The 57,671-nt window shown below is 69.7% G+C and carries 52 protein-coding genes and 1 tRNA gene (1 of these 53 running past the window's edge); 11 read left to right on the top strand and 42 right to left on the bottom strand.

Annotation, left to right across the window (positions count from 1 at the left end; all coding sequences use genetic code 11):
* Positions 1-63, bottom strand: the start of a protein-coding gene (locus tag ACWIFB_RS14745; protein ID WP_452099950.1) for a YhgE/Pip domain-containing protein. The gene continues 1,452 nt to the left of window position 1, outside the view; only the first 63 of its 1,515 coding nucleotides appear in the window; it begins with the start codon at positions 61-63; the stop codon falls past the left edge of the window.
* 171 nt (positions 64-234) lie between these two features.
* Between ACWIFB_RS14745 and ilvD the strand changes: the two genes are divergently transcribed.
* Positions 235-2,073, top strand: a complete 1,839-nt coding sequence (gene ilvD, locus ACWIFB_RS14740) for a dihydroxy-acid dehydratase (protein ID WP_452099951.1) — start codon at positions 235-237, stop codon at positions 2,071-2,073.
* Between the two features lie 81 nt (positions 2,074-2,154).
* Here the strand turns inward: ilvD and ACWIFB_RS14735 are convergent, their stop codons facing one another.
* On the bottom strand, positions 2,155-2,952 hold the full coding sequence (locus ACWIFB_RS14735) for a DoxX family protein (protein ID WP_454058648.1): 798 nt from the start codon (positions 2,950-2,952) through the stop codon (positions 2,155-2,157).
* 66 nt (positions 2,953-3,018) lie between these two features.
* Here ACWIFB_RS14735 and ACWIFB_RS14730 point away from each other — a divergent pair, with 66 nt between their 5' ends.
* Positions 3,019-4,044 carry an oxidoreductase gene (locus ACWIFB_RS14730; RefSeq protein ID WP_452099953.1) on the top strand — a complete coding sequence of 342 codons (1,026 nt, stop codon included), beginning with the start codon at positions 3,019-3,021 and terminating at the stop codon, positions 4,042-4,044.
* A 36-nt stretch (positions 4,045-4,080) separates the two neighbouring features.
* Here ACWIFB_RS14730 and gatB read toward each other — a convergent pair whose 3' ends face one another.
* The 5 genes from gatB to gatC are packed head-to-tail and all read right to left on the bottom strand — an operon-like array spanning position 4,081 to position 9,785.
* A complete protein-coding gene (gatB, locus tag ACWIFB_RS14725) occupies positions 4,081-5,562 on the bottom strand; it encodes an Asp-tRNA(Asn)/Glu-tRNA(Gln) amidotransferase subunit GatB (protein ID WP_452099954.1) in 1,482 nt (493 codons plus the stop codon).
* Positions 5,563-5,572: 10 nt separating this feature from the next.
* Positions 5,573-6,607 carry an ATP-dependent 6-phosphofructokinase gene (locus tag ACWIFB_RS14720; protein WP_452099955.1) on the bottom strand — a complete coding sequence of 345 codons (1,035 nt, stop codon included), beginning with the start codon at positions 6,605-6,607 and terminating at the stop codon, positions 5,573-5,575.
* A gap of 45 nt (positions 6,608-6,652) precedes the next feature.
* Positions 6,653-8,038: a DHA2 family efflux MFS transporter permease subunit gene (locus ACWIFB_RS14715; RefSeq protein ID WP_452099956.1), complete on the bottom strand. Its 1,386-nt coding sequence runs from the start codon at positions 8,036-8,038 to the stop codon at positions 6,653-6,655.
* Positions 8,035-9,489: an Asp-tRNA(Asn)/Glu-tRNA(Gln) amidotransferase subunit GatA gene (gene gatA / locus ACWIFB_RS14710; protein WP_452099957.1), complete on the bottom strand. Its 1,455-nt coding sequence runs from the start codon at positions 9,487-9,489 to the stop codon at positions 8,035-8,037. Before gatA ends, ACWIFB_RS14715 begins: the two co-directional genes overlap by 4 nt.
* Positions 9,486-9,785, bottom strand: a complete 300-nt coding sequence (gene gatC / locus ACWIFB_RS14705; RefSeq protein ID WP_230928699.1) for an Asp-tRNA(Asn)/Glu-tRNA(Gln) amidotransferase subunit GatC — start codon at positions 9,783-9,785, stop codon at positions 9,486-9,488. The genes gatA and gatC overlap by 4 nt, the downstream gene beginning before the upstream one ends.
* A gap of 76 nt (positions 9,786-9,861) precedes the next feature.
* Between gatC and ACWIFB_RS14700 the strand changes: the two genes are divergently transcribed.
* Positions 9,862-10,512, top strand: a complete 651-nt coding sequence (locus tag ACWIFB_RS14700) for an amino acid-binding protein (RefSeq protein ID WP_452099958.1) — start codon at positions 9,862-9,864, stop codon at positions 10,510-10,512.
* Positions 10,513-10,521: 9 nt separating this feature from the next.
* Here ACWIFB_RS14700 and ACWIFB_RS14695 read toward each other — a convergent pair whose 3' ends face one another.
* Together ACWIFB_RS14695 and ligA are read right to left on the bottom strand one after the other, a co-directional pair.
* A complete protein-coding gene (locus ACWIFB_RS14695) occupies positions 10,522-10,884 on the bottom strand; it encodes a hypothetical protein (RefSeq protein ID WP_452099959.1) in 363 nt (120 codons plus the stop codon).
* Positions 10,881-13,049 (bottom strand): NAD-dependent DNA ligase LigA, encoded by a 2,169-nt coding sequence (gene ligA / locus ACWIFB_RS14690; RefSeq protein ID WP_452099960.1) that lies wholly within the window; start codon positions 13,047-13,049, stop codon positions 10,881-10,883. The genes ACWIFB_RS14695 and ligA overlap by 4 nt, the downstream gene beginning before the upstream one ends.
* Positions 13,050-13,108: 59 nt before the next feature.
* Between ligA and ACWIFB_RS14685 the strand changes: the two genes are divergently transcribed.
* The gene (locus ACWIFB_RS14685; RefSeq protein ID WP_452099961.1) at positions 13,109-13,804 is read left to right on the top strand and encodes an exonuclease domain-containing protein; all 696 of its coding nucleotides are present in this window, start codon (positions 13,109-13,111) and stop codon (positions 13,802-13,804) included.
* Positions 13,805-13,831: 27 nt separating this feature from the next.
* Here the strand turns inward: ACWIFB_RS14685 and ACWIFB_RS14680 are convergent, their stop codons facing one another.
* The 6 genes from ACWIFB_RS14680 to ACWIFB_RS14655 form a co-directional block, all read right to left on the bottom strand.
* On the bottom strand, positions 13,832-14,923 hold the full coding sequence (locus tag ACWIFB_RS14680) for a cobalamin-independent methionine synthase (RefSeq protein ID WP_452099962.1): 1,092 nt from the start codon (positions 14,921-14,923) through the stop codon (positions 13,832-13,834).
* Entirely contained in the window at positions 14,920-16,050 is a 1,131-nt protein-coding gene (mnmA, locus tag ACWIFB_RS14675; protein WP_452099963.1) for a tRNA 2-thiouridine(34) synthase MnmA, read from the bottom strand. The genes ACWIFB_RS14680 and mnmA overlap by 4 nt, the downstream gene beginning before the upstream one ends.
* Positions 16,047-17,243, bottom strand: a complete 1,197-nt coding sequence (locus ACWIFB_RS14670; RefSeq protein ID WP_452099964.1) for a cysteine desulfurase family protein — start codon at positions 17,241-17,243, stop codon at positions 16,047-16,049. The genes mnmA and ACWIFB_RS14670 overlap by 4 nt, the downstream gene beginning before the upstream one ends.
* 105 nt (positions 17,244-17,348) lie before the next feature.
* Positions 17,349-18,299 (bottom strand): electron transfer flavoprotein subunit alpha/FixB family protein, encoded by a 951-nt coding sequence (locus ACWIFB_RS14665; protein WP_230928692.1) that lies wholly within the window; start codon positions 18,297-18,299, stop codon positions 17,349-17,351.
* Between the two features lie 50 nt (positions 18,300-18,349).
* Complete coding sequence (locus ACWIFB_RS14660) at positions 18,350-19,135, bottom strand: electron transfer flavoprotein subunit beta/FixA family protein (RefSeq protein WP_454058647.1); 786 nt, start codon at positions 19,133-19,135, stop codon at positions 18,350-18,352.
* 126 nt (positions 19,136-19,261) lie between these two features.
* Positions 19,262-20,893, bottom strand: a complete 1,632-nt coding sequence (locus ACWIFB_RS14655; RefSeq protein ID WP_454058646.1) for an AMP-binding protein — start codon at positions 20,891-20,893, stop codon at positions 19,262-19,264.
* Between the two features lie 197 nt (positions 20,894-21,090).
* On the opposite strand from ACWIFB_RS14655, the gene ACWIFB_RS14650 reads away from it, so the two are divergent.
* Complete coding sequence (locus ACWIFB_RS14650) at positions 21,091-22,461, top strand: outer membrane protein assembly factor BamB family protein (protein WP_452099966.1); 1,371 nt, start codon at positions 21,091-21,093, stop codon at positions 22,459-22,461.
* On the opposite strand, the gene ACWIFB_RS14645 is transcribed toward ACWIFB_RS14650, so the two are convergent.
* Genes ACWIFB_RS14645 through ACWIFB_RS14635 form a run of 3 tightly spaced genes read right to left on the bottom strand, consistent with a single transcriptional unit; the run spans position 22,458 to position 25,258 of the window.
* On the bottom strand, positions 22,458-23,672 hold the full coding sequence (locus ACWIFB_RS14645; RefSeq protein ID WP_452099967.1) for a THUMP-like domain-containing protein: 1,215 nt from the start codon (positions 23,670-23,672) through the stop codon (positions 22,458-22,460). The genes ACWIFB_RS14650 and ACWIFB_RS14645 overlap by 4 nt on opposite strands.
* 9 nt (positions 23,673-23,681) lie before the next feature.
* The gene (locus tag ACWIFB_RS14640; protein WP_454058645.1) at positions 23,682-24,419 is read right to left on the bottom strand and encodes an NUDIX hydrolase; all 738 of its coding nucleotides are present in this window, start codon (positions 24,417-24,419) and stop codon (positions 23,682-23,684) included.
* Positions 24,416-25,258, bottom strand: coding sequence for an ABC transporter ATP-binding protein (locus ACWIFB_RS14635; protein ID WP_344993195.1), 843 nt, complete (start codon positions 25,256-25,258; stop codon positions 24,416-24,418). The genes ACWIFB_RS14640 and ACWIFB_RS14635 overlap by 4 nt, the downstream gene beginning before the upstream one ends.
* A 151-nt stretch (positions 25,259-25,409) precedes the next feature.
* Here ACWIFB_RS14635 and ACWIFB_RS14630 point away from each other — a divergent pair, with 151 nt between their 5' ends.
* Positions 25,410-27,428, top strand: a complete 2,019-nt coding sequence (locus ACWIFB_RS14630) for a maltotransferase domain-containing protein (protein ID WP_454058644.1) — start codon at positions 25,410-25,412, stop codon at positions 27,426-27,428.
* 49 nt (positions 27,429-27,477) lie between these two features.
* Positions 27,478-29,679, top strand: coding sequence for a 1,4-alpha-glucan branching protein GlgB (gene glgB, locus ACWIFB_RS14625; protein ID WP_454058657.1), 2,202 nt, complete (start codon positions 27,478-27,480; stop codon positions 29,677-29,679).
* Positions 29,680-29,760: 81 nt separating this feature from the next.
* Here the strand turns inward: glgB and ACWIFB_RS14620 are convergent, their stop codons facing one another.
* Positions 29,761-30,708, bottom strand: a complete 948-nt coding sequence (locus tag ACWIFB_RS14620) for a tetratricopeptide repeat protein (RefSeq protein ID WP_454058643.1) — start codon at positions 30,706-30,708, stop codon at positions 29,761-29,763.
* Positions 30,709-30,743: 35 nt separating this feature from the next.
* Positions 30,744-31,943 (bottom strand): acetyl-CoA C-acetyltransferase, encoded by a 1,200-nt coding sequence (locus ACWIFB_RS14615; RefSeq protein WP_230928683.1) that lies wholly within the window; start codon positions 31,941-31,943, stop codon positions 30,744-30,746.
* A 76-nt stretch (positions 31,944-32,019) separates the two neighbouring features.
* On the opposite strand from ACWIFB_RS14615, the gene mce reads away from it, so the two are divergent.
* Together mce and ACWIFB_RS14605 are read left to right on the top strand one after the other, a co-directional pair.
* Positions 32,020-32,490 carry a methylmalonyl-CoA epimerase gene (gene mce / locus ACWIFB_RS14610; RefSeq protein ID WP_452099971.1) on the top strand — a complete coding sequence of 157 codons (471 nt, stop codon included), beginning with the start codon at positions 32,020-32,022 and terminating at the stop codon, positions 32,488-32,490.
* 34 nt (positions 32,491-32,524) lie between these two features.
* Positions 32,525-33,400, top strand: a complete 876-nt coding sequence (locus ACWIFB_RS14605) for a hypothetical protein (RefSeq protein WP_452099972.1) — start codon at positions 32,525-32,527, stop codon at positions 33,398-33,400.
* Here the strand turns inward: ACWIFB_RS14605 and ACWIFB_RS14600 are convergent.
* From ACWIFB_RS14600 to rho, 17 genes are all read right to left on the bottom strand, one after another.
* The gene (locus tag ACWIFB_RS14600) at positions 33,381-33,683 is read right to left on the bottom strand and encodes an ATP/GTP-binding protein (RefSeq protein ID WP_452099973.1); all 303 of its coding nucleotides are present in this window, start codon (positions 33,681-33,683) and stop codon (positions 33,381-33,383) included. The genes ACWIFB_RS14605 and ACWIFB_RS14600 overlap by 20 nt on opposite strands.
* Before the next feature lie 12 nt (positions 33,684-33,695).
* Positions 33,696-34,376, bottom strand: coding sequence for an endonuclease NucS (gene nucS / locus ACWIFB_RS14595; RefSeq protein WP_454058642.1), 681 nt, complete (start codon positions 34,374-34,376; stop codon positions 33,696-33,698).
* A 45-nt stretch (positions 34,377-34,421) separates the two neighbouring features.
* Complete coding sequence (locus ACWIFB_RS14590; protein WP_454058641.1) at positions 34,422-34,871, bottom strand: DUF2550 family protein; 450 nt, start codon at positions 34,869-34,871, stop codon at positions 34,422-34,424.
* A gap of 56 nt (positions 34,872-34,927) precedes the next feature.
* Positions 34,928-35,302 carry a F0F1 ATP synthase subunit epsilon gene (locus tag ACWIFB_RS14585; protein WP_230930371.1) on the bottom strand — a complete coding sequence of 125 codons (375 nt, stop codon included), beginning with the start codon at positions 35,300-35,302 and terminating at the stop codon, positions 34,928-34,930.
* A gap of 9 nt (positions 35,303-35,311) precedes the next feature.
* On the bottom strand, positions 35,312-36,760 hold the full coding sequence (atpD, locus tag ACWIFB_RS14580; protein WP_452099975.1) for a F0F1 ATP synthase subunit beta: 1,449 nt from the start codon (positions 36,758-36,760) through the stop codon (positions 35,312-35,314).
* Positions 36,761-36,763: 3 nt separating this feature from the next.
* The gene (locus ACWIFB_RS14575) at positions 36,764-37,750 is read right to left on the bottom strand and encodes a F0F1 ATP synthase subunit gamma (protein ID WP_454058640.1); all 987 of its coding nucleotides are present in this window, start codon (positions 37,748-37,750) and stop codon (positions 36,764-36,766) included.
* Positions 37,751-37,805: 55 nt separating this feature from the next.
* A complete protein-coding gene (gene atpA, locus ACWIFB_RS14570; RefSeq protein WP_452099977.1) occupies positions 37,806-39,443 on the bottom strand; it encodes a F0F1 ATP synthase subunit alpha in 1,638 nt (545 codons plus the stop codon).
* Between the two features lie 105 nt (positions 39,444-39,548).
* Positions 39,549-40,367: a F0F1 ATP synthase subunit delta gene (locus ACWIFB_RS14565; protein WP_452099978.1), complete on the bottom strand. Its 819-nt coding sequence runs from the start codon at positions 40,365-40,367 to the stop codon at positions 39,549-39,551.
* 14 nt (positions 40,368-40,381) lie between these two features.
* Positions 40,382-40,954: a F0F1 ATP synthase subunit B gene (locus ACWIFB_RS14560; protein ID WP_295649488.1), complete on the bottom strand. Its 573-nt coding sequence runs from the start codon at positions 40,952-40,954 to the stop codon at positions 40,382-40,384.
* A gap of 31 nt (positions 40,955-40,985) precedes the next feature.
* On the bottom strand, positions 40,986-41,231 hold the full coding sequence (locus ACWIFB_RS14555; protein ID WP_182631968.1) for an ATP synthase F0 subunit C: 246 nt from the start codon (positions 41,229-41,231) through the stop codon (positions 40,986-40,988).
* A 100-nt stretch (positions 41,232-41,331) separates the two neighbouring features.
* Complete coding sequence (atpB, locus tag ACWIFB_RS14550; RefSeq protein ID WP_344993554.1) at positions 41,332-42,123, bottom strand: F0F1 ATP synthase subunit A; 792 nt, start codon at positions 42,121-42,123, stop codon at positions 41,332-41,334.
* A 205-nt stretch (positions 42,124-42,328) separates the two neighbouring features.
* Positions 42,329-42,784, bottom strand: a complete 456-nt coding sequence (locus tag ACWIFB_RS14545) for a hypothetical protein (RefSeq protein ID WP_452099979.1) — start codon at positions 42,782-42,784, stop codon at positions 42,329-42,331.
* Between the two features lie 10 nt (positions 42,785-42,794).
* Complete coding sequence (locus ACWIFB_RS14540; RefSeq protein WP_454058639.1) at positions 42,795-43,955, bottom strand: glycosyltransferase family 4 protein; 1,161 nt, start codon at positions 43,953-43,955, stop codon at positions 42,795-42,797.
* A 2-nt stretch (positions 43,956-43,957) separates the two neighbouring features.
* Positions 43,958-44,611 (bottom strand): L-threonylcarbamoyladenylate synthase, encoded by a 654-nt coding sequence (locus ACWIFB_RS14535; protein WP_452099980.1) that lies wholly within the window; start codon positions 44,609-44,611, stop codon positions 43,958-43,960.
* Complete coding sequence (prmC, locus tag ACWIFB_RS14530) at positions 44,608-45,537, bottom strand: peptide chain release factor N(5)-glutamine methyltransferase (protein WP_452099981.1); 930 nt, start codon at positions 45,535-45,537, stop codon at positions 44,608-44,610. Before prmC ends, ACWIFB_RS14535 begins: the two co-directional genes overlap by 4 nt.
* 5 nt (positions 45,538-45,542) lie before the next feature.
* The gene (gene prfA / locus ACWIFB_RS14525) at positions 45,543-46,628 is read right to left on the bottom strand and encodes a peptide chain release factor 1 (RefSeq protein ID WP_454058638.1); all 1,086 of its coding nucleotides are present in this window, start codon (positions 46,626-46,628) and stop codon (positions 45,543-45,545) included.
* Positions 46,625-48,658 (bottom strand): transcription termination factor Rho, encoded by a 2,034-nt coding sequence (gene rho / locus ACWIFB_RS14520; RefSeq protein ID WP_452100021.1) that lies wholly within the window; start codon positions 48,656-48,658, stop codon positions 46,625-46,627. The genes prfA and rho overlap by 4 nt, the downstream gene beginning before the upstream one ends.
* Before the next feature lie 502 nt (positions 48,659-49,160).
* Between rho and ACWIFB_RS14515 the strand changes: the two genes are divergently transcribed.
* The gene (locus ACWIFB_RS14515) at positions 49,161-50,816 is read left to right on the top strand and encodes an AMP-binding protein (protein ID WP_454058637.1); all 1,656 of its coding nucleotides are present in this window, start codon (positions 49,161-49,163) and stop codon (positions 50,814-50,816) included.
* 98 nt (positions 50,817-50,914) lie between these two features.
* Here ACWIFB_RS14515 and thrB read toward each other — a convergent pair whose 3' ends face one another.
* Genes thrB through argS form a run of 5 tightly spaced genes read right to left on the bottom strand, consistent with a single transcriptional unit; the run spans position 50,915 to position 57,369 of the window.
* Positions 50,915-51,877 (bottom strand): homoserine kinase, encoded by a 963-nt coding sequence (gene thrB / locus ACWIFB_RS14510; protein ID WP_454058636.1) that lies wholly within the window; start codon positions 51,875-51,877, stop codon positions 50,915-50,917.
* Complete coding sequence (thrC, locus tag ACWIFB_RS14505; protein ID WP_454058635.1) at positions 51,874-52,956, bottom strand: threonine synthase; 1,083 nt, start codon at positions 52,954-52,956, stop codon at positions 51,874-51,876. The genes thrB and thrC overlap by 4 nt, the downstream gene beginning before the upstream one ends.
* Positions 52,953-54,305: a homoserine dehydrogenase gene (locus ACWIFB_RS14500; RefSeq protein ID WP_452099986.1), complete on the bottom strand. Its 1,353-nt coding sequence runs from the start codon at positions 54,303-54,305 to the stop codon at positions 52,953-52,955. Before ACWIFB_RS14500 ends, thrC begins: the two co-directional genes overlap by 4 nt.
* Positions 54,302-55,720, bottom strand: coding sequence for a diaminopimelate decarboxylase (lysA, locus tag ACWIFB_RS14495; protein ID WP_452099987.1), 1,419 nt, complete (start codon positions 55,718-55,720; stop codon positions 54,302-54,304). Before lysA ends, ACWIFB_RS14500 begins: the two co-directional genes overlap by 4 nt.
* On the bottom strand, positions 55,717-57,369 hold the full coding sequence (gene argS, locus ACWIFB_RS14490; RefSeq protein ID WP_452099988.1) for an arginine--tRNA ligase: 1,653 nt from the start codon (positions 57,367-57,369) through the stop codon (positions 55,717-55,719). The genes lysA and argS overlap by 4 nt, the downstream gene beginning before the upstream one ends.
* 189 nt (positions 57,370-57,558) lie before the next feature.
* Between argS and ACWIFB_RS14485 the strand changes: the two genes are divergently transcribed.
* Positions 57,559-57,631: transfer RNA gene (locus ACWIFB_RS14485), tRNA-Arg, on the top strand.
* The last annotated feature ends 40 nt before the right edge of the window (positions 57,632-57,671 follow it).

Raw genomic sequence — 57,671 nt, 5'->3', positions numbered from 1 at the left:
GATCGCCCCCGCGGAGTGCGAGGCGAACTCGCGGAAGCCACCAGTGTGTCCGGAATCGGTCATGCGGGTCCTCATTCACGTCTGACGTGCCGACCGAACGGCCGACCGAGAGAAGGGTAACCCCGTACCGGGGCGTATCGTGGGGAGGTCACGGCGCGTATGCCCCTCAACCGGGACCCGCCGCGCAGCCTTCCTGTTGACGACCACACAGTCACCGAATCGGATCGAGGTCCCATGCCGCCCCTGAGGTCACGAACCAGCACCGCCGGACGCAATGCCGCAGGGGCCCGGGCCCTCTGGCGTGCCACCGGGATGACGGACTCGGACTTCGGCAAGCCGATCATCGCGATCGCGAACTCCTACACCCAGTTCGTTCCGGGCCACGTGCACCTGAAGAACGTGGGCGAGATCGTGGCCTCGCAGATCGCCGAGGCCGGTGGGGTGGCCCGCGAGTTCCACACGATCGCCGTGGATGACGGCATCGCGATGGGCCACGCGGGAATGCTCTACTCGCTGCCGAGCCGCGAGATCATCGCCGATTCCGTGGAGTACATGGTCAACGCGCACACCGCGGACGCACTGGTCTGCATCTCCAACTGCGACAAGATCACGCCGGGAATGCTCAACGCGGCGATGCGTCTGAACATCCCCACCGTGTTCGTCTCCGGTGGGCCGATGGAGTCGGGTTTCTCCGTCGTCGTCGACGGGGTGGTCAAGGCCGGCTCCGATCTCATCACCGCCATCTCCGCCTCGGCCAACTCGGCGATCGACGACGACAACCTCGACGCGATCGAACGTTCGGCATGTCCGACGTGCGGCTCGTGCTCGGGCATGTTCACCGCCAACTCCATGAACTGCCTGACCGAGGCACTGGGTCTCTCACTGCCCGGCAACGGTTCGACCCTGGCCACCCACAGCGCGCGGCGTGAACTGTTCGCGGAGGCGGGCCGCCTGATCGTCGACCTGTGCACGCGGTACTACCGCGAGGACGACAGCTCGGTCCTGCCCAGGTCGGTGGCCACCAGGTCCGCGTTCACCAACGCGATGGCCCTGGACGTGGCCATGGGCGGTTCGACCAACACGGTTCTGCACATCCTCGCGGCCGCCCAGGAGGGAGAGGTCGACTTCGACCTCCACGACATCGAGGAGATCTCCCGTCGCGTGCCCTGCCTGGCCAAGGTGGCGCCGAATTCCGATTACTACATGGAGCACGTCCACCGCGCCGGCGGCATTCCGGCGATCCTCGGCGAGCTGTACCGGGGTGGCGTGCTCGACACCGACGTCCACTCGGTCCACTCCCCCTCCCTGGAGCAGTACATCGCGGACTGGGACATCCGGAGCGGCACTGCGACGGAGAAGGCCGTCGAGTTGTTCCACGCCGCCCCGGGCGGGGTGCGCACCATCGAGCCGTTCTCGACCGACAACCGCTGGGAGTCACTCGATACGGATGCACAGAACGGCTGCATCCACTCGGTCGAGCACCCCGCCACCGAGGAGGGCGGCCTGGCCGTCCTGCGCGGGAACATCGCCCCCAACGGCTCGGTCTTCAAGACCGCGGGCGTGTCCGAGGACAACTTCCACTTCTCCGGACCGGCCCGGGTGGTCGAATCCCAGGAGGAGGCCGTGTCCGTCATCCTGGGCAAGCAACTCCGGGCGGGCGAGGTCCTTGTCGTGCTCTACGAGGGGCCGGCCGGCGGCCCCGGTATGCAGGAGATGCTCCACCCGACCGCGTTCATCAAGGGCGCAGGGCTCGGCACCAAGTGCGCGCTGATCACCGATGGCCGGTTCTCGGGCGGGTCCTCGGGGCTGTCGATCGGCCACATCGCCCCGGAGGCGGCGGCGGGCGGCCCGATCGGGCTCGTGCGTGACGGCGACATCGTCACGATCGACGTGGCCACGCGCTCCATCTCGGTGGATGTCGACGAGGCCGAGCTGGATCGTCGTCGTCAGGAGAAGGGCCCGCTGCCCTGGCGCCCGTTCAAGCGTGACCGGAAGGTCTCGACCGCGCTCCGCGCGTACGCGTCGATGGCATCGTCGGCGGACAAGGGCGCGGTCCGCATCCTGCCGGACTGAGGTCGGGAACCTACGCGGGCCCGGCCGCCGGCCGGGCCCGCGCCATCCGAGTCCCTCGCAGCGCCCCGGTGCCCGGGCAGATCAGCCCGCGGTGACCGGGGCGCTGTTCCCGCTGGACGTGAGCGGGTTGGTGCCGTTGAGGAAGTACCAGACCAGTCCGGCGATCACGGCCGCGATGAGCAGCCAGATGATGCCGCTGAACCGCGGGCGGTGCGACCATCCCCACTTGCGGTCGACCGCCCACCGGCCGGGGCCGGTGAACAGCAGCGCGAGCAGGCTGGCCGCGTAGAGGACCGACGCCTCCAGGCCGCGGGTCGTCTCCCCCAGCAACGGGACGGTCTGGTCCCCGGTGAGTGTGATCGCCATGCCGAGTCCGACGAGACCGAACAGGCCGGCCACGGCGATCGGGGTCGCCAGTCCGATCACGAGCATCACTCCCGCCACCAGCTCGATCGCGCCGCCGGCGATCGCCAGTATCCGTGCCTGCTCGAACCCCGCCTCCGTGAGCGTCGCCGCCATACCGTCGATGCCGGGGCCGTTGAACAGCCCGAACAGCTTCTGCAGGCCCCGCAGCGTCAGCAGTACACCCACGGTGAGGCGGAGGATGAACAGCCCGAGATCCGTCGTCCCGCGCCTGGCGACCTCACCGCGCCCCTCCGGGGCGATGGTGGTGGGCTGCTCGCCGAACGGCAGCGGCGCCGAGACGTCGTAGCCGCCGGACTCGGCGAACTGCGAGTAGTCCGTCACGCCGGCCGCCGGGAATGCCGTGGTGGCGGCGTCACCGGTGGTCGCCCCCGAGGTGGAGGGGACGTCCAGCGGATAGTCGACGTCGTGGATGATCTCGGTACGGGCGTCGTCTCCGGGCTTTGAGGAAGTCACTCATCGACTGTAGGCCTCGCGCGGCGGCTGCGCCCCGAGGACACGGCGGGCCGTACTCTAGTCGGCATGAGATCGCTCGCGCTGCTCCTGGCCATGACAGTGGTGGTGTCCGGGTGCGCGAGATTCGACGACCGGCTGGACGATCCGTTCACGCCCGCCCCGGGCCCGGGGATGGGTGCCCCGCCCCCCTCGGGGCCACCGGGGTCGCCGCCGCCCCCGACCACGTCCACCGGCGGGCCGCCGGCCCCCGAGCCGGAGACCGGCCCGTGCGTCGATCCCGATCCCGCCGTGATCGCGACCTGCCTGGAACCCGCGGTCGCGGTCGCCGCGCTCGGCGACAGGGCCCTGGTCGCCGAGTCGACCGGAGGGGTGAAGATCGTCGGACCGGACACCTCGCCCGAGAATTTCGGGCGGGTCGACCCCCGCGGAGGCAGGGTCGCGGCGGTGGCGCCGTCGCCGGACTTCGACCAGGACAGGTTGGTCTACCTCCTCGTGGTGGGCGACGGCCCCACCCGGGTCGAGCGTCTCGCCCGCGGCGACACCCCCCGCACGGTCGCCGAGCTCCAGCCCGCGGAGACCGGGGGCATGGCCTTCGTCGACAATGTGCTCACGGTGGGCGTCGGGGACCAACTGGTCCGGTTCCCGGGGTTCACGGGTATCGGCCGGGCCGAGGGCCCCGAGGTGGTCGCCGGCGGCCTGGGTCGGATCATGGCCCTCTGTACCTTCGACAACGACCTGTTCGTCTCCACGATCTCGGACCGTGGCGCAGCGCTGCGCACTGCCGATCGTGTGGTGTGGACGTGGCCGGATCAGCGTTCGGCGGGTGGGTGCGCGGCCGCTGAGGGCTCCCTGTCGATCGCGCTACCCGACGCCGAGCGGGTCGACACCGTCGAGACCGCCGGGGGCGCCGCCAGGGGCCAGCCGAAGGCGATCGCCGAAGGCCGCTACGGGCGGCTGAGCGGACTCACCACGATCGCCGATGGCGTGCTGCTGGCCGGCACCGCCAACAAGGCGGGCGGCGCACCCGTGCCGACCGATGACCGTGCGGTGATCCTGCCACAGTCCGGTGGCGGCGGAGACGCCCGGACATAGGCCCCGGCGGGCGGGGCCCGCCGGGACTCCGGGTCCCTAGCTGCAGGCGGTGATGACCAGTTCCTTCACACGGGCCGGGTCGGCCTGCCCGCGGGTCGCCTTCATGACGGCGCCGACGATCGCGCCGGCGGCCTGCACCTTGCCCGAGCGGATCTTCTCGGCGATGTCGGGCTGGGCCGCGAGTGCGTCGTCGACCGCCTTCTGCAGTGCCGAGTCATCACGGACGACCTCGAGACTCTTGTCCGCCACGACCTGGTCGGGCTCCCCCTCACCGTCGAGCACGGCGTCGACGACCTGTCGGCCGAGCTTGTTGGTGAGCTTGCCCTCGGCGACGAGCTCGATCACGCGGGCGACCTGGGCCGGCGTGATGGACAACGCGTCGAGTTCCACTTCCCGCTTGTTGGCCTGCTGGGTCAGGTAGGAGACCCACCACGACCGGGCCTCCGCCGGGGTCGCTCCGGCGTCCACGGTGGCGAGGATCAGGTCGAGCGCACCGGCGTTGACGAGGTCACGCATCTCCTCGTCGGAGACGCCCCACTGCTCCTGCACGCGGGCGCGACGCACCCACGGCAGCTCCGGCAGGGTCGCGCGGATCTCCTCGACGAGGTCCGCCGAGGGCTCGACCGGCGCCAGGTCGGGCTCGGGGAAGTAGCGGTAGTCCTCAGCCGACTCCTTGGGACGGCCGGCCGTGGTGGTGCCGTCCCCCTCCTGGAAGTGGCGGGTCTCGAGGACCACCTCGCCGCCCTCGGCGAGGACGTCGGCCTGTCGACACATCTCGAACCGCACGGCCGTCTCGACGCTGCGGAGCGAGTTGACGTTCTTGGTCTCCGTCCGCGTGCCGAACTCAGCGGCGCCCTTCTCCATCAGGGACACGTTGGCGTCGCAACGCATCGATCCCTGATCCATACGGACATCGGAGACGTCGAGACTCTTGAGTAGATCCCGGAGCGCCGAGACGTAGGCGCGCGCGATCTCCGGTGCCCGCTCCCCTGCTCCGACGATGGGCTTGGAGACGATCTCGATCAGCGGCACCCCCGCCCGGTTGAAGTCGAGCAGCGAGTGGGTGGCCCCGTGGATCCGACCGGATGCCGAGCCGACATGGGTCGACTTACCGGTGTCCTCCTCCATGTGGGCCCGCTCGACGTCCACGCGCCAGGTGCTGCCGTCCTCGAGCTGGACGTCGAGGTAACCGTCGAAGGCGATCGGCTCGTCGTACTGCGAGATCTGGTAGTTCTTCGGCTGATCCGGATAGAAGTAGTTCTTCCGGGCGAAGCGACTGTTCGGGGCGATCGAGCAGTTCAGCGCGAGACCGATCTTGATCGCCCACTCCACGGCCTGGCGGTTGGCGACGGGCAGCGCGCCGGGCAGTCCGATGCACACCGGACAGACCTGGGTGTTGGGCTCGGCCCCGAAGGCGGTCGGACAACCGCAGAACATCTTGGTGGCGGTGTGCAGCTCGACGTGCACCTCCATACCCATGACGGGATCGAAACGTGACACGACCTCGGTGAACTCCATGCGGAACAATCTAGCCGAAGAGGCAGGCGGCCTCGCGGTAGCGGTCCTCTGGAACGGTCTTGAGCACGGCCACCGCGTCCTCTACCGGCACCATCTCGATCGACTCGCCCCGCAGGGCGACGATCTGGCCGAAATCTCCACGGTGCACCGCGCGCGCCGCGTGCACCCCGAACCGGGTCGCGAGCACGCGATCGTAGGCCGTGGGCGTACCACCACGCTGGATGTGCCCGAGCACGGTCGTGCGGACGTCGCGATTCATCCGCGCGGAGATCGCGGCGGCCATCTGGTCCGCCACCCCCGTGAACACCTCGTGACCGAACTGGTCGGTGCCGCCCTCGCGGAGGGTCATGCCGGAACCCTCGACGGGGGTGGCCCCCTCCGCGACGACGCAGATCCCGTAGGCCTCACCCATCTGGAACCGACGACTCATCACCTTGCACACGTAATCGATGTCGAACGGGACCTCCGGGATGACGATCATGTGCGCGCCCGAGGCCAGGCCGGCGTGGAGCGCGATCCACCCCGCGTGCCGTCCCATCACCTCCACCAGCATCACCCGCTCATGGGACTCCGCCGTGGTGTGCAGCCGGTCGATGGCATCCGAGGCGATCGAGACCGCGGTGTCGAACCCGAAGGTGTAGTCGGTCCCGCCCACGTCGTTGTCGATCGTCTTGGGCACACCCACCACCGGGATGCCGTTCTCCGTCAGCCACCGGGCGGCCTTGAGCGTCCCGTCGCCGCCGATCGCGACCAGTGCGTCGATCGCGTGCCTGTCCAGCGTCTGCCGGATCTCCGGCAGGCTGGACCTGAGGGTGTCCGGATTGAGACGGCCTGTGCCGAGGATGGTGCCGCCGCGAAGCAGGATGCGGTCGATCCCCTCGTCGTCGAACAGCGGTACCGCACGGTCGTGCACCAACCCGGACCACCCGTCCTGGAAGCCCAGGACCGGCGAGTCGTATTCGGAATGGGCGGTCCGGACCAGCGCCCGGATGACCGCGTTGAGTCCGGGGCAGTCGCCACCGGCGGTCAGCACGCCTATACGCACGTGGAGCTCCTCTCGGTTCTCCCGCAGTCTAGGTGCGAGACGAGGTCAGCGCGCCGTGCTCACCGGCTGTTCACCGGTACGGAACGCCATCGTGGCCAGGCCGCCGAGCAGGACCACCACAGCGGGGAGGAACATCGCGTCCGCCACGGCCTGACCGACATCCCCGTGCGCCACGAGACGCGCTTGCATCAACGCACCGATCGCCGCGGAGCCGAGGACCGCGCCCACCTGGCGCGTGGTGTTGTACACACCCGACCCTGCGCCCGCCGACGCCAGTTCCAACTGGCGCATCGCGGTCGACGAGGTGGGCGCCCACACACACCCGTTGGCCACCCCCATCAGTGCGATCGGGCCGAGCAGCACCGGGATCGACGTGTGGGAATCCATGACGAGCGCCAGCCAGAACAGCGACACCGCGTACGAGAAGTAGCCGATGCCGGTGAAGATCCTGGGGTCGAGTCGGTCCGCGAGGCGGCCAACCAGCGGAGCCAGGATGCCGGCGATGATCGCCATGGGCAGCAGCATGAGTCCGGCGCTCGTCGGGCTGAGTCCCTTGACCCCCTGCAGATAGAACATCAGCGGGACCATGGTGCCGGCGGTGACGAACCCGATCGTCGATACGCCGAAATTCCCGATCGAGAAGTTGCGGTCGCGGAACAGCCGCAGCGGGACCAGGGGTTCGGTCCGGACGCGCGATTGCCACCACAGGAACGCGGCGACAGCGAGCACCCCCGCCACGACGAGCGAGATGGTGGTGGCACCCCAGCCGTGAGACTCGCCCTGCTGGATGCCGTACACGAGCCAGAACATCCCGACGGCCGACAGCAGGATGCCCGGGATGTCATAGGAGTGGCCGCGGGTCTCCATCTCGGGCACCCACAGCCAGACCAACACCACGGCGATGATCCCGAAGGGGATGTTGACGAAGAAGATCCATCGCCAGTCGAGGGCGTCGATGAGCACGCCACCGGCGACAGGCCCGACCACCGAGGCGATGCCGGCCACGGCGCCCCAGGCGCCCATCGCGGCGCCGCGCCGCGACGGCGCGAACACGCGCGTGATGACACTCAACGACTGCGGCGTCAGCAACGCGGCCCCGACGCCCTGGAACACCCTGGCCACGATGAGGGTCTCTATGTTCGGTGCGAGCCCGCACCACAGCGAGGCACCGGTGAAGACCACCAGGCCGGCGATCGCCACCGTGCGGGGCCCGATCTGGTCGCCGAGCCGTCCGGTGAAAAGCAGCGGTACCACGTAGGCCAGCAGGTAGGCGCTGGTGACCCAGATGACCTGGTTGGTGGTGGCACCCAGCTGGGTGACAAACGCCTCGGTGGCCACCGCGACGATCGTCTGGTCCACCAGGATCATGAAGAACCCGATGACCAGGGCCGCGAGAGCCTTCCACGCGTCCCGCTCGGGGACCACGGTCACGCGATCGCGCCCCTCGCGGCCTCGAACGCCGCGCCGACCCGGTACAGGCGCTCGTCGGCCAGGGCCGGGGCCATGATCTGCATACCCACCGGCAGCCCGTCGACGAGGCCGCTCGGCACGGACATCCCACAGTGGCCGGCGAGGTTGAGCGGAAGCGTGCACAGGTCGAACTGGTACATCGCGACCGGGTCCTCCACCTTGTCCCCCAGCGGGAACGCAGTGGTGGGCGTGGTGGGCGAGACCAGGACGTCGACCTTCTCGTAGGCGCCGTCGAAATCGCGCGCGATGAGCGTGCGGATCTTCTGCGCCTGGCCGTAGAAGGCGTCGTAGTAACCGGCCGACAGGGCGTAGGTGCCCAGCATGATCCGGCGTTTGACTTCGGGGCCCAGCCCGGCGGCGCGGCTCGCCGCCATCACCTGATCGGCGGATCCCTCACCGGTACGCAGGCCGTAACGCATGGCGTCGAAGCGGGCCAGGTTGCTCGACACCTCGGACGGGAGGATGAGGTAGTACGCCGGCAGGGCGTACTGGAAGTTCGGGCACGAGACCTCCACGACCTCGGCGCCCAGACCTCGGAGGGTCTCGACCGCGGCCTGGAAGGACGCCTCCACACCGGCCTGGTAGCCGTCGCCGGAGAGTTCGCGGACCACGCCCACGCGGACACCCTTCAGGTCACCGCGCGCGCCTTCACGGGCGGCCGCCACCATGTCCGGGATGGCCACGTCCAGGCTCGTCGAATCGCCGGGGTCGTGGCCGGCGATCACCTGGTGCAGCAGGGCCGCGTCCTCGACGGTCCGGGCGCAGGGCCCGCCCTGGTCGAGCGACGAGGCCGATGCCACCAGGCCGTGCCGCGAGACCGTGCCGTACGTGGGCTTGACCCCGACGGTCGCCGTGAGCGCGGCAGGCTGACGGATGGAGCCGCCGGTGTCGGTGCCCACGGCCAGCGGTGCCTGGTTGGAGGACAGCGCCGCCGCCGAGCCGCCGCCGGAACCGCCGGGCGTACGGGTGTGGTCCCACGGGTTGCGGGTCGGCCCGTACGCCGAGTTCTCGGTGGAGGACCCCATCGCGAACTCGTCGAGGTTGGTCTTGCCGAGGATCGGGATACCAGCGGCGCGCAGTCGGGTGGTCACCGTCGCGTCGTAGGGCGACATGTAGCCCTCGAGCATCTTCGAGGCGCACGTGGTCGGCGCGTCGGTGGTGGTGAACACGTCCTTGAGGGCGACGGGAACGCCGGCCAGCGGTCCGAGCTCCTCGCCGGACGCCAGCCTGGCGTCGACGGCGCGCGCGGCCTCGAGTGCCGCGTCGGCGCCCACATGGAGGTAGGCGTTGATCTCGCCGTCGACCTCGGCGATCCGGTCCAGGTGTGCCCGGGTGACCTCTTCCGAGGAGACCTCGCGGGCGGCGATCCGCCCGGCGAGCTCGGCGGCCGTGGCGGTGGTCAGGTCGGTCATGCGTCCTCTCCCAGGATCTGCGGAACCTCGAAGCGCTGCTGGTCGGATTCGGGGGCCTGGTCGAGCGCCTGTTCCGGGGTCAATCCGGGCGCGACGACGTCCTCGCGGTACACATTGCTGATCGCGGTGGGATGGCTCATCGCCGGGACGTCGTCCGCGGCGACCTCGGACACCGTCTGCACGTGGACGAGGATGTCGGTGAGCTGCTGCGCGTACGAGTCCAGCTCGGCGTCGCTCAGATCCAGGCGGGAGAGCCTGGCCAGATGCGCGACGTCTCCGCGTGAGATCGAGGTCACGTGCCTGCCCCTTTCCGTGACGTGGTCGGTACCGGCCCAGCCTAGTCAGCCCGGATCGGTGCGGCACAATGGCGTCATGTCTTATCTGCTCCGCGTCCTGCTTCCCGACCGACCGGGGAGCCTCGGATCGCTCGCCGTGGCACTGGGAACCGCGGGCGCGGACATCATCAGCCTGGACGTCGTGGACCGATTCGACGGGGTGGCGGTGGACGACATCGTGGTGCACGTACCCCACGGGACCTTCCCGGACACACTCATCACCGCGGCCGAACGGCTCGACGGCGTGCTGGTCGACTCCCTACGTCCGTTCGGCGGGATCCTCGACGCGCACCGAGAGCTCGAACTGGTCGACGCGGTCGCCGGCGCGGGTGCGGGCGCCGCACAGTTGCTCGCCGACGAGTTGCCGGCGGCATTGCGGGTCGGGTGGGCGCTGGTGGTGGACGTCACGGGCGAGGCCTGCCAGCTGGTCGCGCGCGGCGAATCCGCCCCCATGTGGGAGGGCGGCAGGGTCGCGGCGCTGTGCGGCCTGGAGCGAGCCGTCGCACTGGAAGACGACGACGACACGCCGGCGAGCTGGGTGGCCATGGACACCGCGCTCGCGGCGGCCCCGCTCCCGGCGGGTCAGGTGCTGGTGGTGGGCCGGCCGGGCGGTCCCTCGTTCCGGCCGTCCGAGATCGCCAGGCTGGGGTACCTCACCGGGATCCTGCGGACCCTCCTGGCGGGCTGACGAGAACTGTCAGCCCAGTTTCCTCGCCCAGGCGGCGATCGCCGCGAAAAACAGGGCTGCCACCGGCAGGATCCACGCCAGATCGATCATGATCATCATCTGCCGGAACTGCTCGTTCGACAGGAACTGCATCTCCGCGCACGAATAGAGGCAGGCCGCGGGTCTGGACATAGGGACCATCCAGAGCCACAGCAGCGTAAGGAACGCACCGGCCGACGCACCCGTCAGTGCTGTGGCTACGAGCGCGACGATGCCCGGCGCTCCCCTGCTCCGGAGACTCCAGAAACTGATGCCGACCGCGAACACCAGACCAACCGCGGCCCCGAACACGAGCGGCCAGGGAAACTGGAGCAGGGGCGTCGCCGGCGTCACCCGGCCGAATCCTCCGCGGCGCCGTCGGGGGCGGGGCCGCTTGCGAGAAGCTCGACGAACCCGGCCTCGTCGAGGATCGTCAGTCCGAGTTCCTCCGCCTTTGCGGCCTTCGATCCGGGGTTGTCCCCCACCACCACATAGTCGGTCTTCCTGGACACCGAGCCCGACGCCTTGCCTCCGCGGGAGATGATCGCCTCCTTGATCCCGTCCCGGGTGAAGCCCTCGAGCGATCCGGTCGCGACGATCGTCAGCCCCTCCAGCGTGCGCGGGATCGACTCGTCCCGTTCGTCCGCCATCGAGACCCCGGCTGCCGCCCACCGGTCGACGATCTCCCTGTGCCAGTCGACGTCGAACCACTCGACCACCGATGTGGCGATGGTGCCGCCTACCCCGTCCGTCTCCGCCAACTCCTCCTGGCTCGCCGCGCGGATGGCCTCCATGGTGCCGAAACGCGTCGCGAGCGCCCTGGCCGCGGTCGGGCCGACGTGCCGGATCGACAACGCGACAAGCACGCGCCACAGTGGGCGCTGCTTGGCGGTGGCGAGGTTGGCCAGCAACTTGCGGCCGTTCTCGGTGAGGACTGTCCGTTGGGGTTCGGCACCACCCTCGATCTGCTTCTTGGTTGCCTTGTCGGTACGGGTGTAGAGATCAGTCCGGAGCAGGTCCGCCTCGGTGAGGTCGAAGAGTGTGGCCTCGTTCTCCAGCACCCCACTGGAGAGAAGATCCGATGCACCCTCGTACCCGAGCGCTTCGATGTCCAGGGCGTTGCGGGAGGCCAGGTAGAACAGTCGCTCGCGCAATTGCGCAGGACAAGATCGCTGGTTAGGACACCTCCAGTCGGCATCGCCTTCCCTGGCCGGCGCCAGCACGGTATCGCATTCGGGGCACCGTTCGGGGAAGACGAACTCGCGCTCACTCCCGTCCCGTCGATCCACGACGGGCCCCAGCACCTCCGGAATCACGTCGCCCGCCTTGCGTATGACCACCGTGTCCCCGATGAGGACGCCCTTCCGGATCACCTCGGTCTGGTTGTGCAGAGTGGCCAGCGACACCGTCGACCCGGCGACGAGCACCGGCTCCATGTACGCGAACGGGGTCACGCGCCCGGTCCGCCCCACCGAGACCCGGATGTCGAGCAGTCGGGTCATGACCTCTTCCGGCGGGTACTTGAACGCGATCGCCCATCTCGGCGCACGTGAGGTCTGGCCGAGGCGCCGCTGGACCGCCCTGTCGTCGATCTTCACCACGAGTCCGTCGATCTCGTGCTCTGGATCGCCGCGGTGCTCTCCCCAGTACCGGACCCGCTCGAGGACGGCATCTGTTCCGGTGGCCGGCGCGGTGTAGGGCGAGACGGGCAGTCCCCAGTCGGCGAGGGCGAGATAGACATCGTGAAGGCTGTCGAAGGTCGCGCCCTCCACCGCGCCCAGCCCGTGGCAGTACATCCGGAGGCGGCGCCGGGCCGTGATCGCCGGGTTCTTCTGCCGCAGCGATCCCGCTGCGCTGTTCCGGGGGTTGGCGAACGGGGCCTTGCCCTCCGCGACGAGCCCGGCATTGAGGTCGGAGAAGTCCTCCAGGCGGAAGAACACCTCCCCCCTGACCTCGAGCAGGGCGGGCACCGGCCGGTCCTGAGTCGCGGTCAGGGCCACCGGGATGTCGTCGATCGTCCGCGCGTTGAGCGTTACGTCCTCGCCGGTGCGGCCGTCCCCTCTGGTGGCGGCGCTGACGAGCTTGCCCTCGCGGTAGACGAGGTCCAGCGCGACGCCGTCGATCTTGACCTCGCAGAGGAACGGCAACGCGTCCTCGGCGACGTTGGCCTGCTCAACTGCGGAGGCGATCCAGTCACGGAGCTCGTCCTCGGAGAACACGTTGTCCAGACTCGTCATCCGCTCGAGGTGCTCGACCGGTGCGAAGTCCGTGGAGAAGCCACCACCGACGAGCTGCGTGGGCGAGTCCGCACCCCGCAGTCCCGGGTGGCGCTCCTCGAGCTCCTGCAGTCGCACGAACAGCTTGTCGAACTCCGCATCGGAGACGATCGGCGCGTCCTTGACGTAGTACCGGAACTGATGATCGCGGACGGTTTCTGCAAGCTCGTTCCACGAATGCCGCACCTCGGGCGGGATGTCCCCGGTGCCGGCGGGCTCACTGATATCGACGGGTTCGCTCACGTGGACAGGTTAGTCCCGCCCGCAACCGGATTGTCGGAGTGCTGCCCTACGGTATGACCATGACAAACGATATCCAGGCCCCCGGCACCATCGACCGCACCCGTCTGCTGGCGTTCGACCTCGAGACCACCGGTCCCGACCCCCGGACAGCACATGTGGTCACGTCGGCATTACTGGCCATCGACGGTGCCCGTAAACACGAACGCACCTGGCTCGCGGACCCGGGTGTGGAGATTCCCGAGGGTGCCACGGCGGTCCACGGGATCACCACCGAACACGCGCGGGCAAACGGCCGCCTGCATGCCGACGTGATCGCCGAGACGGTGGCCGGCATCCGCCGCGGCTGGCGCGAGGGCCGGACCCTGGTGGCCTTCAACGCGTGTTTCGATCTGACCATCCTGCGCCGCTGGGACCCCACCTTCGAGATCCTCGGGCCTGTCCTCGACCCGTTCGTGGTGGACCGGGCGACCGACCCGTATCGCAAGGGCAAGCGCACGCTGGAAGCGGTCTGCGAGATCCACGGTGTACGCCTGGAGAACGCGCATGAGGCGTCCGCCGACGCGCTGGCCGCAGCAAGGCTCGCGTGGAAACTGCTCGGCGCACTCCCGGATCTCGCCGGTACGGACTGGCGAGAGGTCAACGAGCAGCAGGCCCGATGGCACGAGGAACGGCAGCGGGACTTCGCCGCCTACCTCGAGCGAACCGGCAAGGACGCCTCGGGAGTCAACATCGCATGGCCGCTGGCCGCGGTCTGATATCGCGGCCGTGCCCGCCCTCGGACGCTACTCGGCGATGTGCGGAGCGATCTCGGCCATCTGACGGACGCCGGCCAGGGCACGGGTGGTGGCGCTCGAATCCCGGGCCACCTGGCCTTCGGTCGGTGTGAGCACGAGCCTCGCTAGGCTCTCGTACCGGGGCGCGGCCAGTCGGTCGAGCAGACCGAGAAGAGCGTTCGCCGCCTGTTCGGCCGCGGCCCGGTCGGCGATCGGCCGACCGACTCCCGCGGCGCCCTCCAGTTGCAGGATGCGTCCGTCGCCGAGCACCGTCCCCGCCGCGTCGAGGGCGTCGTGTGAACGCGCCGCATAGAGGGGCGCAGCATCGAGACACAGACCGTCGAGCGGGGTCTCGCCGCGAGGTGTCTCGGCGAAGGCGGTGAACAGGGCCGGCGCCTCGGGCCCGGACGTGGTGGGTACCCGCAACAGGACCTCGTCCGCCCCGGCGGCCCTCAGCGCGTCCGCGAATCGACACAACGCCAGCGCGAGTTGCTCGACGGGCACGGGCGGAATCGGATCGAAGTGGCTCGGGGCGGGAACCGTCCCTGCCGCGACCCGCCAGAGCATCGGTTCGTCCAGCACGATTCGGGCCCCCGCGCGCATCCGTCCCGCGAGTCGAGCCGCCCACGCCGCGGAGCCCTCCGCGAGCGAGGCCGCCAGGTCCCGCCTCGCCCCGCGGTCGGTCAACACCGGTAGACCGCCCGGTAACTCGAGGCCCGCCGCGAGCGTCCAGGGACCCACCACCCGGACCTGGAGCCGCCGTTCTGCGGCAAGGGGCTCGGATTCAGGGTCGCGGGCCAGCTCGTCGGCTTCCTCGAGGGCGTCGCCGTCACGATCCACCAGGTCCGCGGCAACGCGCGCCAGCCGTCCCCGTGACTGCGCCAGCCGCCAGCCACGCGGCGAGATGTCGACCGGCAGGTCCGCCAGCATCGCGAGTGAGCGGCCGGCCAGGTCGGCGCCCGGCCCGCGCCCGGGCAACTCGGGCAGGAAGGGCAGGCCGGGACATTCGCCCATCACGATCCGGGCGGCTTCCCGGGGGTCGCTGCCCGGCATCGGGCCGGGGCCGGTGTGGGCCGGGGCCACCGGGGCCACCGTGCTCACGGAGCCCCCGCCGCCGGGCGCGCGACCGAGATCGTCCCGCTACCCAGGACGCGGTCGCCCTCCGGCTCGGGGCGGTAGAGCACGGCGGCCTGGCCGGGCGCCACGCCACGCACCGGCTCGTCGAGGGTGATCTCGAGGCGGGCGTCCGGACCTTCGCCGACGCGCCGGACGTGGCCCGGGGTCGCCTCACCGTGTGCCCGGATCTGGATCCGACAGTCGGTCTCCCGGATATCGTCGTCGACCAACCAGTACGGCGAGGTGGCGGTCATCGCTGCCGAGAGCAGATGATCGGCTCCGCCGACGGTGACGGTCCCGCTGTCCGCGTCGATCGCCGTCACGTACCGGGGGCGTCCGTCCGGCGCGGGGCCCGGCAGTCCGAGTCCCTTGCGCTGGCCGATGGTGAAGCCGTGGACGCCGTCGTGCCGGCCGAGTTCATCGCCGGAGTCCGCGTCCACCACGGCGCCCGGCCGCAGTCCGATGTGGGCGCCGAGGAAGGCCTGCGTGTCCCCGGAGGGGATGAAGCAGATGTCGTGACTGTCCGGCTTGGACGCCACCGGCAGGCCGGCCGCGTCCGCCTCCGCCCGGATCTCGGACTTGTGGGTGTCCCCGAGGGGGAACATCGAGTGGGCCAGCTGTCGTGGCGTGAGGACGCCCAGAACGTAGGACTGGTCCTTCGCCTCGTCGATCGCGCGACGCAGGACCGGCCGGGTCGAACCGTCCGCGAGTTCCTCGTGCGAGAGCCGCGCGTAGTGGCCGGTGGCCACCGCGTCGAAGCCCAGCGCCATTCCCCGCTCCAGCAGGGCTTCGAACTTGATGCGCTCGTTGCAGCGCAGGCACGGGTTGGGGGTCTCCCCTCTGGCGTAGGAGTCGACGAAGTCGTCGATCACGTCCGCGCGGAATCGCTCGGCGAAGTCCCAGACGTAGAACGGGATGCCCAGCAGGTCGGCTACGCGTCGGGCGTCACCGGCGTCCTCCCGGGAACAGCAGCCGCGGGAACCGGTCCGCAGGGTGGCCGGGTCGGCGCTGAGCGCCAGGTGCACGCCCACCACGTCGTGTCCGGCGGCGACCGCTCTCGCGGCCGCCACCGCGGAGTCCACTCCGCCGCTCATCGCGGCGAGAACCCTCATGACGCCCCCGCCCCTGCGCGGGACAGCCCGAGTCCGGCGACGCGGGCCCGCTCGGCCGCCGGCCCGAGGGCGGCGATCGTGGCGTCCACGTCAGCCTCCGTGGTGGTGTATCCCAAGCTCAGCCGTAGGCTGCTGCGCGCTGCCGCCTCGTCGGCCCCGGCGGCCAGCAGGACGTGACTGGGCTCGGCGACACCGGCCGTGCAGGCCGAGCCCGTCGAGCACTCGATCCCGGCGGCATCCAGCAGCAGGATCAGCGACTCCCCGGAGCATCCGGGGAAGGTGAGATTCGCGATCCCCGGGAGTCGGTCTCCCCCGCCGTTGGCGATGACCCCGGGGACGGTGGCGCGGACGCCCTCCATGAGCCGGTCACGTAGGCCGGACAGTCGCCGGGCCTCGGATTCCATCTCCCGGGCCGCCTCGTCGAGCGCCGCCGCCATGGCCACGACCCCGGGCACATCGACGGAGCCGGAACGCAGGTCCCGTTCCTGTCCCCCGCCGAATCCGATGGGCTCGATCTCCGCGCCGCGGTCGAGCAACAGTGCGCCGACGCCCAGCGGGCCGCCGAACTTGTGCGCGGACAGGCTCATCGAGGTCACTCCGAGCGCCTCGAAGTCCACGGGAACGTGTCCGACCGCCTGCACCGCGTCGGTGTGGACCGACGCGCCCACGGCGCGCGCGGGCCCGGCGACCGCCGCCACGTCGGTGATGCTGCCGATCTCGTTGTTGGCCAGCATCGTCGCGACCAGTGCGAGCCGGGGCCCGACCTCGCCCGCGAGGTCGCGCACGGTCCCCGCCAGCACCACACCGCGCGAGTCGACGGGCAGGACACGGACGTCTTTGCGCCCGCCGCGCCCGGTGGTCAGGTGTTCCGCGGCATCGAGGACCGAGTGGTGCTCGGCGGCGCCGACGGCCACCACGTCACCGGACGAGGCTGTCGCCAGACCGATGACGGCCAGGTTGTCGGCCTCGGTCCCGCCGGAGGTGAACACCACCTCAGAGGGTCGGCAACCCAGGTGGTGCGCAAGCAGTTCCCGGGCTTCCTCGACGCGCCGTCGCGCGCGCCGACCGGAACCGTGGAGCGACGAGGCGTTGCCCACGGTCGAGGCGGCCTCGGTGTAGGCGGCGACGGCCGCCGGTCGCATCGGAGTGGTCGCGGCGTGGTCCAGATAGTGGACGGGACGGGTGGTGCGCATATCGCAGGCAAGGATACGCCCGAACGCACTGAACCCCGGCACCGCAGGGGTGTCGGGGTTCAGTGGGAGCACGTCGACGCCGGGGCGTCAGTGCTCAGACGCGGCTCACTTGCGGGCGTTGATGGCCTCGGTGAGCTGCGGGGCGACGTTGAACAGGTCGCCCACGATGCCGTAGTCCGCGATCTCGAAGATCGGGGCCTCTTCGTCCTTGTTGACGGCGACGATCGTCTTGGAGGTCTGCATACCGGCGCGGTGCTGGATGGCGCCGGAGATGCCCAGGGCGATGTACAGCTGCGGCGAGACCGTCTTACCGGTCTGACCGACCTGGAACTGGCCCGGGTAGTAGCCCGAGTCGACCGCGGCACGCGACGCGCCGACGGCACCCTTGAGAGAATCGGCGAGCGGCTCGACGACCTCTTCGAACTTCTCTGCCGAACCGACGCCACGGCCACCGGCGACCACGACGGTGGCCTCGGTGAGCTCGGGGCGGTCGCCGCCGACGATCGGGTTGCTCGAGATCACCTTGGCGGCGTTCTCGGGCTCCGGGACCTGGACCTCGACGACCTCGCCGGCCCCGGCGGCCGGGGTGGCCTCGACGGAGCCCGGGCGCACGGTGTAGACGGGGGTGTCGCCGGAGACGGTCGCCTCGACGGTGTACGCGCCACCGAAGATCGAGTGGACGGCGGAGCCGTCCTCACGGATCTCGACGACGTCGCCGAGGATGCCGGAGCCGGTACGGGCCGCCAGTCGTCCGGCGACCTCCTTGCCCTCGAACGTGGCGGCGAGCAGCACTGCGGCGGCGCCCTGTTCGGCCAGACCGGCCAGGACGTCGACCTTCGGGGTGACGAGGAAGTTCTGGACCGCATCGCCCTCGGCGACGTAGATCTTCTCCGCGCCGGCCTCCTTGAGGGCGTCGGTGAGAGCGGCAGCGGAGCCGGACTCACCGAACACGACAGCGGACGGCTCGCCGAGCGCGCGGGCGGCGGTCAGCAGCTCGAGGGTGACCTTCTTGAGTTCGCCGTCGACATGCTCGACCGCGACGAGGACTTCAGCCATGGTGGATTCTCCTTGAAAAGTCTGGGATGAGTCGGTCGGTTGAGCTCGGGTCAGATGAGCTTCTGCGCGACGAGGTACTTGGCGACGTCGTTGCCGCCCTCGCCCTCGTCGGTGACCTTCTCGCCCGCGGTGCGCGGCGGCTTGGGGGTCGAAGCGGTGACGGTGGAGGCGGCGTTGTCCTTGCCGACCTGCCCGGCCTCGACGTTGGTGTCGGCCAGGGTCAGGGTCTCGACCGGCTTCTTCTTGGCCGCCATGATCCCCTTGAACGACGGGAAGCGCGGCTCGTTGATCTTCTCGCCGACGGACACGACGCAGGGCAGCTGTGCCTCGACCTCGAAGACGCCCTCATCGGTCTCGCGCTCGCCCTTGGCGACGCCACCGGAGACCTCGAGGGTCCGCATGTGGGTCAGGTGCGGCAGTCCGAGGTACTCGGCGAGGATGGCCGGGAGCGCGCCCATACGGCCGTCGGTGGCCTCGTTACCGCAGACCACCAGTTCGGTGCCCTCGATGGTGCCCAGGACGTTGGCGAGAGCCCACGAGGTCTGGACGACGTCGGAGCCGTGCAGCGCCTCGTCGTTGAGGTGGACGGCCTTGTCGGCACCCATCGACAGCGCCTTGCGGATCGCCTCGGTGGCGCGGTCCGGACCGGCACACAGGACGGTGACCTCGCCACCGTCGGCCGCCTTGATCTGGAGAGCCTGCTCGACGGCCTTCTCGTTGATCTCGTCCAGAACCGCGTCGGCGGCCTCGCGGTCCAGGGTGAAGTCCCCATCGGAGAGCTTGCGCTCGGAGTACGTATCGGGAACCTGCTTGATCAGTACGACGATGTTCGTCATGGGCCTGCGTCGACCTCCTGCGAGTCGGGGCTGGGTGTGGTCCGTCAGGTGCGGCGGAATACACCGGATTATGGTCCTGCGACACAGAATAACGTCACCCTGCCCGCAGAGGGTGTGTCGGGGCCGTCAGTTGATGCGCTTCTCCCAGCCCGACCAGGCGGCGTCTCGCAGTTCGTTCTTTCGGACCTTGCCCGTCGAGGTCCGCGGCAACGCCTCGGTGAGCTCCACCGCCCCGGGCACCTTGTACCGCGCGATCCTGGTCCGGCAGTGCTCGATCAGACCCGCCTCGTCGAGCTCGGAACCGGGCCGCACCACGACGTACGCCTTGGGCCGCTCCCCCCACTTCTCGTCGGGCATCGAGACGACCGCACAATCCACGACGTCCGGGTGTGAGGCGATCGCCTGTTCGACCTCGATCGTCGAGATGTTCTCGCCGCCAGAGACCACGACGTCCTTGGCCCGGTCGAGGAGCTGGACGTAGCCGTCCGGGTGCATCACGCCGAGGTCCCCGGAGTGGAACCATCCGCCGGCGAACGCGGTGGCGGTGGCGTCGGGGTCCTGGAAATACCCCTTCATGACGCCGTTGCCGGTCATGACCACCTCGCCCATCGTGACTCCGTCCGCGGGCACGTCGACCAGGGTCGTCTCACCCGGGGAGGTCCGTTCGACCACGCGCACGGTGTCGGCGTGGATCATCGCCACGCCCTGGCGGGACTTGAGCGCAGCCCGCGCATCCGGCTCGAGGTCAGCCCAGTCGGGCTGGGGGGTGCACACCGTGAACGGCCCGTAGGTCTCGGTGAGGCCGTAGACCTGCGTCACGTCGATACGCAGGTCCTCGAACCGCCGCAGGATGGTCGGTGACGGCGGGGCGCCGGCGGTCACCATGCTGATGCCCTCCACGGGCCGGGCCGCCGGGTCGTCGGCGATCGTGGACAGCACCGCCGGGGCGCCGGCGAGCCTGTTGACGCCCTCGGAGTCGAACAGCCGCCAGATGTCCTCGCCGCGGACCGCCCGCAGGCACACATGGGTGCCGAGCGCGCCCGTGAGCGCCCACGTGGTGCACCACCCGTTGCAGTGGAACATCGGCAGTGTCCACAGGTAGCGCGACTCGGCGTCGAGCTTCTGGGTGACGATCTCGCCCAGTGCGTTGAGGTAGGCACCGCGGTGGGTGTACATGACGCCCTTGGGGCGGCCCGTGGTCCCGGACGTGTAGTTGACGGCGATGACCGAGTCCTCGTCGTCGACGGTCCAGGGCACGGCCCGCGGCGAGGCCAGCTCCAACGCCTCCTCGAGCGCCTCGGCCACGGGCCCGAAGCGGGCCGGGTCGGGCTGGGTACCGTCGGCGTCGGGCGCGATGAGGATGAGGCGCAACTGCTCGGGCACCTCGTCCCCGAGCCCCGCGAGCAGTTCGGCGTCGGCGATCAGGACCTCGATGCCCGCGTGGTCGACGATGTAGGCGATCTCCGCGGGCGCGAGCCGGGTGTTGAGCGCGACCACCGCGCCACCGGCGAGCGGGACACCGAACTGCGCCAGCAGCGCCTCCGCCGAGTTCGGCGCGAGCACACCGACCCGGTCGCCCCGCGCGACGCCGCGCATCTTCAACAACGAGGCCATCCGTGTGGCCCGTTCCGCGAACTCGGCGTACGTCTGGCGCCGGGGGCCGTCCACCACCGCGATCGCGTGGGGCACCACCCTGGCCGCCTTCTCGAGGAAACCCAGCGGGCTCAGAGCGGTATCAAGTCCGGAATCAGCAGTCATCGCGGGTGGTTAGCCTCTCGTCGGGACGGTCGTGATGTCGGCCACCGTAATGGCGGGCCCGCCCGGCTGCGGTCCGATCGCGCCGATTCCCCCCGCGGTCGGCACCTCCGTCGGAGCGTCCGTCACAGCGGGTGCCGGGGTGCCGACTAGTCTCATTCGGTGACTCTCACCACGGGAGTGCGGACGAGGGGGGATCTGTGGGACCGGCAACGACACCGCGCGTCGCGCGGGCACTGGGCGTCGCCGCTCTCGCGGTGGCGTTTCTCGCCGGCTGCACCTCCCACACCGAGAGCGGCGATGCGCGCCTGCCGCAGGCCGCCAGCTGGTCGTCGGTGACAGGCGGCCCGCCCAACTCGGGCCGGGCCCACGCCTCCGTGTCGCAGGCCCCGGAGTTGCTGTGGTCCCGCACGTTGGGCGCCCCGGCGATCGGCGTCGCCTCCTCCGACGGCATCGGCTCGTCGTTCCAGGCCACGATCTCCGAGCGCGGCTGTAATCTGTTCTCCCTCTCCGCCGACGACGGCCGCAAGCGGTGGTGCACGCGGTTGCCCACCGACGGGCCGCGGATCACGGCGACCGTCGACGGCCGCGGGTCGTTGTTCGTGCCCATGTTCGGCGGGGTGGGCGCGGTCGCGTCGGAGGGTGAGAACCGCTGGTTCCTGCCCACCCGGGGTACGCCGACCACCGTGACGTTGCTGGACAACCGTCACCTGCTGGTGATCACCCATCAGGGGGCCACGAAGGTCGTCAACGCACACACGGGACTGGACGCCTCGCCCGACCTGCGGTTGGCGGGCCGGATCGGCACCGATGATCGCGGCTACGGACTGCCGTGGTGCGGCATCGGCGAACGTGGCTGCCCCGTGCCGGGCCCTGCCGCCGTGGACACCTCGTCGGCCACCGCGTACGTCACCGTGTGGACCCCCGCCGCCGACGAACCGGAACTGGTGGCCTTCCGCTACAACGCGGATGACTCCGCCGCGGTCGACGGCGCCCTCGAGGTGCTCTGGCGCGCGCCGCTGACGGACGGCCGCCTCGGTGTGCCGACGGTGCTGTCGAACGATCGGAGCGAGGTCTACGTGCACTCGCGCGACGGTGACCTCGCCGCCTACTCCGCCGTCGACGGCTCGCGGTTGTGGTCGGTACCGGTGGGTTACCGCCCGGACCTGCCCCCGGCCCTGCTGCCGGACGGGACCCTGGTCACCGGAGGCCGCACGACGACGATGTGGAAGGGAACCGACGACGACCACGACGACGACGCCGGCCCGTCACCCGTCGTGGCCATCCACGGGGAAGACGGCTCCGGCCGGGAACTCTGGCGGCGCGACGATCTGCAGCAGCTGACCAACCCGGCGGCGACCGAGGACGGCAGGGTGCTGGTCGCGGTGCGCACCGACGGGGCCGACGGCGTGCCCGGAATCGCCGTGCATCTCCTCGACGGTGGCAGCGGCGAGACCCTGCACCGCATCGAGGTGCCGGCGGCCGGCGGCCCGGTGTCCGGGCTGAGCATCGATTCCGACGGCCGCATCATGCTGACCACCGGGCTCGGCGCGGTCTACGTCTTCGACTAGTCCGCGGCGCGGGTGCGCGGTCCGCACACGAAGACCACCGCCGACCGCTCGATGCGTGTCACCACGAGCGCCAGCGGCCGGGACCCCTTCAGCGCGAGCGAGCGGCGCAGCGTGTCGGGGTCCACGTCGACTCCCCGGACGAGGATCTCCAGCGACCCGCAGTCCCGTTCGCGCAGGACGCGGCGCAGCTCCTTGCGGTCGAGTCGGCAGCGGTCGAGAACCTCGAAGCCCGAGTACCCGCCCGGGATCCGCGGACCGGTCAGATGCGCGATCCGGGCGTCCAACTGCCGGAGCCCGTGTCGGCGGGCCCAGTGCCGCACCAGCCCCGCCCGGACCACGGCCCCGTCCGGATCCACGATGAACCGGTCCGGTTCCCCGGAGGCGTCGACGTCGTCGTCGTCCCCATCGGTCACCTCCTCCACGTGGACCGCGACCCCGTCCGCGTTCATCCACGGCGCACCCCACGGACCCGGCGCGTCGACCGGCGACGTGCGCACCACCGTGGCCCTACGGCCCACCCCGCCGGACAGACCCGGCGACCACAGACACGCCTCGCGCACGGACCCGTCCAGCGACACCACCTCCACCGCTCCGCGGTGCCCCAGCGTCGAGACGTCGAGGCCGGGCGCGCACTTGATCACGTGATCACGCTCGGCGACGGCCACCAACAGCGCCGGCAGCGAAGGGCTGAGCTGCGCCGGGTCGTGGATCCGCCGCCCGCCCGACCGACGCGCGGGGTCCGCCACCACCACGGCATCCCGCGTCGGCGGGCACAGTGCGTCGGCCACACAGACCAGCGCGTCCGGCACGTTGTGTGCGGCCATCCGCGCACGCACCGGATCCAGATCCGAGCCCACCACCCGCCCGGCGGTACGCACCAACTCCGCGAGCTCGGCCCCGACCGAACAGGTCACGTCGTGGACGTCGCGACCGGCGAGGCGGCGCGCACGCAGCGCCGCCACGGGCCAGGCGGTGGCCTGTTGGACCGCCTCGTCAGTGAGCAGCATCCTTTCCGCGCCCCGGATGCGGCCGACGGCGCGCGACCGCGCGGTCACCACGTCGATCGCCGCGGCCGCGTGCTCGGGATCCGCGCGCCGGACGGCCGCCGTCGAGGCGACCGTGTGAGCGCGGGAGAAGTCGAGCCCGGCGGCGAGGTCGAGCAGGGCCCGTCCGGCGTCGGTGCGCAGAAAATCCAGATCCTCCGGGGTCACGAGCGCACTCTAGTTCCCGCCCGGCGCGATCGTCCGCGCCCACTCCAGGACCTCGGCCACATTCGCTGCCGTGGCCAGGTCCGAGACCACGTGCAGCGTCGGACGGAGCATTCCCAGGTGGCCCAGGGTGCCCGCCAGTGCCGCGTCCTCCGCCCGGATCCACTCGGCGGCCCGCGCCTCGCTCGTGACCGCGTCCGGCTCGGCGCCCTCGGGCAGGGCCGCCACGAAGAACAGCGTGTCGTAACGGCGCGGTGGGCCGAGCGGCGTGGTCCACCGGTCCCACGGGCGCAACAGATGCGCCGACAGGACCAGCCCGTGCTGCGCCAGCAGACCGTCCAGGTCCCCCTCGCCGGCGTCGAGCGCGCGACGCTCGGCGTGGCCCGGCTGATCGGACGGTGTGGGCTCGGGTTCGGTTTCGGGCTCGGCGAGCAGGACCCCCGTCTCCTCGAACAGTTCCCGCGCGACACCCCGCACCGCGGCGGCCGCGCGCTCCTCGCCGATGGCGAAGCGGCTCGCCCACCACCGCGCCTCCGGGCCGCGCCACGCGCGGGTACCGCGGTAGTCCCGCGGCTCCACACCGCCGCCGGGGAACACCGACATACCCGCGGCGAACTGCATCGTGGGCACGCGATGCTGCAGGAATACCTCCACTCCGCCCCCGACCCTCGAATCTCTGATCAGGGCGACCGTCGCGGCCTCACGGATCGGGACGGCCGCGGGGTCGAACGGCGCGGGCGGGGTCGTCATGCCCGTCGATGCCGGCCGGCACGGCGGGAGCGGCGCGCGAAATAACGGCCGTCGATCTCGTCCACGACGATCGACTGGGAGAAGGCCCGGCTGAGATTCTCCGAGGTGATCACGTCGTCGATCAGCCCCATCGCCGTGACCTCGCCCTCCGACAGCAACATCGCGTGGGTGAAGCCCGGGGGGATCTCCTCGACGTGATGGGTCACCAGGACCGTCGCGGGCGCGTCCGGATCCATCGCCATGTCCCCGAGCCGCGCGACGAGATCCTCGCGGCCGCCCAGGTCCAGCCCCGCGCCCGGCTCGTCCAGGAGCAGCAGTTCCGGGTCGGTCATCAGCGCGCGGGCGATGAGCACCCGCTTGCGCTCACCCTCCGACAGGGTGCCCCAGGTCCGCTCCGCGAGGTGCTCCGCGCCGATCGACTCGAGGGTGTCCGCGGCACGGTCGAAATCCTGACGGTCGTACTGCTCACGCCACCGGCCCAGGACCGCGTAACCGGCGGAGACCACCAGATCCTGCACTACCTCGTCACCCGGGATGCGGCCGGCGACCGCGACCGAGGACAGCCCCAGGCGGCTACGGAGCTCGGTCACCTCGGTCCGGCCGAGCTGCTCGCCGAGGATCACGGCGGTCCCGGTGCTCGGGTACTCGAGCGCGGCGGCGATCTTGAGCAGCGACGTCTTGCCCGCACCATTGGGCCCCAGCACCACCCATCGTTCGTCCAACTCCACCTGCCAGGTCAGTGGCCCGACGAGGTTCGTGCCGTCGCGGCGTAGCGAGACGTCCCTGAGGTCGAGGACGAGGTCTGGGTCGATGTCGATCACGGTGCTCACGGCGCCCATCTAACCCCGTATCGGGGAGCGGGGTGGCGAGGAACACGGCCCCGACAGATGAACCGGAGGTGACCCGGCTCCCGGAACGCCCCGCCTTCGCTAGCGTCGAGGGGGTAACGCCGCCCGCCATGGCGGTTCAGCAGCCGAGAGGAGCACCGACGTGAACGACCGTCTGGCCATCGACGAGGTCCTCCCCCTCGTCGCATGCGGGAGGTTCCCCTCCAAGTCCGTTGTGGGCGAGGTGCTGCCGATCTCGGCCGTGGTGTGGCGCGAGGGCCACGACGCGCTGTCGGCCACGGTGGTCGTCCGTCGTCCGGGCGGTGCCGCCACCCGCACCACGATGGTGCCCGGTACCGAGCCCGACACCATGCACGCACTCCTGCTGACCGACTCGCCCGGGATGTGGTCGTTCCGCGTCGAGGCGTGGTCCGATCCCTTCGCCACCTGGCGCAGCGGCATCGTCAAGAAGATGGCGGCCGGGCAGGACGCGGACGAGCTCGGCAACGAGCTGGAAGTCGGCGCCCGCGTCCTCGACACCGCGATCGGGCGCGCCACGGCAGCCGGCCGTTCCGACCACTCCGGACTACTGACCCGCGCTGCGGCCGATCTGCGGGGCCGCGGAGACGCGGGCGCCCGCACCGCGACCGCTCTCTCCGGGCCGGTCGCAGAAGCCCTGGCCACCGACCCGGTCCGCGAGCTCGTCACGGTCGGGCGGACCCATCGCGTGTGGGTCGACCGGCGCGCGGCCCAGTTCAGTTCGTGGTACGAGTTCTTCCCCCGGTCGACCGGCGGTCGCGACTCGGATGGTCGTCCCGTGCACGGGACGTTCCGCACCTCGCGTTCGGCCATCGACCACGCCGCCGACCTCGGCTTCGATGTGGCGTACCTGCCCCCGATACATCCGATCGGGAGGGTCAACCGGAAGGGCCGCAACAACACGCTCACCCCGGAGGCTGACGATGTCGGTTCCCCGTGGGCGATCGGCTCCTCCGAGGGGGGTCACGATCGCGTCCTTCCCGACCTCGGCACGATCGACGACTTCCGTGACCTCGTCGAGTACTCGGCTGAACGCGGGGTCGAGATAGCCCTCGACCTGGCGCTGCAGTGCGCGCCCGACCATCCGTGGGCGCAGGCCCACCCGGAGTGGTTCACGGTCCTGCCGGACGGACACATCGCCTACGCCGAGAACCCACCTAAGAAGTACCAGGACATCTACCCGATCAACTTCGACCTCGATCCCGAGGGCATCTTCGCCGAGGTCCTGCGGGTCGTCCGTCACTGGACCGCACTCGGGGTCCGCATCTTCCGCGTGGACAACCCCCACACCAAGCCGGGCGACTTCTGGCACCGGCTCATCAGCGAGGTCAAGCGGACCGAGCCGGACGTGCTGTTCCTGTCCGAGGCCTTCACCCGGCCGGCCCGCCTCTTCGGCCTGGCCCGGCGCGGCTTCTCGCAGTCGTACACCTACTTCACCTGGAAGACCACCAAGGCCGAGCTCGTGGAGTTCTGCGAACAGCTTCTCGAGCATGTCGACGAGGCGCGCCCCAACATGTTCACCAACACCCCGGACATCCTCCACGAATCCCTGCAGCGGGGCGGCCCGGCGATGTTCGCCATCCGGGCGGCACTCGCGGCCACCCTCTCCCCCGCGTGGGGTGTCTACTCCGGCTTCGAACTCTATGAGTGGCAGCCCGTCGCCGCGGGCAGCGAGGAGTACATGGACTCCGAGAAGTACGAGCTCCGGCCCCGGGACTTCGCCGCTGCCGAGAACGCCGGCCAGTCGCTCGCGCCATGGATCCGGACACTCAACCGCATCCGCCGCGACCATCCGGCTCTACAGCAGTTGCGGACCCTCCGCTTCCACGCCGTGGACAACGATCAGATGGTCGCCTACTCCAAGCTGGACCCGGCCACCGGGGACTGCGTCCTCACGGTGGTCTCCCTCGACTCGCAGGGCGCGCAGGAGGGCACGCTGACGCTCGACATGGAGGCGATGGGCTACCCGGCCGACGCGCGCTTCAGCGTCCGCGACGAGGTCACCGGATCCGAGTTCCACTGGGGATCTAGCAACTTCGTCCGGCTCGAGCCCTGGTCGGCGGTCGCCCACATCGTCGTGGTCCCGCCCTGCGACCCGGCACGTAGGGTCGAGTTGTCCTACCGCACGCACATCGTGGATTAGAGGCACACCGATGGCACAGCACCACGAGACGCAACCCTCTCAGCCCGACATGGCCGCCGGAGCAGGCACTCCCGCGCCGGCCCCGTTCCCCGACGAGGCCTTAGCTCGACTCCGCTCGGGCACCCATCACGATCCGCACTCCGTGTTCGGCGCGCACCGGGACGGCAGCGGTAGCGTCATCCGCACGATGCAGCCCGGAGCGGTGGCGGTGGAGATCCTCGTCGACGGCCGCACTGTGCCCATGTCCCCGCTCGGACACGGGATGTTCGGGGCATCGCTTCCGGATGCCGACCTCCCCGACTATCGCTACCGGGTGTCGTACCCGGACGGCCACAGTCGGATCGTCGCCGACGCGTACCGGTTCCTGCCGACGCTCGGCGACGTGGACCTACACCTGATCGGTGAGGGCAGGCACGAGCGGCTGTGGACCGTCCTGGGCGCGCACGTCCGCACCTACGACACCCCCGGCGGGGCCGTCACGGGAACCTCGTTCGCGGTGTGGGCACCCAATGCGCGCGGTGTGAGCGTGGTGGGCGACTTCTGTGCGTGGAATCCCGTCGCGTTGCCCATGCGGTCGATCGGCTCATCCGGGGTGTGGGAACTGTTCGTCCCCGGCGTCCGGGACGGCGCCCACTACAAGTACTGCGTGCGGGGCGCCGACGGGGGAACCGTCGACCACGCCGATCCGATGGCCTCCGCGACCGAGGTGCCCCCGGCCACGGCCTCCAGGGTGTTCACCTCCGAGTACGAATGGAACGACGCCGAGTGGATCGCCGCCCGCGCGACCCGCGACCACTCGCGGTCGCCGATGGCCGTGCTCGAGGTGCACATCGGTTCATGGCGTCCCGGACTCGGCTACAGGGAGTTCGCACACCAGTTGGCCGACCACGTGGCGGAGACCGGCTTCACACACGTGGAGCTGATGCCCGTCGCCGAGCACCCGTTCGGTGGCTCGTGGGGCTATCAGGTGTCGTCCTACTACGCACCCACCAGCCGGTTCGGATCGCCGGACGACCTGCGCTACGTCATCGACCACCTCCACTCGCGTGGGATAGGCGTGCTGGTGGACTGGGTTCCCGCTCACTTCCCCAAGGACGAGTGGTCACTCGGCCGCTTCGACGGCACCCCACTGTACGAACACCCGGATCCACGGAGGGGCGAGCAACCGGACTGGGGCACGTACGTGTTCGACTTCGGCCGACACGAGGTTCGGAACTTCCTCGTCGCCAACGCCCTGTTCTGGGCCGAGGAGTTCCATGTCGACGGGCTGCGCGTGGATGCCGTCGCCTCGATGCTCTACCTGGACTACTCGCGCGACGAAGGCCAGTGGGAGCCCAATCTGCACGGTGGCCGGGAGAACCTCGAGGCGATCGCTCTGCTGCAGGAGGTCAATGCGACCCTGCACCGTGCACATCCCGGGGTCCTCACCATCGCGGAGGAATCGACCTCGTGGGGAGGCGTCACCGCCCCCACCGGGACCGGCGGGCTCGGCTTCTCCATGAAGTGGAACATGGGCTGGATGAACGACACCCTGCGCTACCTGGCGCTGGACCCCCTCTACCGGACGCACCACCACGGCGAGATCACCTTCTCGATGATGTACGCCTGGAGCGAACGATTCGTCCTGCCGCTGAGCCACGACGAGGTGGTCCACGGAAAGGGCTCGATGTGGGAGCGGATGCCGGGTGCCGCATGGGACCGTGCCGCCGGTATCCGCGGGCTGTACGCCTACATGTGGGCTCACCCCGGAAAGAAACTCCTGTTCCAGGGCCTCGAGTTCGGCCAGACCACCGAATGGGACGCCGACCGCGGTGTCGTCTGGGATGACCTGGACGGCTGGGAGGGCGAGTTCCACCGCGGCATCCTCGCGTGCGTACGCGATCTCAACGCCGGATACGCCGACAACCCGGGGTTGTGGGTGCTCGACGACGAGCCGGCCGGATTCTCCTGGATCGACGCCAACGACGCCGACAACAGCACGTTGTCGTTCCTACGCACCGATCACGCCGGCAACACCCTGGCCTGCATCGTGAACTTCTCGGGAAGCCCGCTACGCGACTACCGCATCGGGCTCCCCTCCGCCGGTATGTGGGAGGAGATCCTCAACACCGACGCCGAGCTCTACGAGGGCTCCGGTGTGGGGAACCTGGGCGGGGTGCGCTCGTACGAGCAGGGGCACCACGGGCGTCCGTACTCGGCGACCGTGGCGGTGGGGCCCCGGGCCACGGTGTGGCTGCGCCACAGCGGCTAGATCGCGGCACGACCCCGGGCGCACCACGCCAGATTTCGGGGGCGTGGCGGTTCCCGGCGGCGGTCACCGCTCCGGGCTCGGTCAGTACAGGGCGCTCGCGAGTTCCCGCCGGGCGACGAGCACCCGGGGGTCGTCCGCGGGTAGTGCCTCGAGGATCTCGAGCAGCCGGGTCCGGAGGATCTGGCGCTCATCTCCGAAGTGCACCTTGATCGCATCTGTCAGAACCGAGAACGCCGAGTCGTACTCCGCCGCGACCAGCATGAGGTCCGCCGACCGCAGTGCGGCGGGAACCGACCCCTCCGCGGTGTCCGTCTCCTCCGACACGCGCCTGCCGGCCTGGACGTACCTCAGCGCCTCGACGATCGTGTGGTCCGCGGGTCGTGCCTCGACCAGCGCCGAGAACCGCTCCTCGGCCGTGACCAGGTCCCCCTCGGACAGCGCCTCTTCGGCCGCGTCCAGCTCGGGGTCCGTCTCATCCTCCGCCTCGGGATCATCGGCGTCCGGCACCGGTCCGCTCAGTTTGCCCTCCGTGGCACGCAGAACGGCGTCGAGCCACTGGCGGAGCGCCTCCTCGGGCTGTTCCCCCTCGAAGTCGGCGATCGGACGGCCGCCCGCGATGGCGAACACCGACGGCACCGCACGAGCCTGCAACGCCTGGGCGATCCCGGGGGCCACATCCACGTCCACGGTCGCATGGACCCAGGCCCCGTTCGCCTCATCCGCCAGGGCCGCCAGCAGCGCCGTCAGCGCCGTGGGCGCGCGCTGCGAGACCAGCTCGATGATGACCGGGACCTGGGTGGAGCGGACGAGGACCTCCTGCTCGAAGGTCGCCTCGTCCACCTCCACCCGTGACGCCCCGGCCCCGTCGGCGCCGCCCCCGCCCGGCTGCCCTGGGGCACGGCCGGCGGCGGCCGCGCCCCGCTGGGCCTCGGCGCGACTCTTCAGCCCAGAGAGGTCGACGGCGCCGGCAAGCGACGCCGCGAGCTTCTGCTCGGCGGCGGACGGGGGACGGTTACCTGGTCTGGTCACGGCTCCGATCCTGCCACGCCGCCGCCTTCAGGGTGTCAGCCGGCCGCGGGCACCCGGATCAGGAGCGCGTCTCCCTGGCCGCCGCCGCCGCAGAGTGCCGCGGCTCCGAGACCCCCGCCCCGGCGGGCGAGCTCCATGGCGAGGGTGAGGACGACGCGGTTACCGGACACGCCGATCGGGTGGCCGAGGGCGATGGCGCCACCGTTGACGTTCACCTTGTCCGCGTCCAGGTCCAGCATGCGGGTCGAGTGCAGTCCCACCGAGGCGAAGGCCTCGTTGAACTCGAACAGATCGATGTCCGACACCGCAACACCGGCGCGCTCGCACGCGTCCAGCACCGCGTCGGCGGGCTGGTGCTGGAGGGTCGAGTCGGGCCCGGCGACCGTGCCGTAGCCGACGATCTCGGCCAGGACCGGCCAGCCCTCCGCCTCGGCGCGGGCGGCGGAGGTGACGATCACAGCCGACGCGCCGTCGGAGATCTGGGACGACGAACCGGCGGTGATGGTGCCGTCCTTGGCGAATGCGGGACGGAGCTTCGACATCGACTCGGCGGTGGAATCCGCCCGGACGCCCTCGTCCGTCTCCACGACCGTGTCGCCCTTACGCCCCTTGATGGTCACCGGGACGACCTCGTCCGCGAAGCGTCCCTCGGCCCAGGCGGCGGCGGCGCGCTGGTGCGAGATCGCGGCGAACTCGTCCTGGTGCTCACGCGTGATCTCCAGCTCGACATTCCGGGCCTCGGTGAGGGCCCCCATAGGCTGGTCGGTCGGGACGTCGTGCAGCCCGTCGTACGCCATGTGGTCGAGGACCTCTACCGAGCCGTACTTGTAACCGTTCCGGCTCTTGGGCAGGAGGTGCGGCGCTTGCGACATCGACTCCTGACCACCCGCGACGACCACCTCGGAGTAGCCGGACCGGATGGCCTGGTCGGCCAACGCGATCGCCGTCAGGCCGGACAGGCACATCTTGTTGATGCTCAGCGCGTCGATGCTCTTCGGGAGTCCGGCGGCGAGCGAGGCCTGGCGCGCGGGCATCTGGCCGTTTCCGGCGGAGAGCACCTGCCCCATGATCACCTGGTCGACGGCCTCACCGGAGACGCCGCCACGCTCGAGGGCGGCGTTGATCGCGATGCCGCCGAGTTCGGCCGCGGACAGGGAGGACAGGCCGCCCTGCAGGCGACCGAACGGAGTGCGTGCACCGGCGACGATGACGGTGCGGGTGGGCTCGGCGGTCATGGGACACCTTCCGATCGAGGGGTGATGGTTATCCACGCCAAACTACCGTGGACCCGGACCGGCTAGCGTGGAAGGTATGACTACTACCCCAGCAGGCCAGCCCCTTCTTCCTTCCGAACTGGTCGTGGCCATCGATCACGTCGGTGTCGCGGTTCCGGATTTCGACGCGGCCGTGGCCTGGTACCGGGACAACCTGGGTATGGAGAACCTCCACGAGGAGGTCAACGAGGAGCAGGGCGTCCGCGAGGCCATGCTCGGCTCCCCCGGCCGCCCCGCGGGCAGCGCCCTGCTCCAGGTTCTGGCGCCTCTCGACGACAGCTCGACCATCGCCAAATACCTGGATCGCAACGGCCCCGGGATCCAGCAGATGGCCGTCCGGGTCACCGACATCGACGCGATCACCGCCCACCTGACCGGACGCGGAGTGCGCGTGCTCTACCCGGCCCCGAAGACCGGAACCGCCGGCTCCCGCATCAACTTCGTCCACCCCAAGGACGCCGGCGGTGTCCTCCTCGAGCTCGTGGAGCCGGCCGCCGATCAGCACTGAGCGCCGACGAGGGCTGCGCGGCTAGGGTGGTGACATGCCGAGCACGCACACTCCCGAATCGGCCGTGCAGCCCTTCGCGGTGGTCCGGAAGGGCTTCGACCGCGAACAGGTGTCCGCGGCCCTCGCCCGACTGGAAGCCGAAGCCGAGCTGCTGCGGGCCGACCGTGACGCCGCGGTGGAGCGTGCCGAACGTGCCACCGCGGAACTCGAGCGTCACCGCGACAAGGTCGACGAGCTGGAGTCGCGGATCGCCGAGTTGGGCCGCGCACCGGTGACGAACGAGCAGATGTCCGACCGTCTGTCCACGATGCTCGCCCTCGCGACGGCCGAGGCCGCATCGATGCGCGACAACGCACACTCCGACGCCGACCGGATTCTCAACGAGGCTGAAGAGGACGCGTGGCGGATGCGTGAGTCGGCGGCAGCCGAGCTCTCCGCCGTCCGCACCCGTAACGACGCTGTCCGCGCCGAGCACGACGCGGCGTTGGACGCGGCGCGAGCCCGGGCTGCGGAGATCGTCCGCTCGGCCGAGAGCGAGGCGAAGCGACTGGACGATGTCGCCGCACGGCGACGCGACCAGATCGACGAGGACCACCGACTAGCGTCGAACCTGCGTCGAAAGGAATCCCTCGACGAGGATCGCGCCCAGCGTGCCGCGACCAGGAGCGCAGTCCAGGCGCTCCGGTCTGAAGCCCGCGACCGCGCGGACGAGATCGTGCGTGACGCGGAACAGCGCGCGAACGACATCATGGGCCGCGCCCGGACACACACCGAGCGCCTCCGTGCTCTACGTGAGGACGTCCTGGCCGAGCTGGCCTCTGTACGGGCACGACTGGAGCCGCTGCCGGCCGGCGTCGCGAACGAGGAGCCCCTGCCGGAGACCCCTCGCTTCAACTCCAGCGACGGGTGAGCCCCCGGCTGGACCGACCGTTCCAGCATCCCGAATGCCAGTGGCGCCGCTCATCGTCGCCACCAGGCCGGTCCGGCCAGGCCACGACGTGTGCCGTTCCCGACATCACCAGCTGGTCGCATCCCGGGCAGCGATAGTCCTTGCTCGCCCTGGCGCCGGGGATCCTCCGTACGTGATACCCGTCCGGATCTCCCGCCGGCCCGGGCTCCATCGCTCCCCCACCCAGCCCCTCACGCCTCGGCGCGGGTAGATCCCGGGCTGCGCGTCGATGTCGTCTCGGCACCGCACACCCCGCTCAGAAGAGGCGCAGGTCGTTGGAGTCTGTTCCGCGTAGCCGGTCGTAATCAAGGGTCACGCAGCGGATACCTCGGTCCTCGGCCAGCGTTCGCGCCTGGGGCTTGATCACCTGCGCGGCGAAGATCCCGTTGACCGGCGCGAGCAGCGGATCACGATTGAGTAGCTCGAGATAGCGCGTCAGCTGCTCGACGCCGTCGATCTCGCCGCGGCGCTTGATCTCCACTGCGACCGTCGTGCCCTCGGAGTCGCGTCCGAGGATGTCCACGGGGCCGATCGCGGTCATGTACTCGCGGCGGATCAGGCTGTAGCCACGGCCCAGAGTGTCGATGTGCTCCGCGAGCAGCTCCTGCAGATGAGCCTCGACACCGTCCTTCACGAGGCCGGGATCCACCCCGAGTTCGTGCTGGGACTCATGGTGGATCTCCGCGACGGTGATGCGTAGCTGCTCGCCGGACTTGTTCTCGATCACCCACAAGCGGTGATCCTCGTTCTCGGGATGATCCTGCTCACTCAGGGTGCACGGCGGGGTCATCCAGTTGAGCGGCTTGTATGCGCGGTCATCGGCGTGCACACTCACCGATCCGTCGGCCTTCACCAACAGCAGCCGCGGAGCCATGGGGAGATGGGCGGTGAGCCGACCGACGTAGTCGACCTGGCAGGTGGCGACGACGAGTCGCAACAAAACCTCCTGAGTTCGGCACGGGTGGCCGGAGACGAGCGGGATTCAGCGCCTGCGACGCCTGGAACGTATCTGGTCGGTCGAGCAGGCCTCGACCCACGCCAAGAGCCCGGTGAGCGCTGACGGACCCAGGCAGATGTCGCCCTCGACCAACTGGTCGCGGCGATCACGACCGGAGAACGGGACGATCATCTCGCCGGCCTCCGCCACGTCCAGTTCCGAGCCCGTCGGATGACGGCGCCGCCCGAGAACGAGCGTGCGCCTGTCCAGTCGGACATCCGGTGTGAAGCGGATGCTGAACAGGCGATAGAAAGCCACGTCGGCGTCCGTGTACCGCACGGCTCCGTAGGTCCACGTGTCCTCACCCGTCTGCCGGGTCAGCACCGAAGTGGAGTTGTGCCGGATGAACACCAGCCGATACACGACGGCCGCGACCACCGGCGCGAGTATGAGCAGGACGACGACACCGAGGACAACCTCGATGGGAGCCGTCAATCTGTTCAACTCCTTCCGGTGGTCGCGGCCGTTGTGACGGTCGAGACCTGGTGGGGCTAGGCGCCCGCCTTCTCGATGGCGCGAAGACGGCCCCGAGCAGCGGCTGCGGCGGCGGCGTCGTCGCCCGCATCCGCAAGCGCCTGCTCCGCGGCCGAACGGTCGATCGACTCCGACCAGGCCGCTGCTTCTCCGAGGATACTCACCTTGTTGGCGGTCACCGAGAGGAACCCACCCTCGACGGCGGCGACCTTCTTGCCCTCGTCGGTGTACACGGTCACGGTGCCACCGGTGTCCAGCTCGCCGAGCAGCGGCTCGTGACCGGCCTGGATACCGATCTCGCCCTCGGTGGTCTTGGCGACCACCATGCTCGCGGTCCCCGACCAGAAACGACGCTCGACAGTGACGAACTCGACTTCGATGTCAGCAGCCATGTTCTACGGTCACTTCCCCGCGAGCTTCTTCGCGGCGGCCTCGACGTCGTCGAGACCGCCGATGCCGTTGAACGCCTGCTCGGGCAGGTGATCGAGCTCGCCCTTGCACAGCTTGTCGAAGGCCTCGATGGTCTCGGACAGCGGAACGACGGAGCCGACCTGACCGGTGAACTTCTCCGCGACGAGGAAGTTCTGACCCAGGAAGCGCTCGAGGCGGCGGGCACGCTGGACGGTGACCTTGTCCTCCTCGGAGAGCTCGTCCATACCGAGGATCGCGATGATGTCCTGGAGCTCCTTGTACTTCTGGAGGATCCGGATGACTTCCTGCGCGACGCGGTAGTGGTTCTCACCCACGATGCCGGGCTCCAGGATCCGCGACGTCGAGGTCAGCGGATCCACGGCCGGGTAGATGCCCTTCGAGGCGATGGAGCGGGAGAGCTCCGTGGTCGCGTCGAGGTGGGCGAACGTGGTCGCCGGCGCCGGGTCGGTGTAGTCGTCCGCGGGGACGTAGATCGCCTGCAGCGACGTGATCGAACGACCACGGGTCGAGGTGATCCGCTCCTGCAGCTGGCCCATCTCGTCCGCCAGGGTCGGCTGGTAACCGACAGCCGACGGCATGCGACCGAGAAGGGTCGAGACCTCGGAACCGGCCTGCGTGAAGCGGAAGATGTTGTCGACGAAGAGCAGAACGTCCTGGCCCTGCACGTCACGGAAGTACTCGGCCATCGTCAGGGCCGAGAGGGCGACGCGCATACGGGTCCCCGGCGGCTCGTCCATCTGGCCGAACACCAGGGCCGTGTCCTGGAGCACGCCCATCTCTTCCATCTCGAGGAAGAGGTCGGTGCCCTCACGAGTACGCTCACCGACGCCGGCGAACACCGACGTGCCGGAGAACTCACGCGCGATACGGGTGATCATCTCCTGGATCAGAACGGTCTTGCCGACGCCGGCGCCACCGAACAGACCGATCTTGCCGCCCTTGACGTACGGGGTCAGCAGGTCGATGACCTTCACACCGGTCTCGAGGATTTCGGTCTTACCCTCGAGCTGGTCGAAGGCCGGCGGCTCACGGTGGATGCCCCACTGCTCGCCGTCCCGGCCGGTGCCGGGAGCGTCGAGGCAGTCGCCGAGGGCATTGAAGACATGGCCCTTGACGACGTCTCCGACGGGCACGGAGATCGGCTTGCCGGAGTCCACGACCTCGGCGCCACGGACGAGACCATCGGTGGACTGCATCGAGATGCAGCGAACCATGTTGTCGCCGAGGTGCTGGGCGACCTCGAACGTGACGGTCTTGGCGACGGCCTCGAGCGTGATCTCCGCGGTGAGGGCGTTGAAGAGGGCCGGGAGGGCGCCGCGCGGGAACTCCACGTCGACGACCGCACCCAGGACGCGGGCGACCCGGCCGGTGAGACCGGCCGTGCCCGTCGTGCTCTGATCGGTAACAGCTGTGGTCATTACTTAGTCACTTCCTGCGCTCGCGGCGAGCGCGCCAGCGCCACCGACAATCTCGCTGATTTCCTGGGTGATCTGTGCCTGGCGGGCCTGGTTCGCCTCACGGCTGAGGCCCTCGACCAGTTCTGTCGCGTTGTCCGTGGCGGACTTCATCGCGGTACGACGAGCCGCCGACTCCGACGCCGCCGACTCCAGCAGCGACGCGAACGCCCGGGTCGACATATACCTCGGGAGGATGTTGTCAAGCAGGGTGTCGGCGTCGGGCTCGAAGGTGACCTCGGGCTTGAACTCGGTCCTGGACGTATCCAGCATGTCCTCGCCGAGATCCAACTCCTCGATCTCGACCTGGGTCTCGATCGGGGCCAGACGACGAGCCCTCGGCGTCTGGGTGAGCATCGACTTGAACTGGGTGTAGACGATATGGACCTCGTCGACGCCCTTGCGGGTGGTGTCGCCCGTGTAGTCCTCGCCGAGGAACTCCGACGCGTCGAAGGTGCCCTCGCCACCGGCCGCGAACGCGGTCGACAGCAGCTGGAAGGCCGGCCGGGCCTCCTGGTAGTCGGGCTTCTGCGAGTGGCCGTGCCACGCGCCCGCGATCGCGATCTCACGGAACGTGTAGTACACGATGCCCTTGTTACCCAGGACGTAGATATCGACCTCGCGGCCCTCGCCCTCCAGGAAGGCGATGAGCTCGGAGGCCTCCTTGAGCACGTTGTGGTTGTAACCACCGCACATACCGCGGTCGGAGGTCACGACGAGGATCGCGGAACGCTTGGCGTTCTCGGGCTCGTTGAGCATCCGGTGCTGCACCGACGACGCGCTGGCGAGGTCGGTCAGGATCGCGGTGATCTGATCCGCGAACGGCTGGGCCTCGGCGACCCGGGCCTGGGCCTTGGAGATCTGCGACGTGGCGATCAGCTCCTGGGCCTTGGTGATCTTCTTGGTCGAGTTGACGGACTTGATCCGGTCGCGCAGTTCACGCATATTCGCCATGGTTTCAGATCACACTCCTCTCGCCCTTGAATCGGATGGCTGTCATCTCGAGGCCTCAGGCCTTCTTCTTGGTGACCGTGAGGGTCTCGCGGTCGATCTCGTCCTCGGAGAGTGCCTCGGCCTCGGGCTCGTTGACCACGCGGGAGCCGTCGGAGGCCACGAAGCCCTCCTTGAACTCATTCGTCTTGGCCTCGAGCGTCGCCTTGGACTCGTCGGACAGAGCCGCCCCGCCGTCGATCTGGGTGAACACGTCGGCAGCTCCGTGGTGCAGCTGCTCCAGCAGCTCGGCCTCGAAGCGACGGATGTCGGCGACCGGGACGCTGTCGTAGAAGCCCTCGCCGGCGAGGTAGATCGAGACGATCTGGTCCTCGACGGAGACCGGGGAGTTCTGGTCCTGCTTCAGGATCTCGACCAGACGCTGACCGCGCTCGAGCTGGGCCTTGGAGGCCGCGTCGAGATCGGACGCGAAGGTCGCGAAGGACTCGAGGTCACGGAACGCGGCGAGGTCGAGACGCAGCGAGCCGGAGACCTTCTTCATACCCTTGGTCTGCGCGGCGCCACCGACTCGCGAGACGGAGATACCGACGTTGACCGCGGGGCGGACACCGCGGTTGAACAGATCCGACTCGAGGAAGACCTGACCGTCCGTGATCGAGATGACGTTGGTCGGGATGAACGCCGAGACGTCGTTCGCCTTGGTCTCGATGATCGGCAGACCGGTCATCGACCCGCCACCCATCTCGTCGGACAGCTTGGCGCACCGCTCCAGCAGCCGGGAGTGCAGGTAGAAGACGTCACCCGGGTAGGCCTCACGACCCGGCGGGCGGCGCAGCAGCAGCGAGATCGCGCGGTAGGCGTCGGCCTGCTTGGACAGGTCGTCGAACACCACCAGAACGTGGGCGCCGCCGTACATCCAGTGCTGCCCGATCGCGGAGCCGGTGAAGGGGGCGAGCCACTTGAAACCAGCGGAATCGGAGGCCGGGGCGGCCACGATGGTGGTGTAGTCCATCGCGCCGTGCTCCTCGAGGGTCGCCTTGACGCCCGCGATGGTGGAGCCCTTCTGACCGATCGCCACGTAGATGCACCGCAGCTGCTTGGTCTTGTCGCCGGACTCCCAGTTGGCCTTCTGGTTCAGGATGGCGTCGATGCAGACCGCGGTCTTCCCGGTCTTGCGGTCGCCGATGATCAGCTGACGCTGGCCGCGGCCGATGGGGGTCATGGCGTCGATGGCCTTGATGCCGGTCTGCATCGGCTCCTCGACGGGCTGACGCTCGAGCACCGAGGGCGCCTGGAGCTCGAGGGCGCGGGTGCCCTCGGCCTCGATCTCGCCCAGGCCGTCGATCGGCTGACCGAGCGGGTTGACGACACGGCCGAGGAAGCCGTCCCCGACGGGCACGGAGAGAACGTCTCCGGTACGACGAACCTCCTGGCCCTGGGCGATCTCGTCGAAGTTACCGAGGATGACCGCACCGATCTCGCGGTCCTCCAGGTTCAGCGCGACGCCGAGGATCCCGCCGGGGAACTCCAGCAGCTCGTTGGCCATCGCCGAGGGAAGGCCGCTGATGTGCGCGATACCGTCACTGGTATCGACGACAATGCCGACCTCTTCCTTGGTCGCGTCGGTCGAAACAGTTGAGGTGTAGTTCGCAATCGCGCTGCGGATCTCGTCGGAGGAGATCGTCAACTCCGCCATGTCATTCCTGCTCTCAAAGTCGGGATGTGCTTTATAGGTTGTGCGTGAGCCACTTACCGCGGGATCACGGCCGAGTCGCAGCTCGTCGTGTGACCGGCGAGCCGGTCAGCGGAGGCTTCGCCGGAGTGCGTCGAGCCGGCCCGCCACGCTGCCGTCGATGATCTCGTCACCCACCCGGACGACCACTCCACCCATCAGGGTCGGGTCGATCTCATTGTGGACCGCGATCTCGCGACCGTAGATCGACCGGAGCCGACCACCGAGGTCTGTCGTCTGCTGTTCCGAGAGTGCCTCGGCACTGGTGACCACGGCAACGGTGCGGCCACGGAGTTCCGCGGCCTGACCGGAGATCTCCATGAGATCGTCCGCCGGCATTCCCGTGGGCCGGGCGATGGCCTGGGACGCCAGGGCCTCGGTCACCGCGGTGACCTTGCCGTACAGCACCTGCGCGAGCAGGGCTCGCTTGGCGGAGGCCTCGGCGGTGCGATCGGCAAGTGCCTGTTCGAACTCGGCGTCGCCCGCGACGATGCGGCCGAGCCGGAACAGCTCGTCCTCGACCGTCTGGAGCTGGCCCTGCTCGTCAGCGGAGCGCATGAGCGCCTCGCGGCCGAGCGTGATCAGGCCTTCCCGCAACTCGCGCGGGTTGGACCAGTCCTGAGAGACCGCAGCGAGCAGCAGATCGAGCGTGGCCTGGTCGATCTTCCACCCGAAGACCCCGCGAACGAGGTCCTGCCGGGCCTCGACCGACGCCGAGGTGTCGGCCACCGCGACCCGCAGGGACCGGTTGTCCTCGAGGACGTCGACGACCTGGAAGAGTTCCTGGCCCACCTTGGCGCCCGTCACACCCCCGGCCGGGTTGGCGGCCAGAGCGGATTTCAGGGCGTCGCGCGTGCTGTCGAGCGCCTCACGGCTCGCTGCGTGCATGGACTCCACTTCCCTTAGTTCTTGCCCGCGCCGGGGACCCGGTCGAGGTCTGCCAGAAAGCGGTCGATGGTGCCGGAGCGGCGGACCGAATCAGACAGCTGCTCACCCATGAGTCGCTCAGCGAGGTCGACGGACTGACGCCCGAGGTCAGAGCGCAACTCGGTGATGATCTGCTGGCGCTGGGCAGTGAGCTGCTGCTCACCCGCGGCGACGATACGCTCGCGCTCGGCCTCGGCCTCTGTCTTCATATCCGAGAGGATCTGCTGGCCCTGCGCACGCGCGTCGTCGCGGATCTTGGCCGCTTCGCTGCGCGCCTCCGCGAGCTGGGCCTTGTACTTGGCCAGCTCTTCCTTCGCCTCGGCCTGGGTCTGCTCGGCACGACGCAGACCGCCCTCGATGCGCTCCTCACGCTCGTCCATTACCTGCTGGAACTTCGGGAGGATGAACTTCCAGAAGAGCCAGAGGATGACCGCGAGCGGGATGAGCGACCAGACGATGTCATACAGCGGAGGAATGAGCGGGTTGACGCTCTCCTCCAGGGGGAGAGTCTCCCCTTCGGCCGCCAAGATGGCGATGACGTTGTTCATGGTGCGTCCCTAGAGGTCGGTGTGTCGTCGATCAGAACAGGAAGCCGGCGACGATACCGATCAGGGCGAGCGCCTCGGTGAAGGCGATGCCGAGGAACATCGTGGTGCGGAGGGTGCCGGCCATCTCCGGCTGGCGGGCCATGCCCTCGACGGTCTTGCCGACGAGGATGCCGATGCCGATGCCGGGGCCGATCGCGGCGAGGCCGTAGCCGATGGCGCCGTAGCCCTGGTTGGTGACGGTCTGCTCGGCGGCCTGGGCGAGAGTGACGATGTCCATGGGGTTTCCCTTTCAGATGGCCGGTCCGGGGTGTTCCGAACCGGTCGGACGTGATGTGTCGGGTTGACAGGTGGTCGTGTCAGGCCTCGCGGCCCGGGTTCTAGTGGTTATCAGCGTGCAGCGAGCTGTCGATGTAGACCGCGACCAGCAGGGCGAAGATGTACGCCTGAAGGAAGATCACGAGGAGCTCGAACAGCGTGAACGCGACGGACAGCACCGAGATACCGGCGGACAGGAGGGTCCAGCCGTTGAGCTGCCAGAAGAAGAAGTTCGTAGCGCTGAAGAGCAGCACGATGATGAGGTGACCCGCCAGCATGTTGGCCATGAGACGGATGGTCAGCGTGACCGGACGCAGGATGAACGTCGAGAGGATCTCGATCGGGATCAGCAGGATGTGCAGCGCCGGCGGCACGTTGGGGATGACCACGCTGGCCTTGATGTAACGGAGGAACCCGTACTTCTTGGCACCGGCGTAGATGAAGGTGATATAGCCCAGAGCCGCCAGAACCATCGGGAAGCCGATACGAGCGTTCGGCGAGACGTTGAGTCCTGGCAGCACCGTCGGAAGGTTCATCGCGAGCACCGCGAAGAAGATGGTGGCGATGACCGGCAGGAAGCGACGTCCCTGCTCCTTGCCCAGGATCTCCTCGGCCACGTGGACGCGGACGAAGTCCAGGCAGATCTCGGCGAAGTTCTGCACACCGCTCGGGATGAGCCGCGGATTGCGCATGGCGAACATGAAGAACGCCATGAGAACGACTGCCATGAGGATACGGACGAACATCAGGCGGTCCATGACGAAGGCGTCCGCGGCGAAGCCAGTGAACCACTGGTCGACAGGGAAGAACTCTTTGTCGATGTCAGGGGCGTGGAACTCGCCCTTGAAGGCCAGAAGCGTGGTACTCAGTGTGTTCTCCCCTGGTCGTGTAGGGCGGCTGGCGCCCGAGCGCGTGCAGTACGAGCGGCCCGGTGCTCGCGGCCGATTCGGGTCAGCGCGCGAACGTCTGCCGGCCGTGAAGTGGCCCGGCGACGTGCTCGTCTCACCGTCGAAGAGAATAACATCCCGGTCTCGAAAGCCGCATGTCAGGGGGACCCGGTCAGGTGACGGTCGGGTCGGCGGGCTCGATGTAGGGCGTCCGGGTCTTGAGGATGCCCCACGTCTCGGCCGCCAGGACGACGACCAGAGCGGCGATGATGGTGACCGCGAACGCCGGGCGTGAGTAGAAATCGAACCGCTCGATCACCGCCACCACACCGATGGCGACGACGAGCTTGAGCAGCCAGGTGCCGAGAAGAATAGCCGCGGTGGTCTGCGGTGCCGTCCGCGCGGTGGCCATGACCACCACCGCGGTGGTGAGAACGAAGGCCCCACCGATGCCCGCACCCATCACCGCGCCCCACAGGCCCGGTACACCGTCGACCAGGGTCCACGCGATGACGCTGATCACCGTGAGTACGACGAGTGCGAGCCCGCCGAGTCGGACGGCGGTGCGTAGGCCGGCGTTCTGGGGGCCGGGTCCGGGCTGATCGGGCGTCGCAAGAGTGTCGCTCATGACGAGCAGCCTAGCGGGACGCCCCGTCACCACCCGAGTTGTCCTCGACCCGCGCACTCCGCAGCCGCGGCACGAGCGTGGCGACGAGCACCATGAGGAGGCCGGCCGCCACGAGCGGCACGATCACCTCCGTCGGGAGCATGGTCGCGCCGACCGCGCCGAAGGCGATCAGGGAGACCCAGGCGTAGATGACGAGCGCGACCCGGCGGTGCGAGTGGCCCAGCGCCAACAGCCGGTGGTGCAGGTGCATCTTGTCGGGCGCGAACGGGCTACGCCCCGCTCCGATCCGGCGGATGATCGCCATCACGAGATCGAGCATCGGCACGAACATCGCGGCGGCCACGACGATCATCGGAGAGAGCAGCACGATCATCTCCTGCGGCCCGTACAGGCTCTGTGAGATCTTGCCCGAGGCGCTCGTGGACGCGGCGGCCAGCACGAGCCCGATGAGCATCGAGCCCGAGTCCCCCATGAAGATCCGGGCGGGCTGGAAATTGTGCGGCAGGAAGCCCAGCAGGGCACCGGCCAGGACGGCGGTGACGAGAGCGGGCGGATACGCGCCGACGGTGCCGCCCTGGTCGAGCATGATCCCGACCGAGAACACGCAGATCGCGAGCGCGGCGATCGTGCCGAGTCCGGCGGCGAGACCGTCGAGGCCGTCGACGAAGTTCATCGCGTTGACGATCGCCAGCGTGAACACGACCGTGAGCAGCCCGGCCTGGAGCTGGTCGAGCACGAGGATGTTGCCGTCTCCGAAGGGCAGATACACCAGCGTCCACGACACGCCCATCGCCACGAGCACCCCGGCGGCAGCAGCCTGCCCGGCGAGTTTGGTGACCGCGCCGAGGCCGAGGATGTCGTCGACGATGCCGAGCAGGACGATCACCCCGCCGGCGAGGATGGTCGCCTCCACGTCCGGCGCGAACGGCGGGAACGCGCGGTTGAGGGCGGGTAGCTGCGCGGCGAGATAGACCGCGACCAGCATTCCGGTGAAGATCCCCACGCCACCGAGCCGCGGTGTGGGCACCAGGTGCACATCGCGCTCACGCGGGTAGGCGAGCCCACCGATCGCGGGCGCCACCCCCCGCACCAGGCCGGTGACGACGAAGGTGACGAGGCCGGCGGTGACCCCGATGAGCAGGAGCTCCCGGAACGGGATCCCGACGCCCACGGCTAGCCGCGCAGCTGCGCCGGGTCGATGTCGAGGACCTCGCCGACGCGCTCGGCGGTCACGGCGCCCTCACGCACGATCCTGGGGCCGGGTCCGGTCAGGTCGACGATGGTCGACGGCCGGCCGATCGAGCACGGCCCGCCGTCGAGGTACACCGCGACCGAGTCGCCGAGCTGCTCGCGTGCCTCGACGACGGTGGTGGCGGGAGGCTGCCCGGAGACGTTGGCGCTGGACACCGCCAGCGGTCCGACCTCACGCAACAATTCGATCGCCACGGGGTGCAGGGGCATCCGCAGCATGACGGTGCCCTGGGTGTGCCCGAGGTTCCAACCCAGAGACGGGGCCTGGTGGACGATGAGGCTCAGCCCTCCGGGCCAGAACGCACGGATGAGATCACGCGCGGCGGCCGGGGTGCTCACCACGAGCCCGTCGATGGTCTCCCATGATCCGACCAACACCGGCACCGGCATGTCCGGCCCGCGGCGCTTGGCCGACAGCAGCAGGTTGACCGCGTCCGGGTCGAAGGCGTCGGCGGCGATACCGTAGAGCGTGTCCGTGGGGGTCACGACGAGCCGGCCCGCCCGCAGGGCCCCGGACGCGGAGCTCAGGCCGACCTCTCGGCCGGTCTCCTCGGTGCAGTCGTAGGTGATGGTCACCGGGTGATCCCCTTCTGGGCTGTCGGGTCGTCGTCGTCGGCTCCGTCGTGGCGCGTCGCGGTGACGAACCGCGGCCGTCCGGCGAGGTCGGTGTGCTGTTCCACGGTACCGAAGCCGCCCCGGCGCCCGACGACCGCCGCGACCTCGGCGCCGGTCGTGTCGTCGTGCTCGACGGCCAGGTGGCCGCCCGGGGCGAGCAGGCTCGCCGCGAGGTCCACGAGAGGCACGACGACGACGAGGCCGTCCGTCCCCCCGAACAGCGCCGTCGCCGGCTCGTGGCCCAGGACCTCGGCGGGCAGGTCGTCGGTCAGCGGGATGTACGGCGGATTGGAGACCACGGCGGCCACGCGGCCGCGAAGCCGTGGCAGCAGGTGGGGATCCGTGGCGTCGCCGTGATGGATCTCGATCGGGGTGTCGCCCGCGTCCGCGCGGGCGGCGGCGTTGCGGCGTAGCCAGTCCAGCGCCGCCTCGTGCAACTCCACCGCGTGCACCCGGGCGTCGGGGCGGGCGTGGGCGATCTCGAGGGCGATCGTGCCGCTACCCGCGCACAGATCCACGACCACCGGCCCCACTCCCCCGGTCGGCGCCGGGAGGCGGGCGAGGATCCATTCCACGAGGAGTTCGGTTTCCGGGCGCGGGATGAACACACCCGGCCCGACGGAAAGCTCGAGGCGTCCCGACGGGGCGGTGCCGAGCAGATACTGGAGCGGGACGCCCCGGCCCGCGCGCGCGGCGACGATCCGATCGACTTCTGCGATGGCGGCCTCGTCGAGCCCATCAGCGAGCATGAGCCGCGACCTGTCGACGCCGAGTACGTGTGCACAGATGAGGCGGGCCTCCACCCCGGCGGAGTCGATTCCCGCTCCGGCCAGCGCCGCCGCCGCGCCGCGCACGACACCGGCCACGGGGACCGGCCGCGGGTCCACGGTGGTCAGGCCTCGTCCATCCGACGTCGACGCTCTTCGTCGGCGAGCGCGTCGAGCACCGCGTCCATGTCCCCGTCGAGGACCGAATCGAGGTTGTGCGCCTTGAATCCGACCCGATGGTCGGCGATCCGGTTCTCCGGGAAGTTGTAGGTGCGGATGCGCTCGGAGCGGTCGACGGTGCGCACCTGCGTCGCGCGCCCTTCGGCGGCCTCGGCCTCGGCGGACTCCTCGGCAGCAGCCTGGAGCCGCGCGGCCAACACCTGCATGGCGCGCTGCTTGTTCTGCAACTGGCTGCGTTCGTTCTGACACGTGACGACGGTGCCGGTGGGCAGGTGCGTGATGCGAACCGCCGAGTCGGTCGTGTTGACGCCCTGCCCGCCCTTGCCGGACGAACGGTAGACGTCGATCCGCAGTTCCGACTCGTCGATCTCGACCGGACCTACATCCTCCGGCTCGGGGAACACCAGCACGCCGGCGGCCGACGTGTGGACCCGCCCCTGGGACTCGGTCACCGGAACACGTTGGACACGGTGCACGCCACCCTCGAACTTCATCCGCGACCACACGCCGTCACGTGACGGCTGCTTGGCGCGGATGGAGAACGAGGCATCCTTGTAGCCCCCGAGATCGGACTCGGTCACGCCCAGCACCTGAACGGTCCACCCGTGCTTCTCCGCGTAGCGCGTGTACATGCGGGCCAGGTCCGCGGCGAACAGCGCGGACTCCTCGCCGCCCTCCCCCGACTTGATCTCCATGAGCACGTCGTCGGCGTCGTGGGGGTCGCGCGGCGCCAGCAGATCCGCGAGCCGGATCTCCAGTTCCGAGGCCTCTGCGTCCAGCCGGTCGGCCTCGTCGGCGAACGAGGAGTCGTCGTCGGCCAGCTCCCGGGCCGCGGCGGCGTCGTCGCGCGTCGAGACCAACGCCCGGTAGCACTGGACGACAGGGGTCAGCTCGGCGAACCGCTTACCGACACGGCGGGCGGCCGCGGCGTCCTCGTGCAGTGTCGGATCCGACAGCTGCGCCTCGAGGCCGCCGTACTCGGAGAGGACGTCGTCGATCGATGACGGCGCACGTCCCGCGCCATCGCTCACTCCTCGTCCTGGGGCAACGTCGGCGTGGTCTTGGCCACCTGGAGGAGGAACTCGTAGTTCGTGTTGGTCTTACGCAGCTGCGACATGAGCAGGTCGATGGCCTGGTGCGTGTCCAACCCCGACAGGACGCGGCGGAGCTTGTGCATGATGCCCGCTTCCTCCGGGCTCATCAGCAGCTCCTCCTTGCGGGTGCCCGAGGGGCCCACGTCGACGGCCGGGAAGACGCGCCGCTCGGCGATCCGACGGTCGAGCTTGAGCTCGGCGTTACCGGTGCCCTTGAACTCCTCGAAGATCACCGTGTCGCCGGCGGAGCCGGTCTCGACCATCGCGGTGGCGATGATCGTGAGCGAGCCACCGTTCTCGATGTTCCGGGCCGCGCCGAGGAACCGCTTGGGCGGGTACAGCGCGGTGGAGTCGACACCACCGGACAGGATCCGGCCCGAGGCGGGCGAGGAGTTGTTGTAGGCGCGGCCGAGGCGCGTGATGGAGTCGAGGAGGACGACGACGTCCTGCCCCAGCTCGACCAGACGCTTGGCGCGTTCGATCGCCAACTCGGCGACCTGCGTGTGGTCCGACGGCGGGCGGTCGAAGGTCGAGGCGATGACCTCACCCTTCACCGAACGCTGCATGTCGGTGACCTCCTCCGGACGCTCGTCGACGAGCACCACCATGAGGTGGCATTCCGGGTTGTTGGTCGCGATGGCGTTCGCGATGTTCTGCAGGATCGTGGTCTTGCCGGCCTTCGGCGGCGACACGATCAGTGCGCGCTGCCCCTTACCGATCGGCATGATCAGGTCGATCACGCGGGTGGAGATGATGTTCTTCTCGGTCTCCAGGCGCAGCCGCTGGTTGGGGTACAGCGGCGTGAGCTTGGAGAAGTCCACGCGGTTGCGGGCCTGATCGATCGGACCACCGTTGACGGTGTCGATCCGGACCAACGGATTGAACTTCTGGCGGTTCTTGCCGCCGCCCTGCCCGCCTCCCTGGTTTCCACCCTGGCCGTCGTTCTGGCCGTCGCGCGGCATCTTGACCGCGCCGGTGATCGCATCGCCACGGCGCAGACCGTGCCGACGGATCATGTTCATGGAGACGTAGACGTCGTTCGTTCCGGCGAGGTAACCGGACGTGCGGACGAACGCGTAGTTGTCCAGCACGTCCAGGATGCCCGCGACCGGCTGGAGGACGTCGTCCTCCCGCACCTCGGTGTCGCCGTCGTTCTGCCGGTTCCCGCCGCGGTTTCGCTCGCGCCGGCGCCGGCTACGACGCCCGCGGCCACCACCGTCGTCGTCGCGGTTGTTGCCGTCTCCCCGGGGGCCGTTGCCGTCGCCCTGGTTACCCGAGCCCTGGCTGTTCGAACCCTGCTGCTCGCGGTCGTCGTTGTCCCGGTTACGGCCGCCCTGCTGGTCACGGTTGCGGCCGCCCTGATGGTCGCCGCCCTGCTGATCCCGGTTGCGACCGCCCTGCTGATCCCGGTTGCGGCCACCCTGCTGGTCGCCGCCCTGCTGGTCACGGTTGCGGCCGCCCTGCTGGTCGCCGCCCTGCTGATCCCGGTTGCGACCGCCCTGCTGATCGCGATTCTGCTGGCCCGGATCCTGGTCGTCACGGCCCTGACCGCCGCGACGCTGACGTCCGCCCTGGTCGCGCCCCTGGCGATGGCCGCCGTGGTTACCGTCCTCGCTGCGCGAACGATCGGAGTCCTGTCCCGAGTCGCCGTGGGTCGACGCCTCGGCCGACCGGCGGTCCCCGTCGCCTTCAGCGGACCGCTGCTGCTGCGGGTCTGACGTCAGCGACGACGCGGCGGGCCGGGTCGCCTCGGTCGTGTCCCCGCCGCGGGAGTCGGCGCCGCCACCGGAGGATTCGGCTGTGCCGGACGTCCCGGTCGACGCCTTGGCGGGGGCCGCGGCCTGAGCCTTGGCCGGGCCGGGCCTACGTGCGCCCTCGATCATGGCGACGAGTTCGCCCTTGCGCTTGCCCGACAGGCCCTTGAGGCCCATCTGCTGCGCGAGTCCCTTGAGGTCAGCGAGGCGCATTGCGGACAGCGAGGCGCCCTGAGGCGGTGTGGAGGTGGTTTCCGTCGAGGTCACGGGGATCCTTTCTGGGCCCGGAGCCGGGGCGGTGTGGACCGCCTCGCATCGAGCAGGTGTCCGGGATCCGGAGTCGGCGTCCCGGGTGGCCGCGTGGGCCTCTCCGCACTTGCGGCAGAGCCACATACGGAGTGTTCGTCTGAGGGGGATCCTCGTGGGGGACGAGCCGCCCACGCGGGAGGATCCCTGATCGCCATATCGCCATTCGGCCGTTGCCTACCGGGAGCCACCCTGTGACACCCGAGCGAAGACGGGCGACTGTGCAGGATCCCGGGACGCGGGAACGACCGAGCGTCCGTGGCTGACAGGAAGCATACTACCTGCGGGCACACACGTACATGTCCCCCTCCGCGCGTCACGACCGTCACCCCCTCGAGTCGGAGCCGGGCGGTAACGTACAGCACACCGATAACGCGTCCGGCAGGAACCGATCAGCAGGAGGTGGCCCGTGTTCGGAACGATGCTCGACACCCCACTTCTCGTCTCACGGATCCTCGAGCACGCGGCGGAACGCCACGGCGGCTCCACCATCACGGGGTTCGGGAGCCGGCTGGAACCCCACCCTGTCAGGTTCGATGTGGTGGCTGCCCGCGCCGCCGCCACCGCACACGCACTGTCCGCCCTCGGGGTCGGGATCGGTGACGTGGTGGGGATCCTCTCGGAGAGCCGTACGGAGTACGTCGAAGCCGTCTTCGCGCTCCCCGCGATGGGCGCGGTGGCGATGCCGGTCAACACCCTCCGCTCGGCGGACTTCAAGATCTCCGCGCTCGGGGAGAACAGGGTGTCGGTGATCCTCGTGGACCCGGAGATCCTCTCCCCTGTCCTCGAGATCGTGTCGGGTGTGGCGAGCCTGCGCCACGTCGTCGTCATGGACAGTCACGTGCCTTCCGACCTTCCCGGCACGCACCTCGAGGTACACGCACTCGAAGCCCTCCTCGACGGGCGACCCACGGCCTACCCGTGGCCTGATCTCGACGAGCGAACCGCGGCGGCCATCGCGTACACCTCCGGCACCACCGGCAGCTCCAAGGGTGTCGCGTACACGCACCGGTCGATCTGGCTCCACTCCATGCAGATCTGCATGGCCGAGAGCGCCGCGCTCCGCAGCGGCGACACCGTGCTGAGCACGGTCCCCATGCATCACGTCATGTCATGGGGGATGCCGTACGCCGCATTCATGTCCGGTGCCAGCCTGATCACCGCTCGCCCGCGACCCGGCGAGGCGCTGCACACGGGTGCCGACCTCGCCAACCTCCTGGGCACGCATCGCCCCAACAAGGTCGTCACCACCCCGGCCGCGCTCCAGCAACTTCTCGGCAGGCTGGAGACTCATCCGCAATCGCTCTCCCACCTGACCGAGATCGTCGTGGGCGGATCCGGCGTACCGGAGGCGTTGATCGATGCCTTCGTCGAGCGTCACGGTGTCCCCCTGATCCAGGCCTACGGGCTCACCGAGACCAGCCCCATCGCCGCCTTCGCCCGGCCCGACCCCCACTCCTCCGCCACCCACCGGCGCGCCCAGATTCTCGGGCAGGGCCGCTTCTCCGCGGGAGTGCAGGCCCGCGTGGTCGACGGCGGCCGGGTACAACCCAACGACGGGTGGTCCGTCGGCGAACTCCAACTCCGCGGCCCGTGGGTGACCGCCTGTTATCTCGGGGACGCGGCCCCGGAGCGCTTCGTCGACGGGTGGCTGCGGACCGGCGACATGGCCAGCATCTCGCCCAAGGGGTACCTCGCCGTGGTGGACAGGGTCGACGACACGATCGCCTCGGGCGGGGAGCTGATCTCCAGCATCGAACTCGAGCACGCGGTGCTCCGAGACGAACGGGTGGCGGACGCCGCGGTGATCGGTGTGCCCGACGAACGCTGGGGCAGCCGGCCCCTAGTTCTAGTGCGTCTCAAACCCGGGGTGACGGCTCGCGCGCGCTCGCTCTGGGAGGGGCTCGAGGGCGTGCTCGAGATGTGGAAGCGGCCGGATCGGTGGGCGTTCGTCGACGACATCCCCAGGACCACGGTCGGAAAATACGACAAGATCCGGATCCGCGCGCGGCACGCGTCCGGCGATTACGAGATCACCAGGATCACGCCCGGGTCCACGCAGTGAGGACGACGCCCGGCCGGGATCACCCGGCGGGACGTACGCCCATCACTGTCCTCGGTGCCGAAGCACCCGGGCCGTCTCGTCGTTCCGACCCGGCGCTCTCACTCGGCGGCGACCACCCGGGCGCCGTCGGCGATCCGCAGATCGAGTACCCGCCACCCCTGCGCCTCGGCGAGGTCGCGTAGATCCGAAGGGAGGCCGGACGTGCCGAGAATCAGCACGGTAGGGCCTGCGCCGGACACCGTCGCGGCGAATCCCCGCTCGCGAAGCCGCGTCACCCACTCCATGGTCGCGACCAGTGCCGGCGCGCGGTACGACTGGTGAAGTCGGTCCTCGGTCGCCGCCACGAGGAACTCGGGGTGGGACGCGAGCGCCACGGACATCAGCGCGGCGCGGCTGGCGTTGAACGCCGCGTCCTCGTGCGGCACCGTCGCCGGGAGCAGTCCCCGGGTCTGGGCGGTCGACGACGTCTCTGACGGCACCAGCACCGTCGCGACGATCGACGGATCGACCTCCATGCGAACCGCACGATAGGTCACCGCGGTGGCCGAACGCTCGGTCCACGAGACCACGACGCCGCCGAGCACGCTGGCCGCGGCGTTGTCCGGATGTCCCTCGAACTCGCTGGACAACTGGACCAGGTGCTCGGCCGTGAGGGCGCCGTCCATGAGGCCGTTGGCGGCGACCAGGCCACCGACCGCGGCGGACGCCGACGACCCCAGCCCCCGGGAATGCGGGATGGCGTTGTGGCACGAGATCCGCACGCCCGGCACCCCCACGCCCCCGGCCCGCAGTCCCGCCTCGACCGCCTTGGCGACCAGATGAGACGCGTCCTCGGGAACCTCCCCGGCCCCCTCGCCGGTGACCTCGAGCTCCAGGCCCGACTCGATCGTGGTGACCGTGATCGTGTCGTAGAGCCCCAGGGCCACACCGAGCGCGTCGAAGCCGGGGCCGAGATTGGCACTCGACGCCGGCACCTCGACGGTGACGGACCCGCCGACCGGCAGGATGCGACCGCCCGAGCTGCCGAAGACCTCCGGGCCCGGACCGTTCATGTCGCTCATTCCAGACCGAGGGCGCCGGCGACCGCCGAGGGGTCGACCGGGACCGGCTCGACCTCGGGCATGCCCAGCAGTGCCGTATCCGGGTCCTTGAGCCCGTTGCCGGTGACCGTGCACACGATCGTCTGACCGGCCTCGAGCTCGCCGCCCGCGTGGGCGTCGAGCAGACCGGCCACCGACGCCGCCGAGGCGGGCTCGACGTAGACGCCGTCCTTGCCCGCAACCATGCGGTACGCCTCGAGGATCTGCTCGTCGGTGCGCTTGCGGAAGGTGCCGCCGGACTCTTCGCGGGCGTTCACCGCGCCATCCCACGACGCCGGGGCGCCGATGCGGATCGCGGTGGCGATGGTCTCCGGGTTCTTCACCGGCGCGCCGTCGACGAGCGGGGCTGCGCCGGCGGCCTGAACACCCATCATGCGCGGACGGTTCGAGATGATCCCGTCCGCGTGGTACTCGGAGTAGCCACGCCAGTACGCGGTGATGTTGCCCGCGTTGCCGACGGGCAGGAAGTGGAGGTCCGGGGCACGCCCGAGAACATCCACGATCTCGAACGCGGCGGTCTTCTGACCCTCGATGCGGACCGGGTTGACCGAGTTGACCAGACCGATCTCCGCGTAGGTCGCCGTGGTCTTGCGTGCCAGCTCGAGGCAGTCGTCGAAGTTGCCGTCGACCTGGATGATGGTCGCACCCATCATCACGGCCTGCGCGAGCTTGCCTGCGGCGATCTTGCCCTGCGGGATGAGAACCGCGCACTCCATACCGGCGCGCGTGGCGTACGCGGCTGCCGAGGCCGAGGTGTTGCCGGTGGACGCGCACAACACGGCGCGCTGGCCGCGGGCCTTCGCGTCGGTGACGGCCATCGTCATACCGCGGTCCTTGAACGACCCGGTGGGGTTGAGGCCCTCCACCTTGAGGTAGACCTCACACCCGGTGACCGCCGAGAGATGAGTCGCCCGGATGAGCGGCGTGCCGCCCTCGTAGAGAGTCACCGGCTCCCAGTTCTCACCGATAGGGAGGCGGTCTCGGTAGGCCTCGATCAGGCCGGGCCAGCGGCTGTGCACGGGCTGGTGGGTGTTGCTCATTCGGTGTCCACTCCCTCGAGACGGATGACGCTGGTGATGTCCGTGACGGCGTCCTGGTCGGAGAGCGCGGCCACCGTGTCGGCGAGCGCGCGCTCGGAGGCGCGATGAGTCAGCACCGTCAGTTCGGCGCTGGCCGGCGCGTCGTCGCCTTCTCCCACGGCGGCCTGGACCTCGGTCTGGCGGCACTGGGCGATCGAGACCCCGTGGTTCGAGAACTCCGCGGCCACGAGCGCGAGCACACCGGGCTTGTCCGCCACACGCATGCGCACGTGGTAGCGCGTGAGGATCTCGTCCATCGAGGCCACCGGGAGGGCGGCGTACGTGGACTCGCCGGGGGCACGGCCCGCGCCGACCTTGTTACGCGCGGCCGCGACCATGTCGCCGAGCACCGCCGACGCGGTCGGCGCGCCACCGGCACCCTGGCCGTAGAACATGAGCCGACCAGCCGCCTCCGCCTCGACGACGACGGCGTTGAACGCGCCGTTCACCGCGGCGAGCGGGTGGCTGTTGGGCAGCAGGGCGGGATAGACGCGAGCGGAGACCGCCTCGGTGCCGTCGGCGCGGCGCAGCTTCTCACAGATGGCGAGCAGCTTGATGGTGCAGTCCATGTCGCGGGCCGACTCGAAGTCGTCCGGGGAGATCCGGGAGATCCCCTCGCGGTAGACGTCCCCGGCGGTCACCCGGCTGTGGAAGGCGATCGAGGCGAGGATGGCCGCCTTGGCGGCCGCGTCGTAGCCCTCGACGTCCGCGGTGGGGTCGGCCTCGGCGTATCCCAGGCGCGAGGCCTCGGCCAGCGTCTCGGAGTAGTCGGCGCCGGTGGAGCCCATCTCGGACAGGATGTAGTTCGTCGTCCCGTTGACGATGCCGACCACGCGCTCGACCTGGTCACCCGCCATCGAACGGCGGAGCGGGCCGATCACGGGGATCGCGCCGGCCACGGCCGCCTCGAAGTACAGGTCGGTGCCGGTGGCGTCGACCACCTCGGCCAGCTCGTCGGTGTACTCGGCGAGCAGCGCCTTGTTGGCGGTGACGACGGACTTGCCGTGGCGCAATGCCTCGAGGAGGAGGGGACGTGGGACGTCGATGCCACCCATGAGTTCGACGACGACGTCGACGTCGCCCCTCGACACGAGCGTGGACGGGTCCGCGGTGAGCAGCTCGGGGTCCACCCCGCGATCCTTCGTCAGGTCACGGACAGCGACCCCCCGAAGCTCCAGCGGCGCACCGATCCGCGCGGCGAGTGCCTCCGCGTTCTCGGTCATGAAGCGGATGACCTCGCTGCCGACGGTGCCCATCCCGAGCACCGCCACTCCTACGGGTCGCACGCCTGACGCTGTTGCGTCGCTCACTGTCCCACCTCCAGGCTCGTCAGATCGTCAAGGGTCTCACGGCGCAGCACGAGTCGTGCCCGCCCGTCGCGAACCGCCACCACCGCGGGGCGTCCGATGAGGTTGTACCGGCTCGACATGGAATAGCAATAGGCCCCGGTCGCCGCGACGGCGACGAGGTCGCCGGCCCCGACGTCCTCGGGCATCCACAGGTCGCGAACCACCACGTCACCGCTCTCGCAGTGCTTGCCCACCAGGCGGGAGACCACCGGTGTCGCGGTCGACTTCCGACCCACGAGCCGGGCGTCGTACTCGGCGTCGTACAGGGCGGTGCGGATGTTGTCGCTCATCCCCCCGTCGACGCTGACGTAGCGCCGACTCTCGCCGCCGGCGAGTTGGACGTCCTTGGTCACGCCGACCTCGTACAGCGTGACCGTGCCCGGGCCGGCGATCGCTCGTCCCGGCTCGACGACCAGCGTCGGCGGGGTCAGGTCTGCCTCCCGGGCGAACGACTCGACGATCTCGGTCAGCGACGCGGCCAGCTGGGCGACGGGCGGAGGATCGTCCGACGGGACATAGCTGATCCCCAGGCCGCCTCCGAGATCGAGGTGATCGAGCTGCCTGGTCCGCTCGGCGCCGAACTCGTCGACGATGTCCCGGAGCAGCCCGATCACGCGGCGGGCGGCGAGTTCGAATCCGTCAATCTCGAAGATCTGCGAGCCGATGTGGCTGTGCAGCCCGGTCAACCGGATGTTCTGTGCCGCGAACACGGCCCGGACGGCCTCCATCGCGGCGCCGCCGGAGAGGGAGAAGCCGAACTTCTGATCCTCGTGGGCGGTCGCGATGAACTCGTGGGTGTGTGCCTCGACTCCGACGGTCACGCGGATGAAGACATCCTGGACGATCCCCTCCTCGGCCGCGATACGGTCGAGGAGCGCGATCTCTGACATCGCATCGATCACGACATGGCCGACACCGTTGCGCACGGACATGCGGAGTTCGTCACCGGATTTGTTGTTGCCGTGGACCGTGATCCGCTCGGCCGGGAAGCCGGCGCGGAGTGCGATGGCGAGCTCGCCGCCCGAGGCCACGTCCAGACTCAGGCCCTCCTCGGCGACCCAGCGGGCGACCTCGGTGCACAGGAACGCCTTGGAGGCGTAGTGCACGCGGTCCGCTCCCCCGAACGCCGCGGCCATCTCCCGACAGCGGGACCGGAAATCGTCCTCATCGATCACGAACAGCGGTGAGCCGTACTCGGCCGCGAGCTCCGATGCCGCGACTCCGGCGAACTCCACGACCCCGTCCTCGCGACGCCGGGCGCCCCGGGGCCAGACCGCCGGGGCGAGGTTCATGAGCGCGTCGGCGTCGCCGGGCCGCTCGCCGATGGCCGGTGCGTGCGGGTACTCGTGCCGCGAGCCCGCGGGGTGCGCGCTCACATCTTCTCCGGTGCGTTGACACCGATCAGGCGCAGGCCGTTGGCCAACGTCTGTCGTGTGGCCGCACTCAGGGCCAGGCGGGCGGCGTGCAACGGTCCGGGTTCCTCGTCCCCCATCGGCAGCACCCGGCAGGTGTCGTAGAACCGGTGGTAGGCGGCTGCCAACTCCTCGAGGTACCGCGCCACACGGTGGGGCTCGCGGAGGTCCGCGGCACTGGCCACCACGCGCGGAAACTCGCCGATGGTGCGGATGAGCGCGCCCTCGCGGTCCTCGACCAGCAACGCCATGTCGGCACCCTCGACGGTGACGCCGAGGTCGGCGGCGTTACGGGCCAGCGAGCACAGGCGCGCGTGCGCGTACTGGACGTAGAACACCGGGTTGTCGTTCGTGGCCGAGGCCCACAGCTGCAGGTCGATGTCCATCGTCTGGTCGACCGAGGACCGGATGAGCGCGTATCGGGCGGCGTCCACACCGATGGCGTCGACGAGATCGTCCAGGGTGATGACGGTGCCGGCACGCTTGCTCATCTTGACCGGGGCGCCGTCACGGACGAGGTTGACCATCTGTCCGATGAGGACCTCGATCGTGGCCGGATCGTCGCCGAGGGCGGCGGCGGCGGCCTTGAGGCGGGCGATGTAGCCGTGGTGGTCCGCCCCCAGCATGTAGATGCAGAGGTCGAAGCCGCGCTCCCGCTTGTCGAGGAAGTACGCGATGTCACCGGCGATGTACGCGGCATTCCCGTCGGACTTCAGGACCACCCGGTCCTTGTCGTCCCCGAACGAGGTGGACCGCAGCCACCAGGCCCCGTCCGACTCGTAGAGGTTGCCGTTTCCCTTGAGGGTCTCGACGGCGCGATCGACCGCGCCGGAGGTGAACATCGAGTTCTCGTGCGTGTAGACATCGAACACCGTGCCGAAGTCCGCGAGCGAGGACTTGATGTGGCTGAACATCATGTCGACCCCCACGGAACGGAAGATCTCCAACGACTCCGCTTCGGGCTTGTCCAGCACGTCCGGGTGCTCGGCGACGATCCGGGCCGCGATGTCCTCGATGTAGGCACCGGCGTAGCCGTCCTCGGGGGTGGGCTCCCCCTTGGCCGCCGCGGCGAGCGACGTGCTGAACCGATCGATCTGGGCGCCGTGGTCGTTGAAGTAGTACTCGCGGGTGACCTCGGCACCGGATGCCTCGAGGACCCGGCCCAGCGCGTCACCGACAGCAGCCCACCGGGTTCCGCCGAGGTGGATGGGCCCGGTCGGGTTGGCCGAGACGAACTCGAGGTTCACCCGGCGGCCGGACAGCGCATCCCCCGCCCCGTAGTCGACGCCCTTGGCGAGCACGGTGGACACCAGGGATCCCTGCGCACCGGAGTCGAGGCGGATATTGAGGAAACCCGGCCCGGCGATCTCAGCCGATTCGATTCCCGCGTCCGCGACCAGCGCGGTCGCGAGATCACCTGCGAGGTCACGCGGCGCGACGCCGACCTTCTTGCCCAGCTGCAGCGCGATGTTGGTCGCGTAGTCACCGTGTTCCGGATTGCGCGGTCGCTCGACCGTCACCGTCTCCGGAACGAGCGAGATATCGGCCCCGCGATCGGTGAGGACGGTGATGAGGGCGGCTCGGATGACGGCGGCGAGATCAGCGGGAGTCACGTCTTCATATCCTAGGTGTCAGCACGTCGTCGGGGGAATCGGCGTCACGGTCACCGCTCCCGGGTCCTGCCGGGCGGGCCCGATGCGGCCGCTCTCCGGGACCGGTGCTACGATCAGTCTCGCTGTTCGAGAGGTGCCACCCACGCGGTGGGCCCGAGAGCCGCCTCCGGTCTCCACGGCCGGTATCCCGCCCTCGTAGCTCAGGGGATAGAGCGTTGGTTTCCGGTACCAAAGGTCAGGGGTTCGATTCCCTTCGGGGGCACAACCGAAATAGCGGAAGGGCCCGGGCAGATGCCCGGGCC

The sequence above is a fragment of the Dietzia sp. NPDC055340 genome, assembly GCF_053645335.1.
Note: the sequence above shows the minus strand (reverse complement) of the source record. Positions and strands in the feature narration are given on the sequence as shown.

Excerpts from the sequence above, each read along its gene's own strand:
- ilvD (WP_452099951.1), top strand. The coding sequence starts at position 235 with ATGCCGCCCCTGAGGTCACGAACCAGCACCGCCGGACGCAATGCCGCA.
- ACWIFB_RS14730 (WP_452099953.1), top strand. The coding sequence starts at position 3,019 with ATGAGATCGCTCGCGCTGCTCCTGGCCATGACAGTGGTGGTGTCCGGG.
- gatB (WP_452099954.1), bottom strand. The coding sequence starts at position 5,562 with ATGGAGTTCACCGAGGTCGTGTCACGTTTCGATCCCGTCATGGGTATG.
- gatA (WP_452099957.1), bottom strand. The coding sequence starts at position 9,489 with ATGACCGACCTGACCACCGCCACGGCCGCCGAGCTCGCCGGGCGGATC.
- ACWIFB_RS14700 (WP_452099958.1), top strand. The coding sequence starts at position 9,862 with ATGTCTTATCTGCTCCGCGTCCTGCTTCCCGACCGACCGGGGAGCCTC.
- ACWIFB_RS14685 (WP_452099961.1), top strand. The coding sequence starts at position 13,109 with ATGACAAACGATATCCAGGCCCCCGGCACCATCGACCGCACCCGTCTG.
- mnmA (WP_452099963.1), bottom strand. The coding sequence starts at position 16,050 with ATGAGGGTTCTCGCCGCGATGAGCGGCGGAGTGGACTCCGCGGTGGCG.
- ACWIFB_RS14670 (WP_452099964.1), bottom strand. The coding sequence starts at position 17,243 with ATGCGCACCACCCGTCCCGTCCACTATCTGGACCACGCCGCGACCACT.
- ACWIFB_RS14665 (WP_230928692.1), bottom strand. The coding sequence starts at position 18,299 with ATGGCTGAAGTCCTCGTCGCGGTCGAGCATGTCGACGGCGAACTCAAG.
- ACWIFB_RS14660 (WP_454058647.1), bottom strand. The coding sequence starts at position 19,135 with ATGACGAACATCGTCGTACTGATCAAGCAGGTTCCCGATACGTACTCC.
- ACWIFB_RS14655 (WP_454058646.1), bottom strand. The coding sequence starts at position 20,893 with ATGACTGCTGATTCCGGACTTGATACCGCTCTGAGCCCGCTGGGTTTC.
- ACWIFB_RS14640 (WP_454058645.1), bottom strand. The coding sequence starts at position 24,419 with ATGACGACCCCGCCCGCGCCGTTCGACCCCGCGGCCGTCCCGATCCGT.
- ACWIFB_RS14635 (WP_344993195.1), bottom strand. The coding sequence starts at position 25,258 with ATGGGCGCCGTGAGCACCGTGATCGACATCGACCCAGACCTCGTCCTC.
- glgB (WP_454058657.1), top strand. The coding sequence starts at position 27,478 with ATGGCCGCCGGAGCAGGCACTCCCGCGCCGGCCCCGTTCCCCGACGAG.
- ACWIFB_RS14615 (WP_230928683.1), bottom strand. The coding sequence starts at position 31,943 with ATGACCGCCGAGCCCACCCGCACCGTCATCGTCGCCGGTGCACGCACT.
- mce (WP_452099971.1), top strand. The coding sequence starts at position 32,020 with ATGACTACTACCCCAGCAGGCCAGCCCCTTCTTCCTTCCGAACTGGTC.
- ACWIFB_RS14605 (WP_452099972.1), top strand. The coding sequence starts at position 32,525 with ATGCCGAGCACGCACACTCCCGAATCGGCCGTGCAGCCCTTCGCGGTG.
- ACWIFB_RS14585 (WP_230930371.1), bottom strand. The coding sequence starts at position 35,302 with ATGGCTGCTGACATCGAAGTCGAGTTCGTCACTGTCGAGCGTCGTTTC.
- atpD (WP_452099975.1), bottom strand. The coding sequence starts at position 36,760 with ATGACCACAGCTGTTACCGATCAGAGCACGACGGGCACGGCCGGTCTC.
- ACWIFB_RS14575 (WP_454058640.1), bottom strand. The coding sequence starts at position 37,750 with ATGGCGAATATGCGTGAACTGCGCGACCGGATCAAGTCCGTCAACTCG.
- atpA (WP_452099977.1), bottom strand. The coding sequence starts at position 39,443 with ATGGCGGAGTTGACGATCTCCTCCGACGAGATCCGCAGCGCGATTGCG.
- ACWIFB_RS14565 (WP_452099978.1), bottom strand. The coding sequence starts at position 40,367 with ATGCACGCAGCGAGCCGTGAGGCGCTCGACAGCACGCGCGACGCCCTG.
- ACWIFB_RS14560 (WP_295649488.1), bottom strand. The coding sequence starts at position 40,954 with ATGAACAACGTCATCGCCATCTTGGCGGCCGAAGGGGAGACTCTCCCC.
- ACWIFB_RS14555 (WP_182631968.1), bottom strand. The coding sequence starts at position 41,231 with ATGGACATCGTCACTCTCGCCCAGGCCGCCGAGCAGACCGTCACCAAC.
- ACWIFB_RS14545 (WP_452099979.1), bottom strand. The coding sequence starts at position 42,784 with ATGAGCGACACTCTTGCGACGCCCGATCAGCCCGGACCCGGCCCCCAG.
- rho (WP_452100021.1), bottom strand. The coding sequence starts at position 48,658 with ATGCGCCTCGCTGACCTCAAGGGACTCGCGCAGCAGATGGGCCTCAAG.
- thrB (WP_454058636.1), bottom strand. The coding sequence starts at position 51,877 with ATGAGCGACATGAACGGTCCGGGCCCGGAGGTCTTCGGCAGCTCGGGC.
- thrC (WP_454058635.1), bottom strand. The coding sequence starts at position 52,956 with ATGAGCAACACCCACCAGCCCGTGCACAGCCGCTGGCCCGGCCTGATC.